Raw genomic sequence first — 57,671 nt, 5'->3', positions numbered from 1 at the left:
AGTGTTATTAATTAGTGGTATTTAATTTTCATCTTTAATAAAATAAAGCCACCATATAGGTGACTTTAATTAGTTTTAATTGAATAATATCTCAAATACCATAAGTAACTCAATAATCTTTCTTATCTCTCGTACAGATAAGTAGATATATTTAAATACTTTTTTCTTGAGAAGTTTTTTTAAACTTTTCATTTTTAAGGTTTTAAATTAAAATTTATGCACTTAATGTGCCCTTTTTACTAGTAATGTTTTAATATTACTTGGTTTATGTAAATCATCTTATGACTTAACATAAACACCTGGTATGCTTTTGTTTATTTCATTAGCATAAAATTATAGCTAGGCTTTTGAAAGTGGTATTTTCTAAGCTTAGCTTTATTACTTACTCAAATTTACATTTATAATAATTGAAAGCTTCTAATTCATTAATGAAGTTATTCACATAATTACCCACATATAATTTTATATATTTTAATTTTCTTTTATTGTAGGCATTTCAGTAATTATTTAAACCTTTCTAAATATTTAAAACACATAATTCGATATTTATCTTGAAATTTACTCGATTCTTTTAAAGGTGCATTACAGATTAACATCAAATCAATATCAATCTTTGTAATATCTGACACTTTGTTTGAAGCATTATCAAAAGCTCTTTTAAATCGATTAAAAAAGAACTCTACTGTTTTTGGGTTATTTTTCATTGTTAAATAATTTTATTATTCAAAGATAAACTCGGTATTTCTATCCTGCAAAAACATTAATTTTTTTGATGATGTGAAAGATTATCACGATCATTATTAAGTGATTACCCTTAAATTTTTAATGGTTAACCATTAGCTATAATATAGGGATAGTAGGTATTGTGAAATTACCTTTAAATAGTTTCTTTTGTTTCCTCCCGTTTTTCTCATAAAGACCCAACTTTATTAATATTTAAAATCAATTACCAAAATGAGTAAAGAACAACAATCCAGCTTTGCTGCAAATGGATTAGCCAAAAAGGAAGAAAAAAAGCCCTACATTTCTGTTAACAAACTAGCAGAATACATGACTGCTGATGCAATTAGAAGAAGACAAATAATTAAACACCTTAAAAAAGACATGGACTTTTTTAAAGTTTATTATTCTGAAGTTAGAAAAGCTATACCAAAGTACTTCAAGAGTGATTACAATGAAGAAATTATAAACGATGTAATAGAAAAAATAAAAGGAAAAACAGAAATTTCAGATTGGGATAAAAATGATAATTCTAATTCAATTATAGCTCTTGAAAATATCATGGAATCTAATTTACCAGATATAGAAAACTACAGTGTTGTTAAAGATCAATTCAATGTCAAGAACATAGTTTTAGGAGGTGTAACTATAAGCATTAAACCCGATATATATCTACAGAACAACTCAAATGGAAAAATTGGAGGTATGAAATCTCATATTGCGAAAACCCCAGATAATCAACTTGAAAAAAAGAACAGAGTTTATGCTGCTACTTTAATTAAATATTCTCTGCTAGAACATGGTTTAGAGCCCAAAAATATTGATGATAAAGCATGTATTTCATATGATGTATTTAAAAAGGATTATTCAACCGCTTCTAAATCATTCAAAAGAACCGTTAAATCTATAGAAGCAGCTTGTGAAGAAATAGCTTTACGATGGGATTCCATTTGATTATTAGACTTTTCATTATGACAATCTGTACAGAGTGTTTGAAAGTTTTCAATACCTGTTGCTCCACCACCTAAAAACACGGGAAGTATATGATCTGCTTCCCAGTTTTCATCATATACACCACAACTTCTACAATACCCTTGCTCTTTTTCATATAATAATTTTCTGATCATACCTGTATTTCCTTTTAATACTGAAAATATCTCATATGCTCTATCACTACATGCTTCACTAGACCATCTTTTTTGCTTCCCTACTAGTTTTGTTCCACACCCACAAGCACATAGACCATCTTTCCTATCTGGAAACAAATCTTTCATTTTAAACTCTTGTTGGTATCTCTTAAACTTATCCAGCATAAGAACTAGGTAATTTTGTTTTAAATAAGTTAATATATTGTTATCTACAATACATATTAATTATTATCTACTCTCAATTTAAGGATAAAAAAGCAAATAATAAAATAATTTCACAAATATAGAAACAAAATTCTACATTCGATTTTAATTAAAATAACATTAGGATAATGTCACATTATAACATTGTCACTTTATATTAATATATCTTTCGTATATTTGCAAAAGAAAAACCACACCTAATGGTGTGGAAAATAAAAGGTTATTTTTTTCTGCTCTTATAACTGGTTACAAGCTTTAATACAGCTGTAACAAAAGAAATAAAAGCAGTGGCGATTTTAAAGTATTCGGCTTTCATCGCTTTAAACGTGTCAACGTTGTTAACCTAATTTAAAAGATAAAGTCAATAGCCTCTAACCTATTGACTTTCTTTTTGACTCCCCGTTGACTTTTAAGAGTCTTTAGGTATCAAATTTCTTTTTTACTTCAAACATTTTGGTTTAAAGCTAAGTCAATGGTTTTTTAAATCGCCATAGCAAATTTAACGAATAGGATTTTAATATCTCTTTTTTCGGCGTACAGATATTAGTATGTTTTCTATGTTTTTTTTCTCTTTGAAAACTCACATATTTTTTTAGCTTTGAATAATATCAACCTACCAAAACTTAGCTTATGACAGATAAAGAATTTAGAGAGTTAATCTCAAGTTTGAATCAAACTACTCAAGACGCAATCCTTAACAATCTTGATATTACATTAGATCTAAAAACTAGTCCTAAAGAGTTTTCTTCCATTATAACACTTCGAGACTTTTTAAAAAATCAAATTAACGGATTTAATACTCTTTTTGAAAAGAAACCAATACTAAAAGAGCATGAATATTTCCAAAATTGTCTTGAAAATTATTTTACTTTAGAAACAGAACTTTATTCTTTTATCAATGAATTAAAATCTATAGACATTGAAAAATTAGATGATAAACTCATATTAATTAGAGAAAATTTTTCAGATTACGAAACTAGAGAACATGATAGGTACGTAGTTTATAACATTGTAAATGTTTTTGATACTTACATCCAACGGTTAATTGACCTACCTGATAAAATTATTAATAATGAATTTTTAGAATCATATATATCATACTCTTTATTTAACAAAGTTCAACCAATTATCAGAAAAGATAATTTAAGAGCATATATCACTGCTGAATCTGTATCGGGACATACTATCTCTAAACCAGATGAAAGCATTTGCTCAAATAAAATTTTGAAAGAGTTTAGTGATAAAATGTCAAAAAAGACAACAGAAATTGAAGAACATACTGTCAAGCATTTTTCTTTTGTTAAAGATGAAGCTAAAAGGTTTAAAAAACACATGTATGAAAAAGCCACAGAGTCCATTGATTTAATTAAAAAAGACATGGAAAATTATAAATCAGTATTTACAGATTTATCTAGCCAAATTGATATTCTTGAAAAAAAATACGATGAAAAATTATCTTTAAGCAAGCCGGCTGATTATTGGAAAGAGCGAGGAAAAGAAATGATGCTCAGAGGCTATGTTATGCTTTGTTTTTTAGTTGTTCTTATACTTTTTACTGCTTTATTTTTAGTTGACTTACTTTATAACATTCCAGATAATGTTATTACATCATTTTTCGACAACGATAAATCCGCTGCTATTAGATGGTCTATAATATTTATAACCCTACTATCTCTAATTGCATACGGTGTAAAAATAATATCAAAAGTTATGTTAAGTTCTTTCCATATTGCAAGAGATTGCGAGGAAAGACATACACTAACATACTTTTATTTATCACTGATTGATAATAAAGAAATAAGTTCAGAGGAAAAGCTTTTAGTATACCAATCTTTATTTAGTAGAGCTGAGACTGGTTTATTAAAAGATGATTCTTCTCCCACTATGCCCTTAGGAGATATTTTTAAGAAAATAAACATAAGTTAAATAGAAGCACACAAAAAAACTATATACCAAACCGCCCAAGCATTTAGAAAATTTAAATAAATATTATTTACTTACAACATTAATCTAACATATAACAAACCATAATCAAAACATATTTTGTATTTTTGTAATATGTTTGCGTTAGTTGATTGTAATAATTTCTACGCTTCATGTGAACGGCTATTTAAACCTTATTTAAACAATAAACCAGTTGTTGTATTAAGCAACAATGATGGTTGTGTAATAGCACGCTCTAATGAAGCCAAAAAGCTAGGAATACCCATGGGAGCGGTCGCTTTTAAATATCAAGAGGTATTTGATAAGCATAAAATCCATGTGTTTTCTTCTAATTATGCTTTGTATGGAGATTTAAGTAATAGAGTAATGAATATTCTAACTTCTTACACTCCCGATATTGAAATATACTCAATAGACGAAGCCTTTCTTCAGTTCAATGGTTTTGATAACTATTGCTTGAAAGAATACGGTGCCGAAATTCAATCAAAAGTTAAACAATGGACTTCCATACCAATTAGCATAGGGTTTGCACCTACAAAAGGGCTTAGTAAAGTAGCAAATAGAATTGCTAAAAAATTCCCAGAATATCACAATGGAGTCTACATTATGGATTCTGAGGAAAAAAGAATAAAAGCTTTAAAATGGTTGCAAGTAGATGATATTTGGGGAATTGGGAGACAATACGCAAAAAAGCTACATAAATACGGAATACACAATGCCTATCAATTTACCCAACAACATGATGATTGGGTTAAAAAAGAGTTCTCAATTGTAGGTTTAAGATTAAAAAGAGATTTGTCTGGAGAACCAACTTTGTCTTTGGAGGACTCGATTAAAGCTAAAAAAAACATAAGCACTACTCGAAGTTTTGACAAAAACACAAAAAATCGAGATATTATAAAGGAAAGGGTTTGTACATATGCTAATAGCTGCGCTGAAAAGCTAAGAAAACAAGGTTCGCACTGTAATGCATTATTAGTGTTTCTTAATACAAACCCACATAGAAATGATTTACCACAATACAGAAGATCAACAATAGTTAAACTGCCTTATCCTAGCAGCTCAAGTATAACTTTAACAAAATACACTAAAATTGCTTTTGAAAAAATATTTAAAAAAGAATATCAGTATAAAAAAGCAGGAGTTATTGCCCTAGATATAGTCCCTGAAAACAATTATCAAATTAACCTTTTTGAAAACGAAAACCCTAAACACAAGTTGCTCATGGAAGTTATTGACCTAACAAACAAGGTTATTGGTCAAAAAAAGGTTAAATTAGCTAATCAGGATTTAGGAAGAACCTGGAAAATGAGACAGGAAAGATTATCACCAAGATATACAAGTAGTTGGAGTGAATTGTTGGAAGTATGAAAATAATTAATTTACCAAAGTTTAGTAGTGAAATAGAAATTGTTTCTTTTCAAGTGAATGGAGAAGAAATTAAAGTAAATTATTTTCCTGATGGAGTCCAAGCTGGTTTTCCATCTCCTGCTGATGATTTTAAAGAAGAGAAATTATCACTAGATAAGAAATACTTAACTAATCCAGATGCTACTTATATAGTTAAAGTTAAAGGCAACTCCATGTTTCCAACTCTTGAAATTAGTGATTTATTAATTGTAAAATCTGACTTAAGAATGGAAGATAACGATATAGTTATCGTTTCAGTTAACAACACTGAATTTACAGTTAAAAGGTTTGACAAATCAAACAATATATTATTAGCTGATAACCCAGAATTTTCTAACATAGAAATTCAAGAAGAAGATACTTTGATTTGTTTAGGTGTAGTAAAAAACTTAATCCGTGATATTTAAAAAATGTGCTTTCATATTAGTAATACAAAGAAAAACCCTAAAGCATTAGAAGATAGGTTTGATGCTACTTTTGAACACCCTGAAGTGTACGAGCCTTATTATCATTTTAATGGATGGGAAACAAAACAACTATATATCATAAGGCAAGAAGACCCTGAAACAATTGATTTTGCATCTTGGGGAGTTCTTCCAACAAACTACGACCTATCTCAGCGCTCTAATTTTCTGAGAAAGACTAACACATTAAACGCTACAAGAGAACGAATATATGAGAGTAATTTATTTAGTCAATTTATAGACTGGCAAAGATGTTTGATTATTGCCGATGGTTTATTTGAACCACATAAAAATGAAAATATTAAAGGTTCAATACCATATTATTTTAAACATAAAGACGAAAGCCTTTTTGCTTTTGCTGGTATTTACAGTGAAATTGATGACGGGTTGTTTTCTGCAAGTATAATTACAACAGAAGCAAACCCTATGTTTAAAGAAATACACAACTCCCCAAATAAATTAGGGAGTTATAGAATGCCATTGATTTTAGACCCTTCAGATGAATACGAATGGTTACACTGTAATAATGATAGAGATATTGTCAATACACTTCTTCACACATTCACAAAAAAAGAGATAGAATCTTATTCTGTATCTCAAGATGTTTTTAAGCGTGTTGACAGCAACAAAAAAAACATCATAGAACCTGTTTCATATGATGGAATAAAGTCATACTTTTAAAGGTATTGTTCAATAAGATCGATAGCTTCCAAGCCAATATCCCTTGCTTTGATCTGATCCTCAATAACAACATCTCTAAACACAGGAACACGTAACTTCATTACTTCATCATAGTGTATTTTTAATTTACCTTGAAGTTCTGGTATGGATCTAACAGCTTTTGATTTTAAAGCTAAATTTAACCCAACCGAAACATCATTTATGAGATAATTATACCTCAATACATTACACTCTAATTTTGAATAAATCAAATCTTTGTTAATTGCCATAATAATTATATTTTAAATTTGATTCAAAAGTAATTTTGAGAATTAAAATAATATAGGACACTTTTAAACCACCTTTAATTCACTATCATTATCATCTTCATAAAACGGATTGTTTACATTTTTTAACCTATCCATTTGTCTTTGTTTCTCATTGACTGCATAATGTTGTTTCATCATTCTATCAGTTGTATGAGAACGTAGTCTTTGAGCATGTTTTATATCAAGTTTAGCAGCTATATTATCAGCATACAAATGTGTTAATGCTGCAAAATCAGCCGTAATACCTAATTTATTTTTAACGTGTTCCTTCCATCTTCTTGTAATCTGTTCATATCTGATTGGCTTAATTCCTTTTTGCAAATTTCTTGAAAACAAATAATGTTTTGGATTAATAGTTAGCCTATCAGTATTCTGCTCATTAATTACTTCTATCCATAAACTAACAACACTTTTATTAATTGGTTTTAAAACTTCTTTAGGCTTCCCTCCTTTTTGTATAGTGACTTTAAATTCTAATGCATATATATCAACATCTTTAACCTGAACATTTAGTAATTCTTTTACTCTAGCCCCAGAAGCATAATAAATCATCATAAACCTCCAAAATGTATAGTAATTTTCTTTTAAATGGACATATACACGCTTTCTATCTTTATCACTTAATATTTCTCTTAACTTTTTTTCTACTGGAAGAGGCTTAATTTTATCTACAGGGTTGTATTCTATCACTTCATCTTCAATCATATCATCAAATAAACCGCTCATTTGAGCTTTATATTTATTATAACGATTATTAGAAATCCCTCTAGTTTGTTGCTGATGCTTTAAAACAGCCCTAATATCTTTTCTTTTAATTTCTGAAACAGAAGTGAACTGCAATCCCAAAGAGTTTATTGATACCTCTAAAAAATTTATCATAGAATTTATATCTGAACGATAATCTTTAGATATTTTTTTTTCTTTTAAATAGTACCTTAAACAATCAATCATCGTTGAAGATTCATCTGCTAATGCATCTTCATTCATATACTCTTCTGTAATTGGATTCCAACGATGTTTTATTAGCTTGTCACTTATACCTTCTAAAAGTATTTGAGTAGCTTCCCTTCTTTCACCTAACGTCTTATACTCGTTCATACCTTTAATACGGACTTGTTTACCATTAGGGTATTTATCTTTAAATAACGGGTCTCTAAAATAAAAATGAATGACCCAGTCTTTTTCAATACTTTCTTTACCTGATATTTTCCAATTTTTAGGAGTTACTTTAGGTATAGTTGAACTACAACCATTGCTAAGAATTAATTTATTTTTACTCATTTTCAATTTACATTTTAAACACGATTTTAAACACGATACCAAACAATGTAAATCTTACAGGAAAGTATAAAACACAAAAAAGCCCTTTGTATAAAGGGCTTTGGTTTTGGGTGAAAGATGGGTCTCGAACCCACGACCTCCGGAACCACAATCCGGCGCTCTAACCAACTGAGCTACAATCACCATTTGACTTGCGGGTGCAAATATACAAGCTTTTTACATATCTGCAAAACTTTTTTTTAAATTAATTTACTTAAGTTTTCTATCGCCACATAACGTTCTGATGTAAAGCCTTCTGCATATTCTACTCCAATTAACCTTCCAAGGTCTCTTGCTCTATATTCAATACTATCGGTAAAGTTTTTACTAGTAATTGGTGTTTCTGGCTCTGCACTTTTCGGATCATAAAATTGTGAACTATATGCCATAACCGAAGCTACTTTCTTCTCCATATAACCTGTTACATCTATCACAAAGTCTGGTTCTATATTTTTCCATTGTATGTAATGATATACTTGCTTTGGACGCCATTTTTCCTGTTTTACACCTCCTTCAAAAGTTTCTACTTTAAGTAAACCACTTAAAAAACAAGCATCAGAAACTAATTGACTACCTTTTGGATGATCTATATGACGATCATCTGTAGCATTACATAAAACAACTTCTGGTTGATATTTACGAATTTTTTTAATAATTTCTAGTTGATGCTCTTTATCATTTTTAAAAAAACCGTCATAAAATCCCATATTCTCCCTAATACTTACTCCTAAAATTTCAGCAGCCTTAGCTGCTTCTTTGTCTCTTAACTCAGCAGAACCTCTAGTTCCTAGTTCTCCTCTAGTTAAATCTACAATACCTACTTTTTTCCCTAAAGTAATTTCTTTAGCAATGGTTGCACTACACCCTAATTCTACATCATCAGGGTGCGCTCCAAAAGCTAGTATATCTAATTTCATTTATTTACTTTTTATTAATTAAAGTCGTTTAAACTTTTTTCAATTGGCTATAAAAATGCTATTTTTCGTCCTTTTTTGATTTTTTATTGTTCCGTAGCGCTACTATGAAACGCTAAAAAAGCTTCAAAATGAACAAAAAACTACTATTTTTCGCTTCAATCAAAAAAGTTTAAACCACTTCATTGTTATATAATTAATCATTAAATATTTTGCCATTTTTTGTTTCAATTTAACTAAAAAATGAACGAGTAATATACAAAACGTTTCTGGCTATACTATACCTTAACCGTTTTCCATTTTCCTTTTCTAAATAGCCAAACTCCAATTATTGCTATTAACACTTCGGCTATTGTTATTGCCCAAAATACTCCCTGTGGACCAAATTCTAGGGTTATAGACATTATATACGCAAATGGTAGTTGAAATAACCAAAAACAAACAAAATTAATATAGGTTGGTGTTTTGGTATCTCCTGATCCGTTAAACGACTGAATTACAACCATTCCATAGGCATAAGCTATATATCCTGCTGCCATAATTTGCAAACACAAAGCACCATTACTTATTACTTCTGAACTCTCTGAAAACCATCCTAAAAAGGTTGGCGCAAAAACAATATATATTAACGATACTAATCCCATAAAATAAGCACAATATTTTCCAGTAATCCATACTGATTTTTCCGCTCTTTCTGGTTTATTAGCACCTAAATTTTGCCCGACTAAAGTTGCTGCTGCATTGCTCAATCCCCATGCTGGCATAAGTGTAAACATCATGATTCGTATTGCTATCGTATATCCAGCTAATACTTCACTACCAAATTCGGACATAATTCGCATTAAAAATACCCAACTTGAAGTTCCAATAATAAACTGACCTATACCACCTAATGATACTTTTAGAATATCTAACACCAAACTTACTCTAAGTACTAAATCTTTAACTACTAATTTAATTTTCCCTGCACCAAAAAATAAAATTAATAATTGAGTAACCACTGCCACACCTCTTCCTATTGTAGTAGCAATAGCGGCTCCTTTAACTCCATAAGCTGGAATAGGACCTAATCCAAAAATAAAAATAGGATCTAGTATTATATTCAATCCATTAGATAAAATAAGTGTCCACATTGCAATTGAAGCATTTCCAGCTCCTCTATATATTGCATTAATTAAAAATAGTAACATTACCGTTATATTACCACCTAATAATACTTGTGTATAGCCAAACCCTTCTTCTATTAAACTGGGTTCACCTCCCATTAATTGCAATATTTCTTTAGGATATATAATCCCTATAAAACTTATTAGTATAGAAATAGCTATTCCTATAAAAATTACTTGAACCGCAGTTCGGTTTGCACCTTCACTATCCTTTTCTCCTGTTCTCCTTGCTACCATAGCTGTAGCAGCCATACTTAATCCAATTGCTACTGCATACACTAAGGTTAAAACTGATTCTGTTAAACCTACTGTAGCAACTGCATTAACACTTACTCTAGATACATATATAATATCTACTAAAGCAAATATAGATTCCATTAACATTTCCAAAATCATAGGAATTGCTAACATAAACACTGCCTTTTTAATACTTCCTTGTGTAAAATCTTGCTGCTTACCTAATACAGCGTCTTTAAATAGTGAGAATATATTTTGTTTTGTTGCTTGATTGTTATCTGTCATTTTATAAAAAATTATAATATAAAAAAGTACCCTGAAATTTCAAGGAAGAAAAATAATTAATATGTCCGAAGTATCGACTTAAACAATCATAGTGTTACAAATATGCAAAAAAATAACGAATTGCTAAGAAATAAAATCAATATCTTCGCTTTTATGATTCGTGTTGTTATTCTAGGAGGTGGTAAAGTTGCTAATCATTTAGCAAAGGCTTTTTTACAAGCTAAAAACAAGATTCAATTAGTTCAAATATATGCTAGAAATTGTAAACAAATTGAACATTTGAAGCCTTATACTCTAGTTACAAATTCAATTAACAGCATACAAAAAGCTGACATTTATATTATAGCTGTATCTGACAATGCTATTTCAGAGGTTTCTAGACAAATTAAAACTTCAGAATTAGTAGTGCACACTTCAGGAAGTGTTACCTTAGATTCATTAAAAAACAAGGGTAATAAAGGTGTATTTTATCCTTTACAGAGCTTTAGTACTGATAAAAATGTAAACTTTGATGAAATTCCCTTTTGTTTAGAAGCTGAAACCCCTGAAGATTTAAAATTATTAAATAAATTAGCTTCTTTTATTGGGAAAAAAATATACAATATAACTTCCGAGCAACGAAGGTATTTACACGTAGCTGCTGTTTTTGTAAACAACTTTGTAAATCATTTATATAAAATTGGGAATGATATTTGCGATACCTATAATGTTCCTTTTGAGGTTTTACATCCTTTAATAAAAGAAACCGCATCAAAACTAGAGTCCTTAACTCCTAATGATGCACAAACAGGTCCAGCTGTACGTAAAGATAGTAAGACTATAAAAAATCATTTAGATTTGCTTACTGAAAAGCAACAAAACATATATAAACTATTAACAGATTCAATTATTAATGGAGAAAAGTTATAAGGAAATATTACCACAAATAGATACATTTATTTTTGATGTGGATGGTGTTTTAACCAATGGTATGGTTACTGTAATGCCAGATGGGCAAATGATACGACATATGAATATAAAAGACGGGTATGCCTTAAAAGCTGCTGTAAAAGCTGGATATCGTGTTTGTATTATTTCTGGAGGAAGAAATGAAGGCGTTAGAACCCGCTTGGCAAACCTAGGAATTCAAGATATTTATTTGGGTGCTCATAATAAAATTGAACAATACGAGGAATTGGTTAACAAATACAGTTTAAATCCTGAAAATATTATATATGTTGGTGACGATATTCCTGACTATCCAGTTATGGAAAAAGTAGGAATGCCTTGTTGCCCTAATGATGCTGCCAGAGAAATACAAATAATTTCTAAATATATTTCTGATAAAAAAGGTGGCGAAGGTTGTGCCCGTGATATTATTGAACAAGTTATGCGTGTTCAAAAAAAATGGGATGATAATTTTGATGCCAAATACGATTAAAAATCAACATACTTAGCTATATATTAATACGTAAATAAACAATTTATTAAAATGAAAAAATCAATTTTTACTTTTTTACTTTTCCTATGTGTTTCAACTATTAATGCACAAACAATATTTGGAAAATGGGAAAACAGAGATGAAGAAACCAACAAAGTAGATAGTGTTATTGAAGTTTATGAAAAAGATGGAAAGGCGTTTGCTAAAATTATTGAAATTACCGATGAAGATAGACAAGATGCTGTTTGTGATCAATGTAAAGGAAAACGTAAAAATAAAGCTATTCTAGGTATGAATATTTTATCTGGCTTAAAAAAAGATGGTGATGAATGGAGCGGTGGTAAAATTTTGGATCCTAAAAATGGTAAAGAATATAAGTGTTATATTAAATTAGAAAATGACAACAAATTAAAAATACGTGGTTACATTGGTTTTTCTTTATTAGGGAGAACTGCATATTGGTATAGAAAGAAGTAATTTTCACTACATAAAACAAAAACCGTTAATCAGATTTGATTAACGGTTTTTTATTTTTTAATGCCCAACTTTGAGTAAGTGTGGGAATTTCCTTTTAAAACGATTTAACCTTGGAATAGAAACATTTTTTACATAGCTATTGTTAGGGTTTAATCGTTCATAATTTTGATGGTATTCCTCTGCCTTATGAAACTTTTTAAATTTGGTTACTTCTGTAACAATCTTTCCTTTGTAAACTTCAATGTTTAATTCATCGATTGTTTTTTCTATAATTTGTTTTTCTTTTTGATTTTGGTAAAAAGCTATGGACCTATATTGGGTTCCATAATCTGGATGTTGTCCGTTTTTAGTTGTTGGGTTGTGTGAGCCAAAAAACACATCTACCAAAGTTTTAAAACTTACTTTTTTAGAATCATAATACACAGCTACAGTCTCTGCATGTCCTGTTCTACCTGTTCCTATAGTTTGATACGTTGGATTTTTTGTATGTCCTCCTGCGTAGCCTGAAATTGCTTCACTCACTCCTTCTACGCTTTCAAAAATTGCTTCTACACACCAAAAACATCCACTAGCAAAATAGGCTACATTATTTCCTTCTGGTATTTTGGTTACTTCTATTACACTTTTGGTTTTTGTTTGCGCTTTTTTACATGCAAAACTTACTCCTGAAATTAGGATTAAAACGACTACTGAAAACTTTAATACTCTCATAAAAAAATTAGTTATTACTCTAATAATTTAGCCATTGCAGTTTTTATAATTTCAATATTTTGATGTTTATTTTGAGGATTGGTACTCTTTTGTGTTTGAACCATTTGTCTCAACATATTTATTCCTACCTTATCAAAGTTATACTGCTTATATTGTATTCCTTTAGCTACAATATCATCTGCTAAATTTTTTATTGCTTTTGAATTATTACTTTTTGCGATTTTATCGTACGCCTTTTTATAAAGCGACTGAATCTTTTTATTTGGACTCAAAAACATACCAGACATTACATTACTTGCTATAAAATTTAATTCATCGTCATCATTTTCTTCTAAATATATACGTGTTAAGGGTGTAGCTATAATTTTTTTCACTTCTAAGGGCAATGTTTTGGATTTTTGAATAGCTAGTTGTTTATCTATATAATACATCCCAACTAGAGATTTCCCTAGAACAGCAAATGATTTACTTTTCAATCCTTTTTCAAATATTGGTTTTAAAGCTGGTTCTGTTAACTTCCCTAATGTTTCTATTGCGGCTGCTTGTACTAATGTTTTTGGATCATTCTTTGCCAATTGACCTATTTTTGCAATAACATTTTTCTTTGCATACTTATTAATCAAATTTATATTTTCTAAAGCAAGTACTCTTATTCTATAAAACTTGTCATTCATTGCTTCTGCTATTGCATTAAAGGCTTTTTTATCCTCTTGCTTTTTTGCTACTTCTAATAATGCTTCTCTTTTATGCTCAAAATTTTCTGCATATTTCAATTGATATATATAATCACTCAAGACCTTATTTTCAGTGACATCACAAAGTAAAACTCCATCGGCGTTTACTTGAATCAAATTAGGTTGCTTAGTAAAAGGAAATGTAAAGGAAGCATCTTTCCCTTCAACAAAAACATTATGTCTTGTTCTTTTTCCTCCTTCAAAAACATCAATTGCAAAAGGGAATTTAAACTCTTTATCTTGAACCTGAATTATATTAACTGTTACTGTTTTTCTCAATTTATTATAATCGTAGGAAATATCTAACTTTGGATGTCCACTTCCAAAATACCATTGATTAAAAAACCAGTTTAAATCTTTTCCACTTATTTCTTCAAAAGCCAACCTTAACTGATGTACTTCTCCTGTTCCATATTTATTCTCTGTTAAATACTTATTCAATCCTTCATAAAAAGCTAAATCTCCTAAATATTTTCTAAGCATATGCAATACAGATCCTCCTTTGTTATAGCTAACAGCATCAAACATATCTTCTTTATCATCGTAATAAAAACGAACTAAATGCTTATCATAATGCTCTCCATTTTTATAACTTTCTCTATCATCAAACAAATGTGCATCTGCATAATTTTTGCTATATTTATATTCTAACCATAAATACTCACTATAATTTGCAAAACTTTCGTTAACCGTTAAGTTACTCCAACTTTCAGTAGTTACTAAATCTCCAAACCAGTGGTGAAAAGCTTCGTGTGCTATTGTATTTTCATGTTTATTCTCATCTATTAGTTGTCCTGGCATTTGATATGCGTGTTCACCATGAATAACTGCCGTAGTATTTTCCATTGCTCCACTTACATAATCTCTTCCTACTATTTGCGCATATTTATTCCATGGATATTCAACACCAGTAATTTTGGAAAAGAAAGCCAACATTTCTGGTGTATTTCCAAAAATTTCTTTAGCATATGGAGCATATTTCTTTTCTACATAATAATCTACATCTATCCCCTTATACTTATCTTTGATTACTTCGTATTCTCCAACTCCCATAAAAAATAAATATGGAGCATGCTTTTGCGTAAAATTCCAATAATCTGTTCTTGTTCCATTAGTATTTTTAGTTTGGTTTTCTAACTTACCATTTGATAGTGTTACATATTTGTTAGGAACCGTTATATAAATTTCTTGAGATGTTTTTTGGTTTGGAGCATCAATTGTTGGAAACCAACAACTACTTGCTTCCGTTTCTCCTTGAGTCCATATTTGAGTAGGTTTTTGTTTATCCAACCCATTTGGATTAATAAAATACAATCCTTTTGCAGATGTTATAGCTGCGCTTCCTTTTTGTTTTACTTTTTCTGGACGTGCTGTGTATTTTAGATATATAGTAAATTCTTCATTTCTTTTAAAAGCTTTAGGTAAGTCTATGATTATTTTAAAACCATCGTAATTATACTTTAAAGGCTGACTTTTCATTGTTACCTTGTGAAAAATCATTGCTTTGGCGTCTAAGATTAATTTATTGGTCTCATAAAAATGAGGTTTAACCGTTACCCATTCTTCACCATTCAATTCTTTCTCTTTAAAATTAAAAGCTACCTTTAACTTTGTATGTACCAAATCATGTACTTTCTCACGTTCAGCTCTGTAAACATTTTGTGATTGTAAAAAGGAAAGTTTTAAAATTAATAGAAATAATAAGGTGATGCTTTTTTGAAACTTCATAAATCTTTTCTTAAACTAATTAAACGTTTAGGTAGTAGTAGTTATTTTTAGTAAGTTTTTAGAATTCCAAAAATAAGAAATTATGTTAAAGTGCTTGTTAATGGCTAGTTAAAAAGAAAAGCATTACGTTTTTCACGTAATGCTTTTAAAACTAAAATATAATAGTGATAATCTTACTGATTTTTACTGTCTAAAACCATTTTAAACTGACTCAAATCAATTTTATCCGTTCCTATATCAGCATTTTTCATCATATTCATTATTCTAGATGGGTTCATGTTGTCTCCCAAAACCCTTGCTAACCCTACTCCTATATTTTTCCCATAACCTAAAGCTACAATCTCATCAATAGCTTCTGCTTCTCCAGAGTAATACACTACTACATTCATTCCATCTTTCTTCAGGTTCAATAATCTAGTGTATGAAGACTTATTTAAAATTTCTTTGATTTTTTTCTTTTCACTCTGATACGTTGCTTCATCAGTATTTTTATAAGGTAACATTACCAAATTTACTTTTCTCAAACTATTATATGCCTCTTTATCTTCATCGCTTGCATTATCTAGCTTTAATTGAATGATATCTTTAGGTACATCTAAACTTAAAAACTCTTGTTTTTCTTTACTTTCTACTATATAAGATTGTACACTTTCTTTTTTACAAGAAACGGTTAATACTATAGTTAGCAGTAAGATATATTTATATAGTTTTTTCATATTATAATATTTTGTTTTTAAATAAGAAAACTAGGGATATAATTACTCCCTAGCTTCTAAGAATAATTACTACTTTTTCTTCTTATCTGAATATTTGTGTGCTATTTTAGATAGTTTATTTACATCTATATCTCCTGTTAAAGAAATAACTGTAGAACTTGGATTACCATCCTTATCTCCTTTATTCATATTTCTTACAAACATTAACACTTCACTTACTACATCTTTATTTTTTGTAGACTTAACATAAATTTTCACTCGTGAATCTTTATCCTTAACACGCATTAATTGTGTTAAGTTTGAGCTCTTAATAGCATTATTAACCATATTTTCCATTTTGGTAGCTATTGAAGAGTTTTCAGTTGAAAAAACTTTTAATTCATTTAATCCTTTTGCTGTATTAAAAATTTCCATATCCTCAGATTGCGCATCTGGAAACTTTTTTAACAAATCAAACATATCTTTAGTCACAACAATAGCTGAAACATCATCTAAATCTTCTAATTTATCAAACATTGACTGACTGAATGTTACGTTTGTGGTTAGAATAAATGCTAGTATAAATAATATTTTTTTCATGGTTTCTTAATTTTAATAAACTTGGTTTTACTTAAATTTAATAGTTTACGGTTTGTATTACTTTATTTACAGTGTTTTCGTAGGTATGCAAATGCTCAATAGCATCTTTTCCTTTATTAATGTTGTTTGAAACTGCATATAATGCTTCATTTCCTTTGTTTAAATTGACTGAAACCATTTGCAACGTTTCTTTAATTTGTGCAAATTGTTTTCTAATTACATACTTGTCGTACTCTTGCTTACCTTTATAAACACTAAATAATAAGACTACTGACGCTGCTACAGATAACCATTTCCAGTTCTTTTTTCTTTGTTTCTCAGGTTTTAACTGAATGGTTTTTGTAAAGGTTTCGTCTTTGCTTTGTTTAAAATAACTAAACAACACACTATACTCTTGTAAATGAGGTGCCACATTACTTGATGTAAAATACTCTTGTAATATTTTTTCTTCATTTAAAGTTGTTTCTGCGTTTAGATATTTTTCTAATAACTTTTCTATGCTAGCTAACTCCATAGTTATGTTTTTTTATTAATTCTTGTCTTATTGTTTTTCTAGCTCTTGATAATGCTACTCTAACTGCTGTCGGTTTCATATCTACCACTTTACATATTTCATCAAAATCATATTGCTCAATATCTCTTAATTGAATAATCATTCGCTGCTGTTCAGGTAATTTTTCAATGAGCTTGTGTACTTGGTTTACTGAATCTGTATACTCTACTTTCTTTTCTAACGATGTTTCTTTCTCTTTATAATTGCTATGCACTAACGTTAAATTGCTTGCTTGTTTAGATTTTAACCTATCAAAACAATAATTTTTAGTCATTGTCATAGCAAATGCTTCAACATTTTTATACTCTTGTAACTTCTTTTTGTTTCTCCATAATTTTAAAAACAGTTCTTGTGTAGCATCTTCTGCTTCTTCAGTAGAAACAAGTAGTCTTTTAGCTAACCTAAAAACCTTGTCTTTAAATGGTAAAACAACTTTTAAAAAGTCTGATTGGTTCATTGTATAATTGATTAATTACTGTAAACTTAGTTTTTTATATTAAGTTTTACACCCTTACGACGATAGTGTACAAAGTTTGTTACACAGATTTGAAAAAAAATAATATTATTCGCTAAATTGCGTTGTTATTTTTAGATAAATCTACTTTGTATGAAAATTTTTAGAGTCTCTTTTTTAATAATGTTTTGTTTGATTTTAGTTTCGTGTAGTGAGAGAGAACCAGAACCTGAAAACATTGAAGTACAAGATTTTATTTGGAAAGGGTTAAATGCATATTATTTTTATCAAGATAATATTTCTGATTTATCTGACAGAAGATTTACATCTGATCAACAGTTATATAGCTATTTAGGTGGTTTTAATGAACCTCAAAATTTATTTAGCAGCTTATTGAATGGCGGAGATGAAACTTCAGCATTAATTGAGGATTATACAACCTTAATTAATACCCCTTTAAGAAACACACGTACTTACGGTATAGAATTTGGTATTATTGCTCAACCTGCTAATGCTGAAAACGTAATAGGATATGTAATACACGTATTACCCAATTCTAATGCTACCACTAAAAATATAACGAGAGGTGAATTTTTTAATGTTGTAGATGGTACACAGTTAACACGAAGTAATTATGAGGCTTTATTGGTTTCTAATGAAAATCCAATTACGTTAGAAATGACAGATTTTAATGGTGGAGCTGTATCACCAAATGGAAAAACTGTTACTTTAGAAAAGCAAGATTATGAATTTCCTGCTATTTTTAAAAGTAATGTAATAGCTTCAGGTGCTAATAACATTGGTTACCTAGCATATAATAATGATTTCTCTGCAAAATATATTACAGAATTAAATAACACTTTTTTGAATCTTAAAAATCAAGGGGTTAATCAATTAGTTATTGATTTAAGATATAATGTAAGTAGTGAAAGTTTATCTGAAAACTTAGCTTTATTAGCTTCAATGATTACTGGTCAATTTACAAATGAGCCATTTATAAAAGAACAGTGGAACACTAAAGCTCAGGATTGGTTTGAAACACACCAACCTGAATCTATTATCACAAATTTTGTAAATCAAATAGATAAAGATACACCTATTAATAGTTTAAATTTAGAAGATGTTTACTTTATACTTGACGGCCAAAATTTTATGGGATCACCAACTACTGAACTCTTAATAAACAGTTTAAAACCATATATCAATGTATATGTTATTGGAAGAGAAACTGCGGGGAACAATTTAGGTGCTATCTTATTATATGACTCTATAGATTATGACTTTGAAAATAGGAATAACCGTCATACTTTTGCTTTAAGACCATTAGTATTAAAATTTTTAAACAAGGATAATCAATCTTTTGATAATGGTATAACACCTAATATAGAATTGTGTCCAAATGAAGATATATTAAACTTAGGCGTATTAGGAGAAGTTTCCGACCCTATCTTAGACCTAACCGTTAATTATATTAATTCTGGTTCTGTAAGCACACCTCCTAATTGTAATTTAAACACCTTTGATTTTTTATACAATAGTATTGACAACCAAAGAATAGACAGCTATCAAACGGTAACTATAGAAAGAGATTTACCTAATACTAACTAATTTTAAATTAGTATATTTAGGGTTTCTCAGTTAAAATTGAAATATAAGCTTTATATGAAGAAACACTTTTTACTTTATTTATTATCTATAGCCTTATTACTAAATAGTTGTTCTAAAGATAATAACTCTTTACAAGGTGATGTAAATACTCAAATAAACTCTTTTATTTGGAAAGGATTAAATAACTATTACTTATGGCAAAGTAGTGTACCTGATTTATCTGACAGAAAATTCTCTACTACACAGCAATTAAACAATTTTTTAAATGATTTTAACGATCCTAACAATTTGTTTGAAAGCTTACTTTACCAAAAAGAGACAGTTGATAAATGGTCTTGGATAGTAGATGACTATATTGCTTTAGAACAAGCTTTACAAGGCACTACTAAAACTACAGGTATGGAATTCATTATATTAAACTATATAAACGATGACTCAAAAGCTTTTGGTATTGTTACTTATGTATTACCTAATACCGATGCAGCTACTAAAGGCGTTAAAAGAGGTATGATATTCACAGAAGTTAATGGTACACAAATAACTAAACAAAATAAAAATAAATTATTATATTCTAGTAACCAATCTTATACCATTCGTTTAGCTGATTACAATTCAGGAAACCCTATTACTAACTCTACTACTTTTAATCTTACTAAAAATAGCTTTACAGAAAATCCAATTCATATAGCTAAAACTATAAATGACAATGGTAAAAAAATAGGATACTTAATGTATAATTCTTTTACAAGTAACTTTGACACTCAACTGAATCAAACCTTTGCTCAATTTAAAACTGACGCCGTCACTGATTTAATTATAGATTTACGATATAATCCTGGTGGAGCAGTTAGTACTGCAATTAATTTAGCCAGTATGGTAACAGGACAATTTACGGGTGATGTTTTTGCAAAAGAACGATGGAATGAAAAGTATATGAGAGTGGTAGATCCTAATTCACTAATAAATACTTTTCCAAACAAGATAGATACTGAAGCTATTAACAGTTTAAATTTAACCAACATTTATTTCATCACAACAGATAACTCAGCTTCTGCTTCCGAATTAATAATTAATGGATTAAAACCTCATATAAATGTTAAAACAGTAGGTACAAAAACATCTGGAAAGTATGTTGGTTCTGTAACCTTATATGATTCACCTAACCTTGGTAGAGAAGGAGCTAATCCAAATCATAAATGGGCTATGCAGCCTATTGTATTGGAAATAGTGAATAAAAATAATTTTAATGACAAAGATGGTATAGAGCCTGATGTAGAACTAAAAGAAAATTACGGTAATCTTGGTATTTTAGGAGACATAAATGAACCTTTATTAAAAAGGACACTTGAGTTTATTAATACGGGAAGTAAATCTATCCATTATAAACAGTCACATATTATAGAACATACAACTATAGGTAGCTCTAAATCTAATAACCCTACATATAACAATATGTATGTAGATTTAAATTAACAGTAACTATTTTAATTTAAATAAATAAAAAAGCAAAACTAGAATTTAGTTTTGCTTTTTTGTTGGCTCCGCCAAAGGGTATAATACCTCGAAATTAAACTTATTAAATGCCTCGTTGGCTTGCCCCGAGGTAGTTTACTTATTTAAAACACACTCTTATTTACATTAAATTAACATTCTTAACATAAAACAAAAGGTAACTTAATAAAGCTGTAATATTTACTTAAGAAGCTCTAGGAAATAAAAAAATAAATTTGTGATGTAACCAATTTCCCCCATAAATTATGACACATTTGCAAAAATTTTCCCTATCGCTTTTAACGTTTTTTTTAGCATTTAATATAAAAGCTTTTTGCCAACAAACTTGTACTACACCTAGTAATGAAGTTACCGATTTAAATAGTATTACAATAAACAAGTGTGATGTTGGTCTAAACAAAAATAATACTCCAAAACAAAGAACTATTATTAGAACTTCTAATAATGTATCTAGAAAACGGGTAACAAATAGAATTAAAACATCTCCAAATAGAGTTAACTCGAACTTAGGTATTAATAATGACTTAAAAAAAACAATCACAAATTCTAATAATACTTCTTTTAAGAATAAGTTAAAATCTAAAGAGGTACTATTTGATCTAGTTGACGAATCTCCTTTATTTCCAAATTGCAAAAAAAATAATACTATTATTGAAAATAAAAGATGTTTTAAAGAAAATATTCAAAAACATTTTGCTAAAAACTTCAATCCAGAAACAATTGCTGAAGATGAAATTTCTGGGAAAATTCTAATAAAATTCACTATCACTATTAATGGAAGTATTGAAAATATTTCTACTATTAGTAAGAAGAAAAGTAACTTATTGGAAAAGGAAATCATAAAAATACTTTCAAAAACCCCTAACCTTACTCCTGGAAAAGTAAATGACGTACCTGTTAATGTTACTTATGTACTACCTGTAAACTTAACGTTAGAATAATATTAAATAAAAAAAAACATTTTACATTCGCGACCCCGAACCCTTAAATTATCATAAAATGAAACCCCAATTTATTATAATTATTGTCGCACTATTATCATATTACAAAGTATATACACAAAAACAATGTGCTACAGATGAACAAGTGGTAGACCTTAACACTATAACTAAGTGTTCCATTAATGATGTTAAGGAAACATTAAGTGAATTAGAAACTAAACAAATCAGAACCAGAAAAAAAAGGAAAAAAGTAGTTGCTAACAACAGTCTTAATGTAAATAACCTCCATAGTGTTGACTCTAAAAGTGTAGCTAAAATAGATCAAATAAAATCAGCTACAGATAAACTAGCTCCTTTAAAAAAGATTCCATTTTATATGGTTGACCAAATCCCTTTATTTAAAAAATGTAAAAACACACCATTAATTAAACAAACTAAGTGTTTTGAAAAACAAATGGCTAAACATATTTTTAATAATTTCAATTATCCTCAAGAAGCATTAAGAAAAAAAATAGAAGGTAAAATTCTTGTACAGTTTACAATTAACAAAGAGGGTAAGGTTATTGACATAAAGAAAAAAGGCCCTGAAAATTCTGACATACTAAAAGAGGAAGCAGAACGTTTAATCTCTAAACTTCCTAACTTTATACCAGGAAAACATAATGGCGAAAATGTTTTAGTTAAATATGCACTTCCTATTATTTTTAAAACACCAAAAAGAAGTTAATACTTTATTGTTTGTGTTATAAAAATGATATAAAACATCAATAACTAGTAAGATTATTTAATTTTTTTCTCATTAAAATAATAGGTAAATTTATTTTTTAACACTTCTTTAACTAGTGTGTTTACACACTATAAATGTCTATAAACACTAGACTTGCAGCTGTTTTCACTTCTAAAAAATCTATTCTAACTTTTTTTAAAACATTAATTTTTAATTAAATAGTGATTGTTTTTGTTACTTTTTACATATTTTTGTGTCCTATAAGTAGAAATATCCCTTAAATTGAAATATTCGTCATGAAAAAAACTACTCTATTAAGTACTATTTTTTTTGCATTTTCACTTATCTCTTTTTCTCAAGAGCAATGTGCTACCCCAGATGAAGTAATCGCTGATCCTAACAGTATAACTAAATGTGTTGTACAAGATGCAGGTGGAGATAAAAAGCAAAAGAAACAAATATCTATTGAAGTATCTTCTAGAAAAAGATATGTTAGAAAGAATAAAAAAGCTGTTTCTTCTGTTGGAGGAAGCTTAAATACTTCAGATATATCAAACTCTAAAGCTAACTTAACTATTGGTAAATTAGAATTTGAAGACGGTTCAGCTATAATTGAAAAAATACCATTTAACTTAGTTGACCAAATACCTTTATTTCCTAAATGTGAAAAAGAACCTTTATTGAAACAATCTTCATGTTTTAATAAGTTAATGGCAAAACATGTTGCTAATCATTTCAATTTTCCAAAAAAAGCACTTGAGCAAGGTATTGGAGGAAGAGTACTTGTTCAATTCACTATTAATGAAACTGGAGCTGTAGAGGATATAAAATTAAGAGGTCCTGTTAATGGTCAACTTTTAGAAGATGAAGCTAAAAAAATAGTTACAGAGTTACCTAAGCTTTTACCAGGAAAACATAATGGTGTTCCTGTAAAAGTTAAATATGGTGTACCTATTAAATTTACATTACCTAAAGATGTTAAGAGAACTAATATTGGTACAGCATCTAAAGGTACTGTTATTAGAGCTGTAAAAGGTAAGACAGAAAATATTTCGAGTTTTGTTGAGTTTGCTAACTTAGATGAAATTCCTTTATTCGAATCTTGTAAATCTAACAACGACAAAAACAATTGTTTTAATGAGAGAATGATCAGTCACATTCAACGTAACTTTAACTACCCTGCTGGAGCTGTAGAAAAAAACATTCAAGGTAAGGTATGGGTTACATTCATCATTAATAAAAATGGAGAAGTTGTTAATATAGAAACAAAAGGACCTTCAAATGGTTTCTTATTAGAACAAGAAGCTGTTAAGATGGTTATGAAACTTCCTAAATTTATACCTGGTTATAAAGATGGAAATAAGGTTAACGTTAAGTATTCTTTCCCTATTAATTTTAAATTAAACTAGAATACTATTAAACCTAGATATATTCTTTGATAAAAGTGCTAACATAAGTTTTCACCACAAAGAATTAACTAATTTTTTATATAAATCATAAATATTTATATGTTTTATTTTGAATTTAAAATTAGTTTTATTATGTTTACAAAGATAACAGAGTATTAACCCCTAAATCAAACAAGATTATGATGAGATTCCCCTTGTTAATTATAGCTATATTATGTTCATTTATAGCTGTAGCTCAGGAACAGTGTACTACTCCAGATGAAAGTATTGCGGACCCAAATAGTATAACCAAATGTGCTGTTGAGGATGTAAAAGATGCTGACGGAACTGCTAAAAAGCAAGTTTCTATAGAAGTTTCTACTAGAAGACGTGTTGTTCGAAAAAATTCTGCAACTGCATTAAGTGAATCAAAAAACTCACACAAATTAGCAAATATTAAAAAGAATACTTTATTAGTAGGTAAGTTAGAATTGGATGACAATAGCGCTAATATCTCTAGAATACCTTTTAATTTAGTTGAAGAAATTCCTTTATTTTCTAAATGTGAAAGTGAGCCTTTAATAAAACAAGCTAAGTGTTTTGAAGGACAAATAGCGAAACATATCGTTAGAAACTTTCAATATCCAGAAGAAGCTTTAGATAGAGGTATAGAAGGAAGAGTTTTAGTACAATTTACCATTAATGAATTAGGTGATGTTGAAGATATCAAACTACGTGGCCCTAAAGATGGAGATTTATTAGTGAAAGAAGCTAAAAGAATAGTTACAAAACTTCCTAAATTTTTACCAGGTAAGCACAATGGTAAAACTGTAAAAGTTAAGTATGGAATTCCTATTACTTTTAAAGTTCCTGGAGGTAAAAGTAAAAAGAAGGTTATAAAGAAGCCTGTTGTAAGGAAAGTTGTTAAAGCTCCTGTTATTAAAGAAGAAAAAATAACTGATGTGGTAAGTTTTAATAAAGTTCAAACAATACCTCAATTTAAAAAATGTTCAAATGCTTCTGACGTTGAAAAGTTAAATTGTTTCAATGAAAGAATGATTAGTCATATTCAAAGAAACTTTAATTATCCTGAGGGTGCAGCTGCAGCTCACATTGAAGGAAAAGTATGGGTTACTTTTATCATTAACAAACAAGGTAAAGTTAGAAATATTAGAATGAGAGGTCCAAAAAATGGTCACTTATTAGAATTAGAAGCTAAGAAAATGGTTGCTAATTTACCTGACTTTGTTCCTGGTAAGCACAATGGTGGTGTAGCTAATGTAGAATACACAATACCTATTACCTTTAAACTTAATTAAAATTAAAACACTTTATATAAAAAAGCTTCAAGATAATTTCTTGGAGCTTTTTTTATTATCACTCCTCCCATACTTTGCTCTAAACAAAATTAGAATATCCTTATCTTTGAATTTAAAATTAAAAAGTAATTAATGAAAGTTATAGCAATGATACCCGCTAGATATAATGCTTCTAGATTTCCAGGTAAGCTTATGAAAGATTTAGCAGGTAAGCCAGTAATTTTGAGAACATATGAATCTGCAGTTAATACTAAGCTTTTTGATGATGTTTATATTGTTACTGACTCAAATGTAATAAAAAATGTTATTGAAGAGCATAATGGTAAAGTTATAATGAGTAAAAAAGAACATCAATGTGGATCTGATAGGATTGCTGAAGCTGTTAAAGATATTGATACAGATATTGTAATTAATGTTCAAGGAGACGAACCTTTTATAGATACAATATCTTTAGAAAAATTAGTTCTAGTTTTTAAAAACGACAAAAATTCTTCTATAGACTTAGCTTCTTTAAAAGTAAAAATTACAGATGAAAATGAAATTAATAACCCAAATAATGTAAAAGTTATTACTGATAATAATAATTTTGCTATATACTTTTCTCGAAGTGTAATACCATATAAAAGAGAAGAAGACATAAATACTGATTACTACAAACATAAAGGTATTTATGCCTTTAGAAAAGAGGCTATTTTAGATTTTTATAGAACTCCAATGACTCCTTTGGAATCCAGTGAAAAAATTGAATGTATAAGATATTTAGAAGTAGGTAAGAAAATAAAAATGGTAGAAACTTCTTCTGAAGGTATTGGTATTGATACTCCTGAAGATTTAGAAAAAGCTATAAAATATTTAAAACAACAAGGATGATTAATTCACAAATTAAAATAATTGCTTTTGATGCTGATGATACCTTATGGGTAAATGAAACATATTTCAGAGAAGCTGAAAATAAATTTGCTAAACTCCTATCAAATTATGAAACCGAAAATAAGATTCATCAAGAATTATTAAAAAAAGAAATTAAAAACCTTGATTTATATGGCTATGGAATAAAAGGATTTGTTTTATCTATGATTGAATGTGCTCTTGAACTTTCTAATAACAAGCTTGATCAAGCTATAATTAATGAAATTCTATCTATTGGTAAAGATATGTTACAAAAACCTATAATACTTATAGATGGTGTTATTGAGGTTCTTTCTAATTTACAGAATAAATACCGTTTAATTGTTGCTACTAAAGGTGATTTACTAGATCAAGAAAAGAAACTTGAAAAGTCTGGACTTCTTAAATACTTTCATCATATTGAAGTTATGAGTGAAAAAAAAGAAAGAGATTACACTAAATTAATTAATCATTTAGATATTAACCCAAAAGAGTTTTTAATGATTGGAAATTCTTTAAAGTCTGATGTGCTACCATTACTAAATCTTGGAGCTTCTGCCATTCATGTTCCTTTTCATACTACATGGGAATTCGAAAAAGTTTCTAAAGATATTTCAAACTTAGACTATTATACCATATCTCATATTACTGAATTATTAGATATATTATAAATACCCTCAACTCTAACTAAAAAACAATTAAATTTGCATCAAAATTTATAATTATGGCAAGTGTAAAAAATTTAAAGAAAGATATTAATTATACTTTAGGTGATATTATTGAAGAATGCTACGTTTGGGAACTTTTAAACCCAAAAGAAGATACTTCTAAATCTGAAGCTATTATTGATGAGGCAATTAATACTTTTGATTCTTTATTAGATAAAATTCACTCGAAAAATATTGAAAACAAAAAACAGCATTATAGGTCTGTTAGTAAGGAATTAGAATCTAAAGCTAAAGAACTTATTGAAAAAGTTAATAATTTATAAGTAAAAAGCCAGTTTTTAAAGAAACTGGCTTTTTTTTATAATTTTAACACATTCTAAATAATATTTTTTTGTAAATTACCGTTAAGAAATTTATAATTCAAATCCCCTTAATATGGCAAGAGCTATGTATGATTACACAAAAACTATACTTAAAAAAGTTAGTTTTAACTCTGATTTGTTTTGTAAGGAATTAAAAAAAGCCCTAACTAGATTACTTCCTCACGAAATTAATGAGTTAACTATTTGGCTTAATGAGTTTACAGCTAATAAGCCCGAACTATATGTATGTATGGCATTAGTAAGAGATAAATAAATTTTTATTTCTTTTAAAAGAAAAACTCCGAAGTAATTTAACAAATTATTTCGGAGTTTTTCTTTATCTAATTATTTTTCTATGTTATCAAGGAATAATTATATTTTCACTATCTATTAATAAACTAAAAAACTTATCTAAGTTTGGTAAAATTATTATTCTTGTTCTTCTATTAAAAGCTCTATTATAGCTCGTATTATTCTCTTTTAAAGGAACTGAACTACCTCTTCCGGATGCTATTAACCTTTTAGAATCTATACCAAATTTTTGTTCTAAAATTCTAACAATTGCTGTTGCTCTTTTAACACTTAAATCCCAATTATCTTTTATTCCTCTAGTATGAATAGGTTTAGCATCTGTATGTCCTTCAATCATAATATCCATACTTGGTTCAGATTTAACTATTTCGGCTACTTTTTTTATTACTCTTAAAGCTTCTTTTCTAACTTTATGACTTGCCGTCTTAAACAACATCTTGTCTGAAATAGATATCATTACAACAGTTTTATCAATGTTAAAGTTCAATTCTACATCATTACCATCATTTTTTGTTAGTTTATTAAGGTTATAACTTAACATTACATTAATAGAATCTTGTAAATTTTTTACGTTTTCTAATTTAGATTTATCAATTTTATTAAACCCTTTAGCTATTTTTCTTTTTATTTCTTCAGAAATCAATACACCATCTCCAACGATATCTAGTTTTCTATCATTATCTTTTTTGGAATCTTCATTAAGCTGCTTCAGTGCATTTATTTTATTATTATACTCAGTAATTTTTTCTTTAATTTTTTTATATTTTACTGTCAACTTCTCATTCTCAAAAGATACATCTTGTATATTTTTTTTCATCAAATCATGTTTCTTATCTAACTTTGAGTACTTTCTTTTAGAAACACAAGAAGTTAATCCTAAAATTAATAAAAGCAAATAGATATTTTTCATATAAAATTTGAACTGAGTTATGTTAGACATCAATTTTTAAATTTATTTTAAATTTATGATTTTGTTTGGATCATCACAATCTTCTTCTTCTCCTTTTTTACATTTATCTAATGTATCTATTCCTTTTCTTTTTTTATGGTAGTTTTTAAGAAAATCTAAAAATTTATTAATTTTTTTACTAGCTTTTTTATATTCTTTTCTATTTATTTCACTTTTAGAAGTCATTTTATCAGCATCTAAAAAATCAAAGAAATGATTTAGATTAGGTAATAAAAATATTTTTATTCTTCTATTTAATGCTCTATTTTTTCTTGTTTTATTATCTTTAAAAGGAACTGCGCTACCTCTACCCGATGGGATTAGCCTTTCTGGTCTTATTTTATATCTTTTTTCTAGTAGCCTAGCAATAGTTGTAGCTCTTTTTACACTTAAATCCCAATTATCTTTAATTTCAAAAGTTTTTATAGGAACTGAATCTGCATGCCCTTCAATAATAACATTAATATTAGGTTCTGCAGCTAATATTTTTGCCAATTTTTTAATAATTGGATATCCAGATCTTCTTATATTATAACTTGCTGAGTTGAATAATAGTTTATCAGATACCGCAATCATAACAACGGTTCTTTCTATTTTAATATTTATATCATCAGAGTTTTTGAGGTCAAAAGATTGTACTTGTTTACTAAATTTATTGATTAATAAATAGTTTAAAGAATCTTTAAACGTATTTAAATTTTTATTTTTATTAGATTTTATTTGTGAAATTTCTTTCTTAAGATCTTTTCTTAATGAAGTAGGTATAGCTATACCTTTATTATTTTCTATCTTATTATTTTTCTCTTCTAATAAGGATAAACTTACTTGGTTTAGATTTTCTTGCTGATTTTTATACCTATCAGCTTTTGATTTCACAGCATAAAGTAAATTCTTAATATCTTTATTTATAGCCTTAACTCTATCATGTTTTTCTTGTGTTTTCTGAACTTCTTTTTCTTTATTTTTATATTCTTTACTAGAAACACAAGACATTAAAAACACACTCAAGAAAAGTGATAATTTTATATAAATATTCTTTTTTAACATCATTGTTAATTTATACTGTAAAACAAAAACTCCAACATTATTTGGAGTTTGTTTATTTTAATTTGATAGTTACTTAATTATTTTCTATAGTCGTCAAAAATAGAGTTTCTTTACTTGATAACAAAACTAATAACAGTTATTAATATTTTAATTCATCAGTTTTATTTTCATTACAGCTTCCTTCTTTTTTACATTTTTCAGAACCTCCATTCTTAGATCTCTTAAAGTTGTCTCTTAAAAACCTTAAATAACTACTACGATTACTTATCCGTTTTTTAACCTTAATTTTTTCAGCTTGTTGTTTTGCTTTAATTTTATCTCTTCCTTTAACAATATAAAAATATGATCGTCTATTTACTTGATGCTCTTCTTCTGAACATTTATTCTTATTTTTATTATTACAGTGATTCAACAACTTCTCTTCACCGTATCCAATAGCGCTTTCAATTCTTTTATTTTTAATACCTCTTGAAATAATATAATCTCTTGTCGCTTTTGCTCTTTTATCAGATAACCTTTTGTTATATAAATCCTTTCCTCTACTATCTGTGTGTGACTCAATTTTAATAACAATTTCAGGATGATTTTTCATTACAGTTACTATATTTTCTAACTCGTATTCTGCATCCTCTCTAATTTTTGATTTATTAAAATCAAAATATATAGGATTGATTACAATTTGATCTCCAATAATTAAAGGGATTAACTTTAAATCTACATTAATTATTTCTATAGATTTTTTTGAAATCTTTACCTTTTTTTGATCTGGTCTATGATCTAGTTTAGATGCTTTTATAATATAGTTTGCATCACATAACACTTTGTCAAACTTATAGTAACCGTTTTCATCAGAAATTGTTTCTAATAAAACCTCTCCATTATTTGGATTTACCATTTTTAAAATTGCATCTGCAACTATTTTCCCTTGTTTAGCATCTACAACGGTACCAGATATTGTTTTTGTACATACTGGAGGATCAGAATAGATGTAAAAACTATAGATATCATCATCTCCTTTTCCTTTTTTTCTATTAGAAGAGAAGAACCCTTTCTTACCTTTTTCACCTATAAAAAAGGCAAAATCATCTTTTTTACTATTAAAAGGCTTTCCTATGTTTTTAACTTTAGAATATGTTGAATCATTTTTTATTTTAGCTTGGAAAACATCAAGTAAACCTAATCCTAAGTGACCGTCAGAAGAGAAATACAAAGTATTATCATTACCTATAAAAGGAAATTTTTCTCTATCAGAAGTATTAATTGTACTTCCTAAATTTATTGGTTTTCCATACTTTCCTTCTTCTTTAACAGCAACTTTATATAAATCAGAGGCTCCAAAACCTCCTGGCATATCAGATACAAAATATAACTCTTCTTCATTAGGAGACAAAGCTGGATGTCCCACAGAGTATTCGTCACTATTAAATGGCAATTCAATTATATTTGTCCATTCACCATTAACTAAAGATGCTTTGTAAATCTTTAAGTTGACTGATCTTTTTTTATCCTTACTAACTCTTCTACCATCAAAGTTATTTCGAGTAAAATACATTGTCTTACCATCTTTTGTAAAAATAGGTTTGCCTTCATGATATTTTGTAGTTACTGGAGACTTTAATATTTTATGATTAAGCACTTCTAAAACAGTGTCTTTTTCATTTTCTTCTAAAGATTCAATACTTTCCTTAGCTTTATATATATTTAAAAATGGTTGTTTGTTCCATTTATATAATTTTTGCTTTTTTTCATTTTTTGGTGCAGCAGAAGTATAATAAACATTACCATTTATAATAAAACCTCCGTAATCAGAAAAAGGTGTGTTTATTGATAAATTTCTTATTCCTATTCTTTCTTTTTTATTTCCTGAATAGTCTAATAAATAATTTTCATTCTCTAACTCTAGTTTTCTATTGTTTTTATTATTCTCTTTTGATAAAATAATAAAAATAGAATCTGACTTTTTATAATTCCCATTACTTCTTAGAGTTTGCGCATACCTAAATAAATATTTTTCTTCTATTTTGTTCTTAAAATTGTTAACCAACTTCTCATACCATTTTAAGGCCTCTTCAGTATTTGAATTATTGTAATAAGAATCTGCTAACCTACTAAGTATATGCTTAGAGCTATCTCCTTTTTTTTCAATTAAAGCCTTATATAACTCTGCAGATTGAACATAAGAGTATTCTTCAAAGTAACGATCAGCCACTCTTCTGCTTTGTGAATGTATTTCTCCTACTAGAACTACTATAAAAATAAATAGTAACTGTCTTTTTAATTTCATTAATCCTTTAATTTTAGGTTTTAGAAAAATCGGGGAGATTTATACCTTAATTCTTTTAATATTTCATATCTGATCATAATTTCGTGCGTTCCTGAATTTGTTACATTATAATTAGAAGTTGTCAAATCATATGCATATCCAATAAGTAATGAATCTGTAACTTGAAAACCTAACAATGCACTTATCGAGTCATCCCATCTCCAACCAAGACCTATCCTAAATTTTTCATTAAATAATAGATTTGCCGAAACATCTAGAGATAATGGAGCACCCGAAACTGCCTTTACTAAAGCTGCTGGTTTAAATTTTATACTCTCAGTTACATCAAATACATAACCAGTTATTAAGAAAAAGTGCATTCTTTCTATAGCTACTTGCTGAACTTCTTCTAAATTTCGATCATAATGTTCTGTCCTTAGAAAATTTGGTACAGATAACCCAATATACCATTGAGGTTCATAGTAATATATACCAGCTCCTACTGTTGGTAAAAATTTACCACTTATGTTATTGGCAAATAAAGCTTCTGAATCAACAGTTTCTCCTTTTGACCAATCTATATTTAGCAATCTACCTCCTAATCTCAAACCAAAAGCTAGATTTCCTTCTTGACCAGTTTCAACTGTATAGGATAAATTACCATCAAAATAAATTTCATGTGAAGGACCAATTTTATCATTCACCAGATTTAAACCTAATCCTAAACCTGATTCTCCCAAAGGAGAGTCAAAACTCAAATTTTGAGTATCTGGTGCCCCTTCAAATCCAACCCATTGTGTTCTTCCTATTGCTGTTATTACTGCATGTCCTTTTGATCCAGCATAAGCAGGATTCACACTCATTGTATTAAACATATATTGAGTGAATTGGGGGTCTTGTTGTGCTTGGGTATTTGTAATAAAACAAATACCCAACATACAAATGAATTTTGAAATTGTCCTCATTTTTAACTGAGCTTCTTAACTAATATAAGAAATTTTTATCGGTTAATATAAATCCATCCTTTCTTAACAGGACTTCCATCTCCTAAATCTAATACATAAAAATAAGTTCCTACAGGTAATTTATCATCAACATTAACATTCACTCTACCATTTGATATTCCTTTAAAGGTTTTATTCTTACTATTCGTATATCTTTCAGTTCTATAGACCGTATTACCCCATCTATTAAAGATCTCTAATGTATTATTTGGATAATTTTCAATACAATCAATAATTAATTCATCATTAACTCCATCATCATTTGGACTAAATTCATTATAAACAAATACACAATCTCTAAAGTCTCCATAAATAGTATCATCTCCATCAACACTATCTGCTATACCATCTCCATCTGCATCTGTTCCACTATCTGGCACAACACCTGTTCCTCCACTATCTGGATCTGTAGGGTCAGTTACATTTACATCTGAATTTCCTGCATCACCAAAATCATCAGGGTCTTCATCTACTACATCTAGAATTCCATCATTATCACTATCTAAGCCATCTACAAGTCCGTTTCCATCAGTATCTGAATCATTATTTCCACCCTCAATCACATCATTTATTCCATCATCATCACTATCTAAATCTAGATAATCTGGAACTCCATCATTATCACTATCTGTATTTTCAGGCTCACCTCCATCATTTTCACCAAATATAGTACTATCATTATCTGCGCTATCTGGAATTCCATCTTGATCTGAATCACCACCATCAGCTATACCATTTCCATCAGTATCAATATTCCCATCTTCTATTACATCATTAATTCCGTCATTATCACTATCTAAATCTCTAAAATCAGGAATTCCATCTCCATCAGTATCTGGTGCTTCATCATTTTCTGTTGCATCAGCCTGACCGTCGTTATTATTATCTTCATATCCATCATCCTTTACATCAATAACACCATCGTTATTTGTATCCAATAATCCATTACCAGCTTCATCTACATCTAAAATCCCATCATTATCACTATCTAAATCTAAGCTATCCGGAATATCATCTCCATCGGTATCCACTGTACCTCCACCTTCTTCAATATCAGAAATACCATCATTATCATCATCTAAATCTTCAGAATCAGGGATACCATCTCCATCGGTATCTAATGCTGCATCTCCAAACTCATCTACTAAACCATCGACTACATCTGCTATTCCATCACCATCTGTATCCATATTATTATCTACAATACTATCTCCATCTGTATCTACATCTGTAGGTAAATCTGGGTTATTAGGTTCTAACACATCTGGAATACCGTCATTATCACTATCAGGTAAATTATTATTATCCGTTAAAGAATCTGGCGTATCAACTAATCCATTTCCATCTGAATCAGTTAAACCTCCTTCTGAAATATCATTCAAGCCATCATTATCACTATCTAAATCCAAATAATCAGGAATATTATCTCCATCTGTATCAGGAGTGTCTACTGATGTACCTCCATTATCTGGATCTACAGAATCTGCTATTCCATCATTGTCTGAATCTAATAAATTATCAATAATTCCATCATTATTAGTATCTAATGCAGCATCACTACCTCCTTCTACTAAGTCAGAAATACCATCATTATCACTATCTACATCTTGGAAATCTGGTGTTCCATCATTATCAGTGTCTACTGGTAAAAGGTCAATTCCTCCAGTTGGATTAGATGTATCATTATCAATAACATCCATAATTCCGTCATTATCTATATCAACAATAATATCAATTACTCCATCTCCATTACTATCAATAGTATCAACATCATGTCCACTCTCTTCAATATCTAAAATACCATCGCCATCACTATCTAAGTCAAGGCTATCAATAATACCATCACCATCACTATCTAAAGTTGTATTACCATTTAATTCAACAATATCTAAAATTCCATCATTATCGTCATCTAAATCTTCAGAATTTGGAATTCCATCACCGTCTGTATCTACATTTACTGTTATAGTTACTGTTGCTGTCTCACAAACTTGTGGTGTTACCCCTGTATTACATACTTGGTATTCTACTGTTACTGTAGTACCTTCTTCGCCTACTGCTGGGGTATAACTCATCTCTCCTGTTAATGGATCAAATGAAATTGTTCCTCCTGCTGTAGTTCCTGTTCCTGGTACAACTACTAAACTTGTATTTGCGCCTGGTAAGAAATCATCATTTGTTAATACATCAACTACTCCTGTAGTGCCTTCTGTAACAATTAATACATCATCCATCGTTGTTGGTACTAATGGATTTGGATCTGTTACATCTGGGTTACCATCATTATCATCATCTGGATCGGTTATATCTGGATCTCCATCTCCATCGGTATCTACATTTACTGTTATAGTTACTGTTGCTGTCTCACAAACTTGTGGTGTTACCCCTGTATTACATACTTGGTATTCTACTGTTACAGTACTTCCTTCTTCGCCTACTGCTGGGATATAACTCATCTCTCCTGTTAATGGATCAAATGAAATTGTTCCTCCTGCTGTAGTTCCTGTTCCTGGTACAACTACTAAACTTGTATTTGCGCCTGGTAAGAAATCATCATTTGTTAATACATCAACTACTCCTGTAGTGCCTTCTGTAACAATTAATACATCATCCATCGTTGTTGGTACTAATGGATTTGGATCTGTTACATCTGGGTTACCATCATTATCATCATCTGGATCGGTTATATCTGGATCTCCATCTCCATCGGTATCTACATTTACTGTTATAGTTACTGTTGCTGTCTCACAAACTTGTGGTGTTACACCTGTATTACATACTTGGTATTCTACTGTTACTGTAGTACCTTCTTCGCCTACTGCTGGGATATAACTCATCTCTCCTGTTAATGGATCAAATGAAATTGTTCCTCCTGCTGTAGTTCCTGTTCCTGGTACAACTACTAAACTTGTATTTGCGCCTGGTAAGAAATCATCATTTGTTAATACATCAACTACTCCTGTAGTGCCTTCTGTAACAATTAATACATCATCCATCGTTGTTGGTACTAATGGATTTGGATCTGTTACATCTGGGTTACCATCATTATCATCATCTGGATCGGTTATATCTGGATCTCCATCTCCATCGGTATCTACATTTACTGTTATAGTTACTGTTGCTGTATCACAAACTTGTGGTGTTACACCTGTATTACATACTTGGTATTCTACTGTTACTGTACTTCCTTCTTCGCCTAATGCTGGGGTATAACTCATCTCTCCTGTTAATGGATCAAATGAAATTGTTCCTCCTGCTGTAGTTCCTGTTCCTGGTACAACTACTAAACTTGTATTTGCGCCTGGTAAGAAATCATCATTTGTTAATACATCAACTACTCCTGTAGTGCCTTCTGTAACACTTAATACATCATCCATCGTTGTTGGTACTAATGGATTTGGATCTGTTACATCTGGGTTACCATCATTATCATCATCTGGATCGGTTATATCTGGATCTCCATCTCCATCGGTATCTACATTTACTGTTATAGTTACTGTTGCTGTCTCACAAACTTGTGGTGTTACACCTGTATTACATACTTGGTATTCTACTGTTACAGTACTTCCTTCTTCGCCTAATGCTGGGGTATAACTCATCTCTCCTGTTAATGGATCAAATGAAATTGTTCCTCCTGCTGTAGTTCCTGTTCCTGGTACAACTACTAAACTTGTATTTATGCCTGGTAAGAAATCATCATTTATTAATACATCAACTACTCCTGTAGTGCCTTCTGTAACACTTAATACATCATCCATCGTTGTTGGTACTAATGGATTTGGATCTGTTACATCTGGGTTGCCATCATTATCATCATCTGGATCGGTTATATCTGGATCTCCATCTCCATCGGTATCTACATTTACTGTTATAGTTACTGTTGCTGTCTCACAAACTTGTGGTGTTACCCCTGTATTACATACTTGGTATTCTACTGTTACTGTACTTCCTTCTTCGCCTAATGCTGGGGTATAACTCATCTCTCCTGTTAATGGATCAAATGAAATTGTTCCTCCTGCTGTAGTTCCTGTTCCTGGTACAACTACTAAACTTGTATTTGCGCCTGGTAAGAAATCATCATTTGTTAATACATCAACTACTCCTGTAGTGCCTTCTGTAACACTTAATACATCATCCATCGCTGTTGGTACTAATGGATTTGGATCTGTTACATCTGGGTTACCATCATTATCATCATCTGGATCGGTTATATCTGGATCTCCATCTCCATCGGTATCTACATTTACTGTTATAGTCACTGTTGCTGTCTCACAAACTTGTGGTGTTACCCCTGTATTACATACTTGGTATTCTACTGTTACTGTAGTACCTTCTTCGCCTAATGCTGGAGTGTAACTCATTTCTCCTGTTAATGCATCAAATGAAATTGTTCCTCCTGCTGTAGTTCCTGTTCCTGGTACAACTACTAAACTTGTATTTGCGCCTGGTAAGAAATCATCATTTGTTAATACATCAACTACTCCTGTAGTGCCTTCTGTAACAATTAATACATCATCCATCGTTGTTGGTACTAATGGATTTGGATCTGTTACATCTGGGTTACCATCATTATCATCATCTGGATCGGTTATATCTGGATCTCCATCTCCATCGGTATCTACATTTACTGTTATAGTTACTGTTGCTGTCTCACAAACTTGTGGTGTTACCCCTGTATTACATACTTGGTATTCTACTGTTACAGTACTTCCTTCTTCGCCTAATGCTGGAGTGTAACTCATTTCTCCTGTTAATGGATCAAATGAAATTGTTCCTCCTGCTGTAGTTCCTGTTCCTGCTACAACTACTAAACTTGTATTTGCGCCTGGTAAGAAATCATCATTTGTTAATACATCAACTACTCCTGTAGTGCCTTCTGTAACACTTAATACATCATCCATCGCTGTTGGTACTAATGGATTTGGATCTGTTACATCTGGGTTACCATCATTATCATCATCTGGATCGGTTATATCTGGATCTCCATCTCCATCGGTATCTACATTTACTGTTATAGTTACTGTTGCTGTCTCACAAACTTGTGGTGTTACCCCTGTATTACATACTTGGTATTCTACTGTTACAGTACTTCCTTCTTCGCCTAATGCTGGAGTGTAACTCATTTCTCCTGTTAATGGATCAAATGAAATTGTTCCTCCTGCTGTAGTTCCTGTTCCTGCTACAACTACTAAACTTGTATTTGCGCCTGGTAAGAAATCATCATTTGTTAATACATCAACTACTCCTGTAGTGCCTTCTGTAACACTTAATACATCATCCATCGCTGTTGGTACTAATGGATTTGGATCTGTTACATCTGGGTTACCATCATTATCATCATCTGGATCGGTTATATCTGGATCTCCATCTCCATCGGTATCTACATTTACTGTTATAGTTACTGTTGCTGTCTCACAAACTTGTGGTGTTACACCTGTATTACATACTTGGTATTCTACTGTTACAGTACTTCCTTCTTCGCCTAATGCTGGGGTATAACTCATCTCTCCTGTTAATGGATCAAATGAAATTGTTCCTCCTGCTGTAGTTCCTGTTCCTGGTACAACTACTAAACTTGTATTTGCGCCTGGTAAGAAATCATCATTTGTTAATACATCAACTACTCCTGTAGTGCCTTCTGTAACACTTAATACATCATCCATCGTTGTTGGTACTAATGGATTTGGATCTGTTACATCTGGGTTACCATCATTATCATCATCTGGATCGGTTATATCTGGATCTCCATCTCCATCGGTATCTACATTTACTGTTATAGTTACTGTTGCTGTCTCACAAACTTGTGGTGTTACACCTGTATTACATACTTGGTATTCTACTGTTACAGTACTTCCTTCTTCGCCTAATGCTGGGGTATAACTCATCTCTCCTGTTAATGGATCAAATGAAATTGTTCCTCCTGCTGTAGTTCCTGTTCCTGGTACAACTACTAAACTTGTATTTATGCCTGGTAAGAAATCATCATTTATTAATACATCAACTACTCCTGTAGTGCCTTCTGTAACACTTAATACATCATCCATCGTTGTTGGTACTAATGGATTTGGATCTGTTACATCTGGGTTGCCATCATTATCATCATCTGGATCGGTTATATCTGGATCTCCATCTCCATCGGTATCTACATTTACTGTTATAGTTACTGTTGCTGTCTCACAAACTTGTGGTGTTACCCCTGTATTACATACTTGGTATTCTACTGTTACTGTACTTCCTTCTTCGCCTAATGCTGGGGTATAACTCATCTCTCCTGTTAATGGATCAAATGAAATTGTTCCTCCTGCTGTAGTTCCTGTTCCTGGTACAACTACTAAACTTGTATTTGCGCCTGGTAAGAAATCATCATTTGTTAATACATCAACTACTCCTGTAGTGCCTTCTGTAACACTTAATACATCATCCATCGCTGTTGGTACTAATGGATTTGGATCTGTTACATCTGGGTTACCATCATTATCATCATCTGGATCGGTTATATCTGGATCTCCATCTCCATCGGTATCTACATTTACTGTTATAGTCACTGTTGCTGTCTCACAAACTTGTGGTGTTACCCCTGTATTACATACTTGGTATTCTACTGTTACTGTAGTACCTTCTTCGCCTACTGCTGGGGTATAACTCATCTCTCCTGTTAATGCATCAAATGAAATTGTTCCTCCTGCTGTAGTTCCTGTTCCTGGTACAACTACTAAACTTGTATTTGCGCCTGGTAAGAAATCATCATTTGTTAATACATCAACTACTCCTGTAGTGCCTTCTGTAACACTTAATACATCATCCATCGCTGTTGGTACTAATGGATTTGGATCTGTTACATCTGGGTTACCATCATTATCATCATCTGGATCGGTTATATCTGGATCTCCATCTCCATCGGTATCTACATTTACTGTTATAGTCACTGTTGCTGTCTCACAAACTTGTGGTGTTACCCCTGTATTACATACTTGGTATTCTACTGTTACTGTAGTACCTTCTTCGCCTACTGCTGGGGTATAACTCATCTCTCCTGTTAATGCATCAAATGAAATTGTTCCTCCTGCTGTAGTTCCTGTTCCTGGTACAACTACTAAACTTGTATTTGCGCCTGGTAAGAAATCATCATTTGTTAATACATCAACTACTCCTGTAGTGCCTTCTGTAACACTTAATACATCATCCATCGTTGTTGGTACTAATGGATTTGGATCTGTTACATCTGGGTTACCATCATTATCATCATCTGGATCGGTTATATCTGGATCTCCATCTCCATCGGTATCTACATTTACTGTTATAGTTACTGTTGCTGTCTCACAAACTTGTGGTGTTACCCCTGTATTACATACTTGGTATTCTACTGTTACAGTACTTCCTTCTTCGCCTAATGCTGGAGTGTAACTCATTTCTCCTGTTAATGGATCAAATGAAATTGTTCCTCCTGCTGTAGTTCCTGTTCCTGGTACAACTACTAAACTTGTATTTGCACCTGGTAAAAAATCATCATTTGTTAATACATCAACTACTCCTGTAGTGCCTTCTGTAACACTTAATACATCATCCATCGTTGTTGGTACTAATGGATTTGGATCTGTTACATCTGGGTTACCATCATTATCATCGTCATCATCACAAGTATCAACTATTCCATCTGTGTCGGTATCTGCACCAACGTTAACATTAACAGTTATTCCTATACTTGTTGACTCACATCCACTCATGGTATTTACAACACGAACTGTTACTACTTGACCATTTACTAATGTTGTTGTATCATAGGTATTATCCGTTGATTGTCCCTGAACACTTAAACCATCTACAAAAAACTCATATTCATCTCCTCCAGAAGCTGTAAAAATTATACTTTCTCCTAAACAAATCGTATTGTCTGTATCATCACTTATCAAATTTACTGTTGGTGTATCATTTATAGTTACTGTAAAACTGTTCTCTACATCTGAACAACTGCCTGTTCCTGCACTATAGACAAATAATGTGGTGGTACTTGTTATTGCTGTTCCTGCTGCTACTGGACCTACTCCACCTGTTGTAGTAAAGTAAGCTCCGTTAGTAAGCGCTGGTAAAGTATAAGTATCACATGCCTCTACATTTGACGGTGCATCGGCTAATGGTGTATTATTTATTGTTACTGTAAAACTGTTCTCTACATCTGAACAACTACCTGTTCCTGCACTATAGACAAATAATGTGGTGGTACTTGTTATTGCTGTTCCTGCTGCTACTGGACCTACTCCGCCTGTGGTAGTAAAGTAAGCTCCGTTAGTAAGCGCTGGTAAAGTATAAGTATCACATGCCTCTACATTTGACGGTGCATCTGCTAATGGTGTATTATTTATTGTTACTGTAAAACTGTTCTCTACATCTGAACAACTACCTGTTCCTGCACTATAGACAAATAATGTGGTGGTACTTGTTATTGCTGTTCCTGCTGCTACTGGACCTACTCCGCCTGTGGTAGTAAAGTAAGCTCCGTTAGTAAGCGCTGGTAAAGTATAAGTATCACATGCCTCTACATTTGACGGTGCATCTGCTAATGGTGTATTATTTATTGTTACTGTAAAACTGTTCTCTACATCTGAACAACTGCCTGTTCCTGCACTATAGACAAATAATGTGGTGGTACTTGTTATTGCTGTTCCTGCTGCTACTGGACCTACTCCGCCTGTTGTAGTAAAGTAAGCTCCGTTAGTAAGCGCTGGTAAAGTATAAGTATCACATGCCTCTACATTTGACGGTGCATCTGCTAATGGTGTATCATTTATTGTTACTGTAAAACTGTTCTCTACATCTGAACAACTACCTGTTCCTGCACTATAGACAAATAATGTGGTGGTACTTGTTATTGCTGTTCCTGCTGCTACTGGACCTACTCCGCCTGTTGTAGTAAAGTAAGCTCCGTTTGTAAGCGCTGGTAAAGTATAAGTATCACATGCCTCTACATTTGACGGTGCATCTGCTAATGGTGTATCATTTATTGTTACTGTAAAACTGTTCTCTACATCTGAACAACTGCCTGTTCCTGCACTATAGACAAATAATGTGGTGGTACTTGTTATTGCTGTTCCTGCTGCTACTGGACCTACTCCGCCTGTTGTAGTAAAGTAAGCTCCGTTTGTAAGCGCTGGTAAAGTATAAGTATCACATGCCTCTACATTTGACGGTGCATCTGCTAATGGTGTATCATTTATTGTTACTGTAAAACTGTTCTCTACATCTGAACAACTGCCTGTTCCTGCACTATAGACAAATAATGTGGTGGTACTTGTTATTGCTGTTCCTGCTGCTACTGGACCTACTCCGCCTGTTGTAGTAAAGTAAGCTCCGTTTGTAAGCGCTGGTAAAGTATAAGTATCACATGCCTCTACATTTGACGGTGCATCTGCTAATGGTGTATCATTTATTGTTACTGTAAAACTGTTCTCTACATCTGAACAACTGCCTGTTCCTGCACTATAGACAAATAATGTGGTGGTACTTGTTATTGCTGTTCCTGCTGCTACTGGACCTACTCCGCCTGTGGTAGTAAAGTAAGCTCCGTTTGTAAGCGCTGGTAAAGTATAAGTATCACATGCCTCTACATTTGACGGTGCATCTGCTAATGGTGTATCATTTATTGTTACTGTAAAACTGTTCTCTACATCTGAACAACTACCTGTTCCTGCACTATAGACAAATAATGTGGTGGTACTTGTTATTGCTGTTCCTGCTCCTACTGGACCTACTCCGCCTGTTGTAGTAAAGTAAGCTCCGTTAGTAAGCGCTGGTAAAGTATAAGTATCACATGCCTCTACATTTGCTGGTGCATCTGCTAATGGTGTATCATTTATTGTTACTGTAAAACTGTTCTCTACATCTGAACAACTGCCTGTTCCTGCACTATAGACAAATAATGTGGTGGTACTTGTTATTGCTGTTCCTGCTGCTACTGAACCTACTCCGCCTGTTGTAGTAAAGTAAGCTCCGTTTGTAAGCGCTGGTAAAGTATAAGTATCACATGCCTCTACATTTGACGGTGCATCTGCTAATGGTGTATCATTTATTGTTACTGTAAAACTGTTCTCTACATCTGAACAACTGCCTGTTCCTGCACTATAGACAAATAATGTGGTGGTACTTGTTATTGCTGTTCCTGCTGCTACTGGACCTACTCCGCCTGTGGTAGTAAAGTAAGCTCCGTTAGTAAGCGCTGGTAAAGTATAAGTATCACATGCCTCTACATTTGCTGGTGCATCTGCTAATGGTGTATCATTTATTGTTACTGTAAAACTGTTCTCTACATCTGAACAACTGCCTGTTCCTGCACTATAGACAAATAATGTGGTGGTACTTGTTATTGCTGTTCCTGCTGCTACTGGACCTACTCCGCCTGTTGTAGTAAAGTAAGCTCCGTTAGTAAGCGCTGGTAAAGTATAAGTATCACATGCCTCTACATTTGACGGTGCATCGGCTAATGGTGTATCATTTATAGTTACTGTAAAACTGTTCTCTACATCTGAACAACTGCCTGTTCCTGCACTATAGACAAATAATGTGGTGGTACTTGTTATTGCTGTTCCTGCTGCTACTGGACCTACTCCGCCTGTGGTAGTAAAGTAAGCTCCGTTAGTAAGCGCTGGTAAAGTATAAGTATCACATGCCTCTACATTTGCTGGTGCATCTGCTAATGGTGTATCATTTATTGTTACTGTAAAACTGTTCTCTACATCTGAACAACTGCCGGTTCCTGCACTATAGACAAATAATGTGGTGGTACTTGTTATTGCTGTTCCTGCTGCTACTGGACCTACTCCGCCTGTGGTAGTAAAGTAAGCTCCGTTAGTAAGCGCTGGTAAAGTATAAGTATCACATGCCTCTACATTTGACGGTGCATCGGCTAATGGTGTATCATTTATTGTTACTGTAAAACTGTTCTCTACATCTGAACAACTGCCGGTTCCTGCACTATAGACAAATAATGTGGTGGTACTTGTTATTGCTGTTCCTGCTGCTACTGGACCTACTCCGCCTGTGGTAGTAAAGTAAGCTCCGTTAGTAAGCGCTGGTAAAGTATAAGTATCACATGCCTCTACATTTGACGGTGCATCGGCTAATGGTGTATCATTTATTGTTACTGTAAAACTGTTCTCTACATCTGAACAACTGCCTGTTCCTGCACTATAGACAAATAATGTGGTGGTACTTGTTATTGCTGTTCCTGCTGCTACTGGACCTACTCCGCCTGTGGTAGTAAAGTAAGCTCCGTTAGTAAGCGCTGGTAAAGTATAAGTATCACATGCCTCTACATTTGCTGGTGCATCTGCTAATGGTGTAGCATTTATTGTTACTGTAAAACTGTTCTCTACATCTGAACAACTGCCGGTTCCTGCACTATAGACAAATAATGTGGTGGTACTTGTTATTGCTGTTCCTGCTGCTACTGGACCTACCCCGCCTGTGGTAGTAAAGTAAGCTCCGTTAGTAAGCGCTGGTAAAGTATAAGTATCACATGCCTCTACATTTGACGGTGCATCTGCTAATGGTGTAGCATTTATTGTTACTGTAAAACTGTTCTCTACATCTGAACAACTGCCGGTTCCTGCACTATAGACAAATAATGTGGTGGTACTTGTTATTGCTGTTCCTGCTGCTACTGGACCTACTCCGCCTGTGGTAGTAAAGTAAGCTCCGTTAGTAAGCGCTGGTAAAGTATAAGTATCACATGCCTCTACATTTGACGGTGCATCGGCTAATGGTGTATCATTTATTGTTACTGTAAAACTGTTCTCTACATCTGAACAACTGCCGGTTCCTGCACTATAGACAAATAATGTGGTGGTACTTGTTATTGCTGTTCCTGCTGCTACTGGATCTACTCCGCCTGTGGTAGTAAAGTAAGCTCCGTTAGTAAGCGCTGGTAAAGTATAAGTATCACATGCCTCTACATTTGACGGTGCATCTGCTAATGGTGTATCATTTATAGTTACTGTAAAACTGTTCTCTACATCTGAACAACTGCCTGTTCCTGCACTATAGACAAATAATGTGGTGGTACTTGTTATTGCTGTTCCTGCTGCTACTGGACCTACCCCGCCTGTGGTAGTAAAGTAAGCTCCGTTAGTAAGCGCTGGTAAAGTATAAGTATCACATGCCTCTACATTTGACGGTGCATCTGCTAATGGTGTAGCATTTATTGTTACTGTAAAACTGTTCTCTACATCTGAACAACTGCCGGTTCCTGCACTATAGACAAATAATGTGGTGGTACTTGTTATTGCTGTTCCTGCTGCTACTGGACCTACTCCGCCTGTTGTAGTAAAGTAAGCTCCGTTAGTAAGCGCTGGTAAAGTATAAGTATCACATGCCTCTACATTTGACGGTGCATCGGCTAATGGTGTATTATTTATTGTTACTGTAAAACTGTTCTCTACATCTGAACAACTGCCGGTTCCTGCACTATAGACAAATAATGTGGTGGTACTTGTTATTGCTGTTCCTGCTGCTACTGGACCTACTCCGCCTGTGGTAGTAAAGTAAGCTCCGTTAGTAAGCGCTGGTAAAGTATAAGTATCACATGCCTCTACATTTGACGGTGCATCGGCTAATGGTGTATTATTTATTGTTACTGTAAAACTGTTCTCTACATCTGAACAACTACCTGTTCCTGCACTATAGACAAATAATGTGGTGGTACTTGTTATTGCAGTTCCTACTGCTACTGGACCTACTCCGCCTGTGGTAGTAAAGTAAGCTCCGTTAGTAAGCGCTGGTAAAATATAAGTATCACATGCCTCTACATTTGACGGTGCATCGGCTAATGGTGTATCATTTATTGTTACTGTAAAACTGTTCTCTACATCTGAACAACTGCCGGTTCCTGCACTATAGACAAATAATGTGGTGGTACTTGTTATTGCAGTTCCTACTGCTACTGGACCTACTCCGCCTGTGGTAGTAAAGTAAGCTCCGTTAGTAAGCGCTGGTAAAGTATAAGTATCACATGCCTCTACATTTGACGGTGCATCGGCTAATGGTGTATCATTTATTGTTACTGTAAAACTGTTCTCTACATCTGAACAACTGCCGGTTCCTGCACTATAGACAAATAATGTGGTGGTACTTGTTATTGCAGTTCCTGCTGCTACTGGACCTACTCCACCTGTTGTAGTAAAGTAAGCTCCGTTAGTAAGCGTTGGTAAAGTATAAGTATCACACGCCTCTACATTTGACGGTGCATCGGCTAATGGTGTAGCATTTATTGTTACTGTAAAACTGTTCTCTACATCTGAACAACTGCCTGTTCCTGCACTATAGACAAATAATGTGGTGGTACTTGTTATTGCGGTTCCTGCTGCTACTGGACCTACTCCGCCTGTGGTAGTAAAGTAAGCTCCGTTAGTAAGCGCTGGTAAAGTATAAGTATCACATGCCTCTACATTTGACGGTGCATCGGCTAATGGTGTAGCATTTATAGTTACTGTAAAACTGTTCTCTACATCTGGACAACTGCCTGTTCCTGCACTATAGACAAATAATGTGGTGGTACTTGTTATTGCGGTTCCTGCTGCTACTGGACCTACTCCGCCTGTGGTAGTAAAGTAAGCTCCGTTAGTAAGCGCTGGTAAAGTATAAGTATCACATGCCTCTACATTTGACGGTGCATCGGCTAATGGTGTATCATTTATAGTTACTGTAAAACTGTTCTCTACATCTGAACAACTGCCGGTTCCTGCACTATAGACAAATAATGTGGTGGTACTTGTTATTGCTGTTCCTGCTGCTACTGGACCTACTCCGCCTGTTGTAGTAAAGTAAGCTCCGTTAGTAAGCGCTGGTAAAGTATAAGTATCACATGCCTCTACATTTGACGGTGCATCTGCTAATGGTGTATCATTTATTGTTACTGTAAAACTGTTCTCTACATCTGAACAACTACCTGTTCCTGCACTATAGACAAATAATGTGGTGGTACTTGTTATTGCTGTTCCTGCTGCTACTGGACCTACTCCGCCTGTTGTAGTAAAGTAAGCTCCGTTTGTAAGCGCTGGTAAAGTATAAGTATCACATGCCTCTACATTTGACGGTGCATCGGCTAATGGTGTATCATTTATTGTTACTGTAAAACTGTTCTCTACATCTGAACAACTGCCTGTTCCTGCACTATAGACAAATAATGTGGTGGTACTTGTTATTGCTGTTCCTGCTGCTACTGGACCTACTCCGCCTGTTGTAGTAAAGTAAGCTCCGTTAGTAAGCGCTGGTAAAGTATAAGTATCACATGCCTCTACATTTGACGGTGCATCTGCTAATGGTGTATCATTTATTGTTACTGTAAAACTGTTCTCTACATCTGAACAACTACCTGTTCCTGCACTATAGACAAATAATGTGGTGGTACTTGTTATTGCTGTTCCTGCTGCTACTGGACCTACTCCGCCTGTTGTAGTAAAGTAAGCTCCGTTTGTAAGCGCTGGTAAAGTATAAGTATCACACGCCTCTACATTTGCTGGTGCATCTGCTAATGGTGTATCATTTATTGTTACTGTAAAACTGTTCTCTACATCTGAACAACTACCTGTTCCTGCACTATAGACAAATAATGTGGTGGTACTTGTTATTGCTGTTCCTGCTGCTACTGGACCTACTCCGCCTGTGGTAGTAAAGTAAGCTCCGTTAGTAAGCGCTGGTAAAGTATAAGTATCACATGCCTCTACATTTGACGGTGCATCGGCTAATGGTGTATCATTTATTGTTACTGTAAAACTGTTCTCTACATCTGAACAACTGCCTGTTCCTGCACTATAGACAAATAATGTGGTGGTACTTGTTATTGCTGTTCCTGCTGCTACTGGACCTACTCCGCCTGTGGTAGTAAAGTAAGCTCCGTTAGTAAGCGCTGGTAAAGTATAAGTATCACATGCCTCTACATTTGACGGTGCATCGGCTAATGGTGTATCATTTATTGTTACTGTAAAACTGTTCTCTACATCTGAACAACTGCCGGTTCCTGCACTATAGACAAATAATGTGGTGGTACTTGTTATTGCTGTTCCTGCTGCTACTGGACCTACTCCGCCTGTGGTAGTAAAGTAAGCTCCGTTAGTAAGCGCTGGTAAAGTATAAGTATCACATGCCTCTACATTTGCTGGTGCATCGGCTAATGGTGTATCATTTATTGTTACTGTAAAACTGTTCTCTACATCTGAACAACTGCCGGTTCCTGCACTATAGACAAATAATGTGGTGGTACTTGTTATTGCTGTTCCTGCTGCTACTGGACCTACTCCGCCTGTGGTAGTAAAGTAAGCTCCGTTAGTAAGCGCTGGTAAAGTATAAGTATCACATGCCTCTACATTTGACGGTGCATCGGCTAATGGTGTATCATTTATTGTTACTGTAAAACTGTTCTCTACATCTGAACAACTGCCGGTTCCTGCACTATAGACAAATAATGTGGTGGTACTTGTTATTGCTGTTCCTGCTGCTACTGGATCTACTCCGCCTGTGGTAGTAAAGTAAGCTCCGTTAGTAAGCGCTGGTAAAGTATAAGTATCACATGCCTCTACATTTGACGGTGCATCGGCTAATGGTGTATCATTTATTGTTACTGTAAAACTGTTCTCTACATCTGAACAACTGCCGGTTCCTGCACTATAGACAAATAATGTGGTGGTACTTGTTATTGCTGTTCCTGCTGCTACTGAACCTACTCCGCCTGTTGTAGTAAAGTAAGCTCCGTTAGTAAGCGCTGGTAAAGTATAAGTATCACATGCCTCTACATTTGACGGTGCATCTGCTAATGGTGTATCATTTATTGTTACTGTAAAACTGTTCTCTACATCTGAACAACTGCCGGTTCCTGCACTATAGACAAATAATGTGGTGGTACTTGTTATTGCTGTTCCTGCTGCTACTGGACCTACTCCGCCTGTGGTAGTAAAGTAAGCTCCGTTAGTAAGCGCTGGTAAAGTATAAGTATCACATGCCTCTACATTTGACGGTGCATCGGCTAATGGTGTATTATTTATTGTTACTGTAAAACTGTTCTCTACATCTGAACAACTACCTGTTCCTGCACTATAGACAAATAATGTGGTGGTACTTGTTATTGCTGTTCCTGCTGCTACTGGACCTACTCCGCCTGTGGTAGTAAAGTAAGCTCCGTTAGTAAGCGCTGGTAAAGTATAAGTATCACATGCCTCTACATTTGACGGTGCATCGGCTAATGGTGTATTATTTATTGTTACTGTAAAACTGTTCTCTACATCTGAACAACTGCCGGTTCCTGCACTATAGACAAATAATGTGGTGGTACTTGTTATTGCTGTTCCTGCTGCTACTGGACCTACTCCGCCTGTGGTAGTAAAGTAAGCTCCGTTAGTAAGCGCTGGTAAAGTATAAGTATCACATGCCTCTACATTTGACGGTGCATCTGCTAATGGTGTATCATTTATTGTTACTGTAAAACTGTTCTCTACATCTGAACAACTGCCGGTTCCTGCACTATAGACAAATAATGTGGTGGTACTTGTTATTGCTGTTCCTGCTGCTACTGGACCTACTCCGCCTGTGGTAGTAAAGTAAGCTCCGTTAGTAAGCGCTGGTAAAGTATAAGTATCACATGCCTCTACATTTGCTGGTGCATCTGCTAATGGTGTATCATTTATTGTTACTGTAAAACTGTTCTCTACATCTGAACAACTGCCGGTTCCTGCACTATAGACAAATAATGTGGTGGTACTTGTTATTGCTGTTCCTGCTGCTACTGGACCTACTCCGCCTGTGGTAGTAAAGTAAGCTCCGTTAGTAAGCGCTGGTAAAGTATAAGTATCACATGCCTCTACATTTGACGGTGCATCGGCTAATGGTGTATCATTTATTGTTACTGTAAAACTGTTCTCTACATCTGAACAACTGCCGGTTCCTGCACTATAGACAAATAATGTGGTGGTACTTGTTATTGCTGTTCCTGCTGCTACTGGACCTACTCCGCCTGTGGTAGTAAAGTAAGCTCCGTTAGTAAGCGCTGGTAAAGTATAAGTATCACACGCCTCTACATTTGACGGTGCATCTGCTAATGGTGTATCATTTATTGTTACTGTAAAACTGTTCTCTACATCTGAACAACTGCCGGTTCCTGCACTATAGACAAATAATGTGGTGGTACTTGTTATTGCTGTTCCTACTGCTACTGGACCTACTCCGCCTGTGGTAGTAAAGTAAGCTCCGTTAGTAAGCGCTGGTAAAGTATAAGTATCACATGCCTCTACATTTGACGGTGCATCGGCTAATGGTGTATTATTTATTGTTACTGTAAAACTGTTCTCTACATCTGAACAACTGCCGGTTCCTGCACTATAGACAAATAATGTGGTGGTACTTGTTATTGCTGTTCCTGCTGCTACTGGACCTACTCCGCCTGTGGTAGTAAAGTAAGCTCCGTTAGTAAGCGCTGGTAAAGTATAAGTATCACATGCCTCTACATTTGACGGTGCATCTGCTAATGGTGTATCATTTATTGTTACTGTAAAACTGTTCTCTACATCTGAACAACTGCCGGTTCCTGCACTATAGACAAATAATGTGGTGGTACTTGTTATTGCTGTTCCTGCTGCTACTGGACCTACTCCGCCTGTGGTAGTAAAGTAAGCTCCGTTAGTAAGCGCTGGTAAAGTATAAGTATCACATGCCTCTACATTTGACGGTGCATCTGCTAATGGTGTATTATTTATTGTTACTGTAAAACTGTTCTCTACATCTGAACAACTACCTGTTCCTGCACTATAGACAAATAATGTGGTGGTACTTGTTATTGCTGTTCCTGCTGCTACTGGACCTACTCCGCCTGTGGTAGTAAAGTAAGCTCCGTTAGTAAGCGCTGGTAAAGTATAAGTATCACATGCCTCTACATTTGACGGTGCATCGGCTAATGGTGTATTATTTATTGTTACTGTAAAACTGTTCTCTACATCTGAACAACTGCCGGTTCCTGCACTATAGACAAATAATGTGGTGGTACTTGTTATTGCTGTTCCTGCTGCTAATGGTGTATCATTTATTGTTACTGTAAAACTGTTCTCTACTCCGCCTGTGGTAGTAAAGTAAGCTCCGTTAGTAAGCGCTGGTAAAGTATAAGTATCACATGCCTCTACATTTGACGGTGCATCGGCTAATGGTGTATCATTTATTGTTACTGTAAAACTGTTCTCTACATCTGAACAACTGCCGGTTCCTGCACTATAGACAAATAATGTGGTGGTACTTGTTATTGCTGTTCCTGCTGCTACTGGACCTACTCCGCCTGTGGTAGTAAAGTAAGCTCCGTTAGTAAGCGCTGGTAAAGTATAAGTATCACATGCCTCTACATTTGACGGTGCATCGGCTAATGGTGTATCATTTATTGTTACTGTAAAACTGTTCTCTACATCTGAACAACTGCCGGTTCCTGCACTATAGACAAATAATGTGGTGGTACTTGTTATTGCGGTTCCTGCTGCTACTGGACCTACTCCGCCTGTGGTAGTAAAGTAAGCTCCGTTAGTAAGCGCTGGTAAAGTATAAGTATCACATGCCTCTACATTTGACGGTGCATCGGCTAATGGTGTAGCATTTATTGTTACTGTAAAACTGTTCTCTACATCTGAACAACTGCCTGTTCCTGCACTATAGACAAATAATGTGGTGGTACTTGTTATTGCTGTTCCTGCTGCTACTGGACCTACTCCGCCTGTGGTAGTAAAGTAAGCTCCGTTAGTAAGCGCTGGTAAAGTATAAGTATCACATGCCTCTACATTTGACGGTGCATCGGCTAATGGTGTATCATTTATTGTTACTGTAAAACTGTTCTCTACATCTGAACAACTGCCGGTTCCTGCACTATAGACAAATAATGTGGTGGTACTTGTTATTGCTGTTCCTGCTGCTACTGGACCTACTCCGCCTGTGGTAGTAAAGTAAGCTCCGTTTGTAAGCGCTGGTAAAGTATAAGTATCACATGCCTCTACATTTGACGGTGCATCGGCTAATGGTGTATCATTTATTGTTACTGTAAAACTGTTCTCTACATCTGAACAACTGCCTGTTCCTGCACTATAGACAAATAATGTGGTGGTACTTGTTATTGCTGTTCCTACTGCTACTGGATCTACTCCGCCTGTGGTAGTAAAGTAAGCTCCGTTAGTAAGCGCTGGTAAAGTATAAGTATCACATGCCTCTACATTTGACGGTGCATCGGCTAATGGTGTATCATTTATTGTTACTGTAAAACTGTTCTCTACATCTGAACAACTGCCTGTTCCTGCACTATAGACAAATAATGTGGTGGTACTTGTTATTGCAGTTCCTGCTGCTACTGGACCTACTCCACCTGTTGTAGTAAAGTAAGCTCCGTTAGTAAGCGCTGGTAAAGTATAAGTATCACATGCCTCTACATTTGACGGTGCATCTGCTAATGGTGTATCATTTATTGTTACTGTAAAACTGTTCTCTACATCTGAACAACTGCCGGTTCCTGCACTATAGACAAATAATGTGGTGGTACTTGTTATTGCAGTTCCTGCTGCTACTGGACCTACTCCACCTGTTGTAGTAAAGTAAGCTCCGTTAGTAAGCGCTGGTAAAGTATAAGTATCACATGCCTCTACATTTGACGGTGCATCTGCTAATGGTGTATTATTTATTGTTACTGTAAAACTGTTCTCTACATCTGAACAACTACCTGTTCCTGCACTATAGACAAATAATGTGGTGGTACTTGTTATTGCTGTTCCTGCTGCTACTGGACCTACTCCGCCTGTGGTAGTAAAGTAAGCTCCGTTAGTAAGCGCTGGTAAAGTATAAGTATCACATGCCTCTACATTTGACGGTGCATCGGCTAATGGTGTATCATTTATTGTTACTGTAAAACTGTTCTCTACATCTGAACAACTGCCTGTTCCTGCACTATAGACAAATAATGTGGTGGTACTTGTTATTGCTGTTCCTGCTGCTACTGGACCTACTCCGCCTGTGGTAGTAAAGTAAGCTCCGTTTGTAAGCGCTGGTAAAGTATAAGTATCACATGCCTCTACATTTGACGGTGCATCGGCTAATGGTGTATCATTTATTGTTACTGTAAAACTGTTCTCTACATCTGAACAACTGCCTGTTCCTGCACTATAGACAAATAATGTGGTGGTACTTGTTATTGCTGTTCCTACTGCTACTGGACCTACTCCGCCTGTGGTAGTAAAGTAAGCTCCGTTAGTAAGCGCTGGTAAAGTATAAGTATCACATGCCTCTACATTTGACGGTGCATCGGCTAATGGTGTATCATTTATTGTTACTGTAAAACTGTTCTCTACATCTGAACAACTGCCTGTTCCTGCACTATAGACAAATAATGTGGTGGTACTTGTTATTGCAGTTCCTGCTGCTACTGGACCTACTCCACCTGTTGTAGTAAAGTAAGCTCCGTTAGTAAGCGCTGGTAAAGTATAAGTATCACATGCCTCTACATTTGACGGTGCATCTGCTAATGGTGTATCATTTATTGTTACTGTAAAACTGTTCTCTACATCTGAACAACTGCCGGTTCCTGCACTATAGACAAATAATGTGGTGGTACTTGTTATTGCAGTTCCTGCTGCTACTGGACCTACTCCACCTGTTGTAGTAAAGTAAGCTCCGTTAGTAAGCGCTGGTAAAGTATAAGTATCACATGCCTCTACATTTGACGGTGCATCTGCTAATGGTGTATTATTTATTGTTACTGTAAAACTGTTCTCTACATCTGAACAACTACCTGTTCCTGCACTATAGACAAATAATGTGGTGGTACTTGTTATTGCTGTTCCTGCTGCTACTGGACCTACTCCGCCTGTGGTAGTAAAGTAAGCTCCGTTAGTAAGCGCTGGTAAAGTATAAGTATCACATGCCTCTACATTTGACGGTGCATCTGCTAATGGTGTATCATTTATTGTTACTGTAAAACTGTTCTCTACATCTGAACAACTGCCTGTTCCTGCACTATAGACAAATAATGTGGTGGTACTTGTTATTGCAGTTCCTGCTGCTACTGGACCTACTCCACCTGTTGTAGTAAAGTAAGCTCCGTTAGTAAGCGCTGGTAAAGTATAAGTATCACATGCCTCTACATTTGACGGTGCATCTGCTAATGGTGTATCATTTATTGTTACTGTAAAACTGTTCTCTACATCTGAACAACTGCCGGTTCCTGCACTATAGACAAATAATGTGGTGGTACTTGTTATTGCAGTTCCTGCTGCTACTGGACCTACTCCACCTGTTGTAGTAAAGTAAGCTCCGTTAGTAAGCGCTGGTAAAGTATAAGTATCACATGCCTCTACATTTGACGGTGCATCTGCTAATGGTGTATTATTTATTGTTACTGTAAAACTGTTCTCTACATCTGAACAACTACCTGTTCCTGCACTATAGACAAATAATGTGGTGGTACTTGTTATTGCTGTTCCTGCTGCTACTGGATCTACTCCGCCTGTGGTAGTAAAGTAAGCTCCGTTAGTAAGCGCTGGTAAAGTATAAGTATCACATGCCTCTACATTTGACGGTGCATCTGCTAATGGTGTATTATTTATTGTTACTGTAAAACTGTTCTCTACATCTGAACAACTGCCGGTTCCTGCACTATAGACAAATAATGTGGTGGTACTTGTTATTGCTGTTCCTGCTGCTACTGGACCTACTCCACCTGTTGTAGTAAAGTAAGCTCCGTTAGTAAGCGCTGGTAAAGTATAAGTATCACATGCCTCTACATTTGACGGTGCATCTGCTAATGGTGTATCATTTATTGTTACTGTAAAACTGTTCTCTACATCTGAACAACTGCCGGTTCCTGCACTATAGACAAATAATGTGGTGGTACTTGTTATTGCTGTTCCTGCTGCTACTGGACCTACTCCGCCTGTGGTAGTAAAGTAAGCTCCGTTTGTAAGCGCTGGTAAAGTATAAGTATCACATGCCTCTACATTTGACGGTGCATCTGCTAATGGTGTATCATTTATTGTTACTGTAAAACTGTTCTCTACATCTGAACAACTGCCGGTTCCTGCACTATAGACAAATAATGTGGTGGTACTTGTTATTGCTGTTCCTGCTGCTACTGGGCCTACTCCGCCTGTTGTAGTAAAGTAAGCTCCGTTAGTAAGCGCTGGTAAAGTATAAGTATCACATGCCTCTACATTTGACGGTGCATCTGCTAATGGTGTAGCATTTATTGTTACTGTAAAACTGTTCTCTACATCTGAACAACTGCCTGTTCCTGCACTATAGACAAATAATGTGGTGGTACTTGTTATTGCTGTTCCTGCTGCTACTGGACCTACTCCGCCTGTGGTAGTAAAGTAAGCTCCGTTTGTAAGCGCTGGTAAAGTATAAGTATCACATGCCTCTACATTTGACGGTGCATCGGCTAATGGTGTATCATTTATTGTTACTGTAAAACTGTTCTCTACATCTGAACAACTGCCTGTTCCTGCACTATAGACAAATAATGTGGTGGTACTTGTTATTGCTGTTCCTGCTGCTACTGGACCTACTCCGCCTGTGGTAGTAAAGTAAGCTCCGTTTGTAAGCGCTGGTAAAGTATAAGTATCACATGCCTCTACATTTGACGGTGCATCGGCTAATGGTGTATCATTTATTGTTACTGTAAAACTGTTCTCTACATCTGAACAACTGCCTGTTCCTGCACTATAGACAAATAATGTGGTGGTACTTGTTATTGCTGTTCCTGCTGCTACTGGACCTACTCCGCCTGTTGTAGTAAAGTAAGCTCCGTTAGTAAGCGCTGGTAAAGTATAAGTATCACATGCCTCTACATTTGACGGTGCATCTGCTAATGGTGTATCATTTATTGTTACTGTAAAACTGTTCTCTACATCTGAACAACTACCTGTTCCTGCACTATAGACAAATAATGTGGTGGTACTTGTTATTGCTGTTCCTGCTGCTACTGGACCTACTCCGCCTGTGGTAGTAAAGTAAGCTCCGTTTGTAAGCGCTGGTAAAGTATAAGTATCACACGCCTCTACATTTGCTGGTGCATCTGCTAATGGTGTATCATTTATTGTTACTGTAAAACTGTTCTCTACATCTGAACAACTACCTGTTCCTGCACTATAGACAAATAAGGTGGTGGTACTTGTTATTGCTGTTCCTGCTGCTACTGGACCTACTCCGCCTGTTGTAGTAAAGTAAGCTCCGTTTGTAAGCGCTGGTAAAGTATAAGTATCACATGCCTCTACATTTGACGGTGCATCGGCTAATGGTGTATCATTTATTGTTACTGTAAAACTGTTCTCTACATCTGAACAACTGCCGGTTCCTGCACTATAGACAAATAATGTGGTGGTACTTGTTATTGCTGTTCCTGCTGCTACTGGACCTACTCCGCCTGTTGTAGTAAAGTAAGCTCCGTTTGTAAGCGCTGGTAAAGTATAAGTATCACATGCCTCTACATTTGACGGTGCATCGGCTAATGGTGTATCATTTATTGTTACTGTAAAACTGTTCTCTACATCTGAACAACTACCTGTTCCTGCACTATAGACAAATAATGTGGTGGTACTTGTTATTGCTGTTCCTGCTGCTACTGGACCTACTCCGCCTGTGGTAGTAAAGTAAGCTCCGTTTGTAAGCGCTGGTAAAGTATAAGTATCACATGCCTCTACATTTGACGGTGCATCGGCTAATGGTGTATCATTTATTGTTACTGTAAAACTGTTCTCTACATCTGAACAACTACCTGTTCCTGCACTATAGACAAATAATGTGGTGGTACTTGTTATTGCTGTTCCTGCTGCTACTGGACCTACTCCGCCTGTGGTAGTAAAGTAAGCTCCGTTTGTAAGCGCTGGTAAAGTATAAGTATCACACGCCTCTACATTTGACGGTGCATCGGCTAATGGTGTATCATTTATTGTTACTGTAAAACTGTTCTCTACATCTGAACAACTGCCGGTTCCTGCACTATAGACAAATAATGTGGTGGTACTTGTTATTGCTGTTCCTGCTGCTACTGGACCTACTCCGCCTGTGGTAGTAAAGTAAGCTCCGTTTGTAAGCGCTGGTAAAGTATAAGTATCACATGCCTCTACATTTGACGGTGCATCTGCTAATGGTGTATTATTTATTGTTACTGTAAAACTGTTCTCTACATCTGAACAACTGCCTGTTCCTGCACTATAGACAAATAATGTGGTGGTACTTGTTATTGCAGTTCCTACTGCTACTGGACCTACTCCGCCTGTTGTAGTAAAGTAAGCTCCGTTAGTAAGCGCTGGTAAAGTATAAGTATCACATGCCTCTACATTTGACGGTGCATCTGCTAATGGTGTATCATTTATTGTTACTGTAAAACTGTTCTCTACATCTGAACAACTGCCGGTTCCTGCACTATAGACAAATAATGTGGTGGTACTTGTTATTGCTGTTCCTGCTGCTACTGGGCCTACTCCACCTGTTGTAGTAAAGTAAGCTCCGTTAGTAAGC

At 33.4% G+C, this 57,671-nt stretch carries 35 protein-coding genes and 1 tRNA gene (1 of these 36 cut by a window edge); 18 read left to right on the top strand and 18 right to left on the bottom strand.

The genetic code is table 11. The annotated features are described in order from the left end of the window. Positions 1 to 503 precede the first annotated feature (503 nt). Positions 504 to 704, bottom strand: coding sequence for a hypothetical protein (locus tag ABNT65_RS02000; RefSeq protein ID WP_348747006.1), 201 nt, complete (start codon positions 702 to 704; stop codon positions 504 to 506). Positions 705 to 954: 250 nt separating this feature from the next. Between ABNT65_RS02000 and ABNT65_RS01995 the strand changes: the two genes are divergently transcribed. Then, positions 955 to 1,674 (top strand): hypothetical protein, encoded by a 720-nt coding sequence (locus ABNT65_RS01995; protein ID WP_348747005.1) that lies wholly within the window; start codon positions 955 to 957, stop codon positions 1,672 to 1,674. On the opposite strand, the gene ABNT65_RS01990 is transcribed toward ABNT65_RS01995, so the two are convergent. Next, a complete protein-coding gene (locus ABNT65_RS01990; RefSeq protein WP_348747004.1) occupies positions 1,584 to 2,033 on the bottom strand; it encodes an HNH endonuclease signature motif containing protein in 450 nt (149 codons plus the stop codon). The genes ABNT65_RS01995 and ABNT65_RS01990 overlap by 91 nt on opposite strands. A gap of 669 nt (positions 2,034 to 2,702) precedes the next feature. Between ABNT65_RS01990 and ABNT65_RS01985 the strand changes: the two genes are divergently transcribed. From ABNT65_RS01985 to ABNT65_RS01970, 4 genes are all read left to right on the top strand, one after another. Continuing rightward, positions 2,703 to 3,998: a DUF6161 domain-containing protein gene (locus ABNT65_RS01985; RefSeq protein ID WP_348747003.1), complete on the top strand. Its 1,296-nt coding sequence runs from the start codon at positions 2,703 to 2,705 to the stop codon at positions 3,996 to 3,998. Between the two features lie 132 nt (positions 3,999 to 4,130). After that, positions 4,131 to 5,387 carry a Y-family DNA polymerase gene (locus ABNT65_RS01980; protein ID WP_348747002.1) on the top strand — a complete coding sequence of 419 codons (1,257 nt, stop codon included), beginning with the start codon at positions 4,131 to 4,133 and terminating at the stop codon, positions 5,385 to 5,387. Continuing rightward, entirely contained in the window at positions 5,384 to 5,833 is a 450-nt protein-coding gene (locus ABNT65_RS01975) for a LexA family protein (RefSeq protein ID WP_348747001.1), read from the top strand. The genes ABNT65_RS01980 and ABNT65_RS01975 overlap by 4 nt, the downstream gene beginning before the upstream one ends. A 3-nt stretch (positions 5,834 to 5,836) precedes the next feature. Further along, a complete protein-coding gene (locus tag ABNT65_RS01970; RefSeq protein WP_348747000.1) occupies positions 5,837 to 6,571 on the top strand; it encodes an SOS response-associated peptidase in 735 nt (244 codons plus the stop codon). On the opposite strand, the gene ABNT65_RS01965 is transcribed toward ABNT65_RS01970, so the two are convergent. The 5 genes from ABNT65_RS01965 to ABNT65_RS01945 all read right to left on the bottom strand — a co-directional run bounded on the left by ABNT65_RS01965 (position 6,568) and on the right by ABNT65_RS01945 (position 10,801). Continuing rightward, on the bottom strand, positions 6,568 to 6,840 hold the full coding sequence (locus ABNT65_RS01965) for a hypothetical protein (protein ID WP_348746999.1): 273 nt from the start codon (positions 6,838 to 6,840) through the stop codon (positions 6,568 to 6,570). The genes ABNT65_RS01970 and ABNT65_RS01965 overlap by 4 nt on opposite strands. 63 nt (positions 6,841 to 6,903) lie before the next feature. Next, on the bottom strand, positions 6,904 to 8,160 hold the full coding sequence (locus ABNT65_RS01960) for a site-specific integrase (RefSeq protein WP_348746998.1): 1,257 nt from the start codon (positions 8,158 to 8,160) through the stop codon (positions 6,904 to 6,906). Positions 8,161 to 8,268: 108 nt separating this feature from the next. Further along, a tRNA-His gene (locus ABNT65_RS01955) sits at positions 8,269 to 8,344 on the bottom strand. Positions 8,345 to 8,399: 55 nt separating this feature from the next. Next, positions 8,400 to 9,116, bottom strand: coding sequence for a bacillithiol biosynthesis deacetylase BshB1 (bshB1, locus tag ABNT65_RS01950; RefSeq protein WP_348746997.1), 717 nt, complete (start codon positions 9,114 to 9,116; stop codon positions 8,400 to 8,402). 275 nt (positions 9,117 to 9,391) lie between these two features. After that, the gene (locus ABNT65_RS01945) at positions 9,392 to 10,801 is read right to left on the bottom strand and encodes an MATE family efflux transporter (RefSeq protein ID WP_348702103.1); all 1,410 of its coding nucleotides are present in this window, start codon (positions 10,799 to 10,801) and stop codon (positions 9,392 to 9,394) included. A gap of 102 nt (positions 10,802 to 10,903) precedes the next feature. On the opposite strand from ABNT65_RS01945, the gene ABNT65_RS01940 reads away from it, so the two are divergent. The 3 genes from ABNT65_RS01940 to ABNT65_RS01930 are packed head-to-tail and all read left to right on the top strand — an operon-like array spanning position 10,904 to position 12,698. Further along, on the top strand, positions 10,904 to 11,710 hold the full coding sequence (locus tag ABNT65_RS01940; protein ID WP_348702104.1) for a Rossmann-like and DUF2520 domain-containing protein: 807 nt from the start codon (positions 10,904 to 10,906) through the stop codon (positions 11,708 to 11,710). Beyond that, positions 11,694 to 12,221, top strand: coding sequence for an HAD-IIIA family hydrolase (locus ABNT65_RS01935; protein WP_348702106.1), 528 nt, complete (start codon positions 11,694 to 11,696; stop codon positions 12,219 to 12,221). Before ABNT65_RS01940 ends, ABNT65_RS01935 begins: the two co-directional genes overlap by 17 nt. 51 nt (positions 12,222 to 12,272) lie before the next feature. Next, complete coding sequence (locus tag ABNT65_RS01930) at positions 12,273 to 12,698, top strand: DUF2147 domain-containing protein (protein WP_348736387.1); 426 nt, start codon at positions 12,273 to 12,275, stop codon at positions 12,696 to 12,698. A 57-nt stretch (positions 12,699 to 12,755) separates the two neighbouring features. Here the strand turns inward: ABNT65_RS01930 and msrA are convergent, their stop codons facing one another. The 6 genes from msrA to ABNT65_RS01900 all read right to left on the bottom strand — a co-directional run bounded on the left by msrA (position 12,756) and on the right by ABNT65_RS01900 (position 18,176). Next, positions 12,756 to 13,409: a peptide-methionine (S)-S-oxide reductase MsrA gene (msrA, locus tag ABNT65_RS01925; RefSeq protein ID WP_348702108.1), complete on the bottom strand. Its 654-nt coding sequence runs from the start codon at positions 13,407 to 13,409 to the stop codon at positions 12,756 to 12,758. A gap of 14 nt (positions 13,410 to 13,423) precedes the next feature. Continuing rightward, positions 13,424 to 15,871 (bottom strand): M1 family metallopeptidase, encoded by a 2,448-nt coding sequence (locus ABNT65_RS01920; RefSeq protein ID WP_348746996.1) that lies wholly within the window; start codon positions 15,869 to 15,871, stop codon positions 13,424 to 13,426. A gap of 173 nt (positions 15,872 to 16,044) precedes the next feature. Then, positions 16,045 to 16,587, bottom strand: coding sequence for a DUF4252 domain-containing protein (locus ABNT65_RS01915; RefSeq protein ID WP_348702110.1), 543 nt, complete (start codon positions 16,585 to 16,587; stop codon positions 16,045 to 16,047). Between the two features lie 69 nt (positions 16,588 to 16,656). Beyond that, positions 16,657 to 17,166, bottom strand: a complete 510-nt coding sequence (locus tag ABNT65_RS01910; RefSeq protein ID WP_348702111.1) for a DUF4252 domain-containing protein — start codon at positions 17,164 to 17,166, stop codon at positions 16,657 to 16,659. A gap of 37 nt (positions 17,167 to 17,203) precedes the next feature. Further along, positions 17,204 to 17,680 carry a hypothetical protein gene (locus ABNT65_RS01905; protein WP_348736382.1) on the bottom strand — a complete coding sequence of 159 codons (477 nt, stop codon included), beginning with the start codon at positions 17,678 to 17,680 and terminating at the stop codon, positions 17,204 to 17,206. Then, positions 17,667 to 18,176 carry a sigma-70 family RNA polymerase sigma factor gene (locus tag ABNT65_RS01900; protein WP_348702113.1) on the bottom strand — a complete coding sequence of 170 codons (510 nt, stop codon included), beginning with the start codon at positions 18,174 to 18,176 and terminating at the stop codon, positions 17,667 to 17,669. The genes ABNT65_RS01905 and ABNT65_RS01900 overlap by 14 nt, the downstream gene beginning before the upstream one ends. 150 nt (positions 18,177 to 18,326) lie before the next feature. Between ABNT65_RS01900 and ABNT65_RS01895 the strand changes: the two genes are divergently transcribed. The 10 genes from ABNT65_RS01895 to ABNT65_RS01850 all read left to right on the top strand — a co-directional run bounded on the left by ABNT65_RS01895 (position 18,327) and on the right by ABNT65_RS01850 (position 27,860). Beyond that, positions 18,327 to 19,781, top strand: coding sequence for a S41 family peptidase (locus ABNT65_RS01895; protein ID WP_348746995.1), 1,455 nt, complete (start codon positions 18,327 to 18,329; stop codon positions 19,779 to 19,781). A gap of 54 nt (positions 19,782 to 19,835) precedes the next feature. Continuing rightward, positions 19,836 to 21,254: a S41 family peptidase gene (locus tag ABNT65_RS01890; RefSeq protein ID WP_348736378.1), complete on the top strand. Its 1,419-nt coding sequence runs from the start codon at positions 19,836 to 19,838 to the stop codon at positions 21,252 to 21,254. Between the two features lie 284 nt (positions 21,255 to 21,538). Then, positions 21,539 to 22,234, top strand: coding sequence for an energy transducer TonB (locus ABNT65_RS01885; RefSeq protein WP_348746994.1), 696 nt, complete (start codon positions 21,539 to 21,541; stop codon positions 22,232 to 22,234). A gap of 58 nt (positions 22,235 to 22,292) precedes the next feature. Next, positions 22,293 to 22,961, top strand: a complete 669-nt coding sequence (locus tag ABNT65_RS01880; protein ID WP_348702118.1) for a TonB family protein — start codon at positions 22,293 to 22,295, stop codon at positions 22,959 to 22,961. A 296-nt stretch (positions 22,962 to 23,257) separates the two neighbouring features. Continuing rightward, entirely contained in the window at positions 23,258 to 24,370 is a 1,113-nt protein-coding gene (locus ABNT65_RS01875; protein ID WP_348702120.1) for an energy transducer TonB, read from the top strand. A gap of 179 nt (positions 24,371 to 24,549) precedes the next feature. Then, on the top strand, positions 24,550 to 25,668 hold the full coding sequence (locus ABNT65_RS01870) for an energy transducer TonB (RefSeq protein ID WP_348702122.1): 1,119 nt from the start codon (positions 24,550 to 24,552) through the stop codon (positions 25,666 to 25,668). A gap of 132 nt (positions 25,669 to 25,800) precedes the next feature. Continuing rightward, positions 25,801 to 26,538: a 3-deoxy-manno-octulosonate cytidylyltransferase gene (gene kdsB, locus ABNT65_RS01865; protein WP_348746993.1), complete on the top strand. Its 738-nt coding sequence runs from the start codon at positions 25,801 to 25,803 to the stop codon at positions 26,536 to 26,538. Then, entirely contained in the window at positions 26,535 to 27,227 is a 693-nt protein-coding gene (locus ABNT65_RS01860) for an HAD family hydrolase (RefSeq protein WP_348702126.1), read from the top strand. Before kdsB ends, ABNT65_RS01860 begins: the two co-directional genes overlap by 4 nt. 53 nt (positions 27,228 to 27,280) lie before the next feature. Beyond that, positions 27,281 to 27,547 carry a hypothetical protein gene (locus ABNT65_RS01855; protein WP_348702128.1) on the top strand — a complete coding sequence of 89 codons (267 nt, stop codon included), beginning with the start codon at positions 27,281 to 27,283 and terminating at the stop codon, positions 27,545 to 27,547. A gap of 112 nt (positions 27,548 to 27,659) precedes the next feature. Further along, entirely contained in the window at positions 27,660 to 27,860 is a 201-nt protein-coding gene (locus ABNT65_RS01850; RefSeq protein WP_348702129.1) for a hypothetical protein, read from the top strand. Between the two features lie 87 nt (positions 27,861 to 27,947). Here ABNT65_RS01850 and ABNT65_RS01845 read toward each other — a convergent pair whose 3' ends face one another. The 5 genes from ABNT65_RS01845 to ABNT65_RS01825 all read right to left on the bottom strand — a co-directional run. Beyond that, on the bottom strand, positions 27,948 to 28,808 hold the full coding sequence (locus ABNT65_RS01845; protein WP_348736368.1) for a flagellar motor protein MotB: 861 nt from the start codon (positions 28,806 to 28,808) through the stop codon (positions 27,948 to 27,950). Between the two features lie 42 nt (positions 28,809 to 28,850). Next, positions 28,851 to 29,849, bottom strand: coding sequence for a flagellar motor protein MotB (locus ABNT65_RS01840; protein WP_348747815.1), 999 nt, complete (start codon positions 29,847 to 29,849; stop codon positions 28,851 to 28,853). A gap of 184 nt (positions 29,850 to 30,033) precedes the next feature. Beyond that, on the bottom strand, positions 30,034 to 32,178 hold the full coding sequence (locus ABNT65_RS01835; RefSeq protein ID WP_348746992.1) for an OmpA family protein: 2,145 nt from the start codon (positions 32,176 to 32,178) through the stop codon (positions 30,034 to 30,036). Between the two features lie 20 nt (positions 32,179 to 32,198). Next, positions 32,199 to 33,122 (bottom strand): type IX secretion system membrane protein PorP/SprF, encoded by a 924-nt coding sequence (locus ABNT65_RS01830; protein WP_348736364.1) that lies wholly within the window; start codon positions 33,120 to 33,122, stop codon positions 32,199 to 32,201. 35 nt (positions 33,123 to 33,157) lie between these two features. Then, positions 33,158 to 57,671, bottom strand: the 3' portion of a protein-coding gene (locus ABNT65_RS01825) for a gliding motility-associated C-terminal domain-containing protein (RefSeq protein ID WP_348746991.1). Its footprint extends 7,268 nt past the window's final position; the window shows 24,514 of its 31,782 coding nt (coding positions 7,269–31,782); its start codon lies off the right edge, out of view — the gene reads right to left on this strand; its stop codon occupies positions 33,158 to 33,160.

The organism is Tenacibaculum sp. 190524A02b (genome assembly GCF_964036645.1).
Lineage (GTDB): Bacteria > Bacteroidota > Bacteroidia > Flavobacteriales > Flavobacteriaceae > Polaribacter > Polaribacter vairaonense.
This window is presented reverse-complemented; position numbering and strand designations above follow the sequence as displayed.

Bases quoted from the DNA above. Each gene is read 5' to 3' on its own strand.
- ABNT65_RS02000 (WP_348747006.1), bottom strand. From the start codon at position 704: ATGAAAAATAACCCAAAAACAGTAGAGTTCTTTTTTAATCGATTTAAA.
- ABNT65_RS01995 (WP_348747005.1), top strand. From the start codon at position 955: ATGAGTAAAGAACAACAATCCAGCTTTGCTGCAAATGGATTAGCCAAA.
- ABNT65_RS01990 (WP_348747004.1), bottom strand. From the start codon at position 2,033: ATGCTGGATAAGTTTAAGAGATACCAACAAGAGTTTAAAATGAAAGAT.
- ABNT65_RS01985 (WP_348747003.1), top strand. From the start codon at position 2,703: ATGACAGATAAAGAATTTAGAGAGTTAATCTCAAGTTTGAATCAAACT.
- ABNT65_RS01980 (WP_348747002.1), top strand. From the start codon at position 4,131: ATGTTTGCGTTAGTTGATTGTAATAATTTCTACGCTTCATGTGAACGG.
- ABNT65_RS01975 (WP_348747001.1), top strand. From the start codon at position 5,384: ATGAAAATAATTAATTTACCAAAGTTTAGTAGTGAAATAGAAATTGTT.
- ABNT65_RS01970 (WP_348747000.1), top strand. From the start codon at position 5,837: ATGTGCTTTCATATTAGTAATACAAAGAAAAACCCTAAAGCATTAGAA.
- ABNT65_RS01965 (WP_348746999.1), bottom strand. From the start codon at position 6,840: ATGGCAATTAACAAAGATTTGATTTATTCAAAATTAGAGTGTAATGTA.
- ABNT65_RS01960 (WP_348746998.1), bottom strand. From the start codon at position 8,160: ATGAGTAAAAATAAATTAATTCTTAGCAATGGTTGTAGTTCAACTATA.
- bshB1 (WP_348746997.1), bottom strand. From the start codon at position 9,116: ATGAAATTAGATATACTAGCTTTTGGAGCGCACCCTGATGATGTAGAA.
- ABNT65_RS01945 (WP_348702103.1), bottom strand. From the start codon at position 10,801: ATGACAGATAACAATCAAGCAACAAAACAAAATATATTCTCACTATTT.
- ABNT65_RS01940 (WP_348702104.1), top strand. From the start codon at position 10,904: ATGCAAAAAAATAACGAATTGCTAAGAAATAAAATCAATATCTTCGCT.
- ABNT65_RS01935 (WP_348702106.1), top strand. From the start codon at position 11,694: ATGGAGAAAAGTTATAAGGAAATATTACCACAAATAGATACATTTATT.
- ABNT65_RS01930 (WP_348736387.1), top strand. From the start codon at position 12,273: ATGAAAAAATCAATTTTTACTTTTTTACTTTTCCTATGTGTTTCAACT.
- msrA (WP_348702108.1), bottom strand. From the start codon at position 13,409: ATGAGAGTATTAAAGTTTTCAGTAGTCGTTTTAATCCTAATTTCAGGA.
- ABNT65_RS01920 (WP_348746996.1), bottom strand. From the start codon at position 15,871: ATGAAGTTTCAAAAAAGCATCACCTTATTATTTCTATTAATTTTAAAA.
- ABNT65_RS01915 (WP_348702110.1), bottom strand. From the start codon at position 16,587: ATGAAAAAACTATATAAATATATCTTACTGCTAACTATAGTATTAACC.
- ABNT65_RS01910 (WP_348702111.1), bottom strand. From the start codon at position 17,166: ATGAAAAAAATATTATTTATACTAGCATTTATTCTAACCACAAACGTA.
- ABNT65_RS01905 (WP_348736382.1), bottom strand. From the start codon at position 17,680: ATGGAGTTAGCTAGCATAGAAAAGTTATTAGAAAAATATCTAAACGCA.
- ABNT65_RS01900 (WP_348702113.1), bottom strand. From the start codon at position 18,176: ATGAACCAATCAGACTTTTTAAAAGTTGTTTTACCATTTAAAGACAAG.
- ABNT65_RS01895 (WP_348746995.1), top strand. From the start codon at position 18,327: ATGAAAATTTTTAGAGTCTCTTTTTTAATAATGTTTTGTTTGATTTTA.
- ABNT65_RS01890 (WP_348736378.1), top strand. From the start codon at position 19,836: ATGAAGAAACACTTTTTACTTTATTTATTATCTATAGCCTTATTACTA.
- ABNT65_RS01885 (WP_348746994.1), top strand. From the start codon at position 21,539: ATGACACATTTGCAAAAATTTTCCCTATCGCTTTTAACGTTTTTTTTA.
- ABNT65_RS01880 (WP_348702118.1), top strand. From the start codon at position 22,293: ATGAAACCCCAATTTATTATAATTATTGTCGCACTATTATCATATTAC.
- ABNT65_RS01875 (WP_348702120.1), top strand. From the start codon at position 23,258: ATGAAAAAAACTACTCTATTAAGTACTATTTTTTTTGCATTTTCACTT.
- ABNT65_RS01870 (WP_348702122.1), top strand. From the start codon at position 24,550: ATGATGAGATTCCCCTTGTTAATTATAGCTATATTATGTTCATTTATA.
- kdsB (WP_348746993.1), top strand. From the start codon at position 25,801: ATGAAAGTTATAGCAATGATACCCGCTAGATATAATGCTTCTAGATTT.
- ABNT65_RS01860 (WP_348702126.1), top strand. From the start codon at position 26,535: ATGATTAATTCACAAATTAAAATAATTGCTTTTGATGCTGATGATACC.
- ABNT65_RS01855 (WP_348702128.1), top strand. From the start codon at position 27,281: ATGGCAAGTGTAAAAAATTTAAAGAAAGATATTAATTATACTTTAGGT.
- ABNT65_RS01850 (WP_348702129.1), top strand. From the start codon at position 27,660: ATGGCAAGAGCTATGTATGATTACACAAAAACTATACTTAAAAAAGTT.
- ABNT65_RS01845 (WP_348736368.1), bottom strand. From the start codon at position 28,808: ATGAAAAATATCTATTTGCTTTTATTAATTTTAGGATTAACTTCTTGT.
- ABNT65_RS01835 (WP_348746992.1), bottom strand. From the start codon at position 32,178: ATGAAATTAAAAAGACAGTTACTATTTATTTTTATAGTAGTTCTAGTA.
- ABNT65_RS01830 (WP_348736364.1), bottom strand. From the start codon at position 33,122: ATGAGGACAATTTCAAAATTCATTTGTATGTTGGGTATTTGTTTTATT.